The organism is Desulfosarcina sp. (assembly GCF_046496365.1).
Taxonomy (GTDB): Bacteria; Desulfobacterota; Desulfobacteria; order Desulfobacterales; family Desulfosarcinaceae; genus Desulfosarcina.
In genome coordinates, this window is sequence record NZ_JAWOHB010000147.1 from 1 (window position 1) to 57,644 (window position 57,644).

At 54.7% G+C, this 57,644-nt stretch carries 47 protein-coding genes; 24 read left to right on the forward strand and 23 right to left on the reverse strand.

Annotated features, from left to right (window positions below; translation table 11 throughout):
- Positions 1-159 precede the first annotated feature (159 nt).
- A complete protein-coding gene (locus tag R6V78_RS14610; protein ID WP_410290155.1) occupies positions 160-798 on the forward strand; it encodes a cation diffusion facilitator family transporter in 639 nt (212 codons plus the stop codon).
- A gap of 19 nt (positions 799-817) precedes the next feature.
- Here the strand turns inward: R6V78_RS14610 and R6V78_RS14615 are convergent, their stop codons facing one another.
- The 4 genes from R6V78_RS14615 to R6V78_RS14630 form a co-directional block, all read right to left on the reverse strand.
- Positions 818-3,544, reverse strand: coding sequence for an ATP-binding protein (locus tag R6V78_RS14615; RefSeq protein ID WP_410290109.1), 2,727 nt, complete (start codon positions 3,542-3,544; stop codon positions 818-820).
- 11 nt (positions 3,545-3,555) lie between these two features.
- Positions 3,556-3,780: a hypothetical protein gene (locus tag R6V78_RS14620; protein WP_410290110.1), complete on the reverse strand. Its 225-nt coding sequence runs from the start codon at positions 3,778-3,780 to the stop codon at positions 3,556-3,558.
- A gap of 27 nt (positions 3,781-3,807) precedes the next feature.
- Positions 3,808-6,597, reverse strand: coding sequence for an Hsp70 family protein (locus tag R6V78_RS14625; protein ID WP_410290111.1), 2,790 nt, complete (start codon positions 6,595-6,597; stop codon positions 3,808-3,810).
- Between the two features lie 117 nt (positions 6,598-6,714).
- Positions 6,715-7,122: a DUF2760 domain-containing protein gene (locus R6V78_RS14630; protein WP_410290112.1), complete on the reverse strand. Its 408-nt coding sequence runs from the start codon at positions 7,120-7,122 to the stop codon at positions 6,715-6,717.
- A gap of 515 nt (positions 7,123-7,637) precedes the next feature.
- Here R6V78_RS14630 and R6V78_RS14635 point away from each other — a divergent pair.
- Positions 7,638-7,859 carry a hypothetical protein gene (locus R6V78_RS14635; RefSeq protein ID WP_410290113.1) on the forward strand — a complete coding sequence of 74 codons (222 nt, stop codon included), beginning with the start codon at positions 7,638-7,640 and terminating at the stop codon, positions 7,857-7,859.
- Positions 7,860-7,885: 26 nt separating this feature from the next.
- On the opposite strand, the gene R6V78_RS14640 is transcribed toward R6V78_RS14635, so the two are convergent.
- Positions 7,886-8,896, reverse strand: a complete 1,011-nt coding sequence (locus R6V78_RS14640; protein ID WP_410290114.1) for a 3-oxoacyl-ACP synthase III family protein — start codon at positions 8,894-8,896, stop codon at positions 7,886-7,888.
- Between the two features lie 377 nt (positions 8,897-9,273).
- Here R6V78_RS14640 and R6V78_RS14645 point away from each other — a divergent pair, with 377 nt between their 5' ends.
- Both R6V78_RS14645 and R6V78_RS14650 read left to right on the forward strand, forming a co-directional pair.
- Entirely contained in the window at positions 9,274-11,397 is a 2,124-nt protein-coding gene (locus R6V78_RS14645; RefSeq protein WP_410290115.1) for a hypothetical protein, read from the forward strand.
- A 3-nt stretch (positions 11,398-11,400) separates the two neighbouring features.
- Entirely contained in the window at positions 11,401-11,970 is a 570-nt protein-coding gene (locus R6V78_RS14650; RefSeq protein WP_410290116.1) for a hypothetical protein, read from the forward strand.
- 7 nt (positions 11,971-11,977) lie between these two features.
- Here the strand turns inward: R6V78_RS14650 and R6V78_RS14655 are convergent, their stop codons facing one another.
- Entirely contained in the window at positions 11,978-13,243 is a 1,266-nt protein-coding gene (locus R6V78_RS14655) for a glycosyltransferase (protein ID WP_410290117.1), read from the reverse strand.
- 147 nt (positions 13,244-13,390) lie between these two features.
- Here R6V78_RS14655 and R6V78_RS14660 point away from each other — a divergent pair, with 147 nt between their 5' ends.
- Positions 13,391-15,091 carry a sugar phosphorylase gene (locus R6V78_RS14660; protein ID WP_410290118.1) on the forward strand — a complete coding sequence of 567 codons (1,701 nt, stop codon included), beginning with the start codon at positions 13,391-13,393 and terminating at the stop codon, positions 15,089-15,091.
- Here R6V78_RS14660 and R6V78_RS14665 read toward each other — a convergent pair.
- Entirely contained in the window at positions 15,072-16,322 is a 1,251-nt protein-coding gene (locus R6V78_RS14665) for a glycosyltransferase (protein ID WP_410290119.1), read from the reverse strand. The genes R6V78_RS14660 and R6V78_RS14665 overlap by 20 nt on opposite strands.
- Before the next feature lie 124 nt (positions 16,323-16,446).
- Here R6V78_RS14665 and R6V78_RS14670 point away from each other — a divergent pair, with 124 nt between their 5' ends.
- The 6 genes from R6V78_RS14670 to R6V78_RS14695 all read left to right on the forward strand — a co-directional run bounded on the left by R6V78_RS14670 (position 16,447) and on the right by R6V78_RS14695 (position 22,190).
- On the forward strand, positions 16,447-17,862 hold the full coding sequence (locus R6V78_RS14670; RefSeq protein ID WP_410290120.1) for a hypothetical protein: 1,416 nt from the start codon (positions 16,447-16,449) through the stop codon (positions 17,860-17,862).
- Positions 17,852-18,712: an HAD family hydrolase gene (locus R6V78_RS14675; RefSeq protein WP_410290121.1), complete on the forward strand. Its 861-nt coding sequence runs from the start codon at positions 17,852-17,854 to the stop codon at positions 18,710-18,712. Before R6V78_RS14670 ends, R6V78_RS14675 begins: the two co-directional genes overlap by 11 nt.
- A gap of 7 nt (positions 18,713-18,719) precedes the next feature.
- Positions 18,720-19,877 carry a hypothetical protein gene (locus R6V78_RS14680; RefSeq protein ID WP_410290122.1) on the forward strand — a complete coding sequence of 386 codons (1,158 nt, stop codon included), beginning with the start codon at positions 18,720-18,722 and terminating at the stop codon, positions 19,875-19,877.
- Positions 19,870-20,871, forward strand: coding sequence for a glucosyl-3-phosphoglycerate synthase (locus R6V78_RS14685; RefSeq protein WP_410290123.1), 1,002 nt, complete (start codon positions 19,870-19,872; stop codon positions 20,869-20,871). The genes R6V78_RS14680 and R6V78_RS14685 overlap by 8 nt, the downstream gene beginning before the upstream one ends.
- A gap of 165 nt (positions 20,872-21,036) precedes the next feature.
- Positions 21,037-21,651: a tetratricopeptide repeat protein gene (locus R6V78_RS14690; protein ID WP_410290124.1), complete on the forward strand. Its 615-nt coding sequence runs from the start codon at positions 21,037-21,039 to the stop codon at positions 21,649-21,651.
- Positions 21,648-22,190, forward strand: a complete 543-nt coding sequence (locus tag R6V78_RS14695; RefSeq protein ID WP_410290125.1) for an NUDIX domain-containing protein — start codon at positions 21,648-21,650, stop codon at positions 22,188-22,190. Before R6V78_RS14690 ends, R6V78_RS14695 begins: the two co-directional genes overlap by 4 nt.
- Before the next feature lie 23 nt (positions 22,191-22,213).
- Here R6V78_RS14695 and R6V78_RS14700 read toward each other — a convergent pair whose 3' ends face one another.
- The 6 genes from R6V78_RS14700 to R6V78_RS14725 form a co-directional block, all read right to left on the reverse strand.
- Complete coding sequence (locus R6V78_RS14700; RefSeq protein WP_410290126.1) at positions 22,214-23,413, reverse strand: MFS transporter; 1,200 nt, start codon at positions 23,411-23,413, stop codon at positions 22,214-22,216.
- Between the two features lie 125 nt (positions 23,414-23,538).
- Positions 23,539-23,934, reverse strand: a complete 396-nt coding sequence (locus R6V78_RS14705) for a hypothetical protein (protein ID WP_410290127.1) — start codon at positions 23,932-23,934, stop codon at positions 23,539-23,541.
- 11 nt (positions 23,935-23,945) lie between these two features.
- Positions 23,946-26,126 (reverse strand): acetate--CoA ligase family protein, encoded by a 2,181-nt coding sequence (locus tag R6V78_RS14710; RefSeq protein ID WP_410290128.1) that lies wholly within the window; start codon positions 26,124-26,126, stop codon positions 23,946-23,948.
- 12 nt (positions 26,127-26,138) lie between these two features.
- Positions 26,139-29,267 (reverse strand): type II secretion system protein J, encoded by a 3,129-nt coding sequence (locus R6V78_RS14715; protein ID WP_410290129.1) that lies wholly within the window; start codon positions 29,265-29,267, stop codon positions 26,139-26,141.
- Between the two features lie 16 nt (positions 29,268-29,283).
- Entirely contained in the window at positions 29,284-29,691 is a 408-nt protein-coding gene (locus R6V78_RS14720; protein ID WP_410290130.1) for a type II secretion system protein J, read from the reverse strand.
- Positions 29,688-30,173, reverse strand: a complete 486-nt coding sequence (locus tag R6V78_RS14725) for a type II secretion system protein (protein ID WP_410290131.1) — start codon at positions 30,171-30,173, stop codon at positions 29,688-29,690. The genes R6V78_RS14720 and R6V78_RS14725 overlap by 4 nt, the downstream gene beginning before the upstream one ends.
- A gap of 354 nt (positions 30,174-30,527) precedes the next feature.
- On the opposite strand from R6V78_RS14725, the gene R6V78_RS14730 reads away from it, so the two are divergent.
- Positions 30,528-31,997 carry a tetratricopeptide repeat protein gene (locus R6V78_RS14730; protein ID WP_410290132.1) on the forward strand — a complete coding sequence of 490 codons (1,470 nt, stop codon included), beginning with the start codon at positions 30,528-30,530 and terminating at the stop codon, positions 31,995-31,997.
- On the opposite strand, the gene R6V78_RS14735 is transcribed toward R6V78_RS14730, so the two are convergent.
- From R6V78_RS14735 to R6V78_RS14775, 9 genes are all read right to left on the reverse strand, one after another.
- Positions 31,972-32,367 carry a prepilin-type N-terminal cleavage/methylation domain-containing protein gene (locus tag R6V78_RS14735; protein ID WP_410290133.1) on the reverse strand — a complete coding sequence of 132 codons (396 nt, stop codon included), beginning with the start codon at positions 32,365-32,367 and terminating at the stop codon, positions 31,972-31,974. The genes R6V78_RS14730 and R6V78_RS14735 overlap by 26 nt on opposite strands.
- 237 nt (positions 32,368-32,604) lie before the next feature.
- Complete coding sequence (locus R6V78_RS14740; protein WP_410290134.1) at positions 32,605-33,948, reverse strand: sigma-54 interaction domain-containing protein; 1,344 nt, start codon at positions 33,946-33,948, stop codon at positions 32,605-32,607.
- A complete protein-coding gene (locus R6V78_RS14745) occupies positions 33,948-35,168 on the reverse strand; it encodes a type II secretion system F family protein (protein WP_410290135.1) in 1,221 nt (406 codons plus the stop codon). Before R6V78_RS14745 ends, R6V78_RS14740 begins: the two co-directional genes overlap by 1 nt.
- A gap of 25 nt (positions 35,169-35,193) precedes the next feature.
- On the reverse strand, positions 35,194-36,903 hold the full coding sequence (locus tag R6V78_RS14750) for a GspE/PulE family protein (protein WP_410290136.1): 1,710 nt from the start codon (positions 36,901-36,903) through the stop codon (positions 35,194-35,196).
- Between the two features lie 27 nt (positions 36,904-36,930).
- Entirely contained in the window at positions 36,931-38,664 is a 1,734-nt protein-coding gene (locus tag R6V78_RS14755; RefSeq protein ID WP_410290137.1) for an AAA family ATPase, read from the reverse strand.
- Between the two features lie 55 nt (positions 38,665-38,719).
- Positions 38,720-40,291, reverse strand: coding sequence for a type IV pilus secretin PilQ (gene pilQ, locus R6V78_RS14760; protein WP_410290138.1), 1,572 nt, complete (start codon positions 40,289-40,291; stop codon positions 38,720-38,722).
- Positions 40,292-40,307: 16 nt separating this feature from the next.
- Positions 40,308-40,835: a hypothetical protein gene (locus R6V78_RS14765; protein WP_410290139.1), complete on the reverse strand. Its 528-nt coding sequence runs from the start codon at positions 40,833-40,835 to the stop codon at positions 40,308-40,310.
- A 36-nt stretch (positions 40,836-40,871) separates the two neighbouring features.
- Positions 40,872-41,399: a hypothetical protein gene (locus R6V78_RS14770; protein WP_410290140.1), complete on the reverse strand. Its 528-nt coding sequence runs from the start codon at positions 41,397-41,399 to the stop codon at positions 40,872-40,874.
- A gap of 39 nt (positions 41,400-41,438) precedes the next feature.
- Positions 41,439-43,304 carry a hypothetical protein gene (locus tag R6V78_RS14775; protein WP_410290141.1) on the reverse strand — a complete coding sequence of 622 codons (1,866 nt, stop codon included), beginning with the start codon at positions 43,302-43,304 and terminating at the stop codon, positions 41,439-41,441.
- A gap of 464 nt (positions 43,305-43,768) precedes the next feature.
- Here R6V78_RS14775 and R6V78_RS14780 point away from each other — a divergent pair, with 464 nt between their 5' ends.
- The 5 genes from R6V78_RS14780 (at position 43,769) to uvrC (ending at position 50,685) form a co-directional block, all read left to right on the forward strand.
- Entirely contained in the window at positions 43,769-44,692 is a 924-nt protein-coding gene (locus tag R6V78_RS14780; protein WP_410290142.1) for an adenylate/guanylate cyclase domain-containing protein, read from the forward strand.
- 122 nt (positions 44,693-44,814) lie between these two features.
- Complete coding sequence (gene ispF, locus R6V78_RS14785) at positions 44,815-45,309, forward strand: 2-C-methyl-D-erythritol 2,4-cyclodiphosphate synthase (protein WP_410290143.1); 495 nt, start codon at positions 44,815-44,817, stop codon at positions 45,307-45,309.
- 26 nt (positions 45,310-45,335) lie between these two features.
- The gene (gene cysS, locus R6V78_RS14790) at positions 45,336-46,772 is read left to right on the forward strand and encodes a cysteine--tRNA ligase (RefSeq protein ID WP_410290144.1); all 1,437 of its coding nucleotides are present in this window, start codon (positions 45,336-45,338) and stop codon (positions 46,770-46,772) included.
- A gap of 6 nt (positions 46,773-46,778) precedes the next feature.
- Positions 46,779-48,773 (forward strand): excinuclease ABC subunit UvrB, encoded by a 1,995-nt coding sequence (uvrB, locus tag R6V78_RS14795; protein WP_410290145.1) that lies wholly within the window; start codon positions 46,779-46,781, stop codon positions 48,771-48,773.
- Positions 48,774-48,843: 70 nt separating this feature from the next.
- Entirely contained in the window at positions 48,844-50,685 is a 1,842-nt protein-coding gene (gene uvrC / locus R6V78_RS14800) for an excinuclease ABC subunit UvrC (RefSeq protein WP_410290146.1), read from the forward strand.
- A 66-nt stretch (positions 50,686-50,751) separates the two neighbouring features.
- Here the strand turns inward: uvrC and mdh are convergent, their stop codons facing one another.
- On the reverse strand, positions 50,752-51,684 hold the full coding sequence (gene mdh, locus R6V78_RS14805; protein ID WP_410290147.1) for a malate dehydrogenase: 933 nt from the start codon (positions 51,682-51,684) through the stop codon (positions 50,752-50,754).
- 377 nt (positions 51,685-52,061) lie between these two features.
- Here mdh and R6V78_RS14810 point away from each other — a divergent pair, with 377 nt between their 5' ends.
- From R6V78_RS14810 to R6V78_RS14840, 7 genes are all read left to right on the forward strand, one after another.
- Entirely contained in the window at positions 52,062-52,979 is a 918-nt protein-coding gene (locus tag R6V78_RS14810) for a hypothetical protein (protein WP_410290148.1), read from the forward strand.
- A gap of 103 nt (positions 52,980-53,082) precedes the next feature.
- The gene (locus R6V78_RS14815; RefSeq protein ID WP_410290149.1) at positions 53,083-53,697 is read left to right on the forward strand and encodes a GTP-binding protein; all 615 of its coding nucleotides are present in this window, start codon (positions 53,083-53,085) and stop codon (positions 53,695-53,697) included.
- A 15-nt stretch (positions 53,698-53,712) separates the two neighbouring features.
- Positions 53,713-54,921, forward strand: coding sequence for a cyclic nucleotide-binding domain-containing protein (locus R6V78_RS14820; RefSeq protein ID WP_410290150.1), 1,209 nt, complete (start codon positions 53,713-53,715; stop codon positions 54,919-54,921).
- A 53-nt stretch (positions 54,922-54,974) separates the two neighbouring features.
- Positions 54,975-55,325 carry a PilZ domain-containing protein gene (locus R6V78_RS14825; RefSeq protein ID WP_410290151.1) on the forward strand — a complete coding sequence of 117 codons (351 nt, stop codon included), beginning with the start codon at positions 54,975-54,977 and terminating at the stop codon, positions 55,323-55,325.
- A 74-nt stretch (positions 55,326-55,399) separates the two neighbouring features.
- Positions 55,400-56,296 carry a phosphoribosylaminoimidazolesuccinocarboxamide synthase gene (locus R6V78_RS14830; protein WP_410290152.1) on the forward strand — a complete coding sequence of 299 codons (897 nt, stop codon included), beginning with the start codon at positions 55,400-55,402 and terminating at the stop codon, positions 56,294-56,296.
- Positions 56,286-57,233, forward strand: coding sequence for a ParB/RepB/Spo0J family partition protein (locus R6V78_RS14835; RefSeq protein ID WP_410290153.1), 948 nt, complete (start codon positions 56,286-56,288; stop codon positions 57,231-57,233). Before R6V78_RS14830 ends, R6V78_RS14835 begins: the two co-directional genes overlap by 11 nt.
- 200 nt (positions 57,234-57,433) lie before the next feature.
- Positions 57,434-57,644 (forward strand): helix-turn-helix domain-containing protein (locus R6V78_RS14840; protein WP_410290154.1); only part of this gene is annotated, 211 nt, incomplete at its 3' end.

The following is a 57,644-nucleotide window of genomic DNA, read 5'->3' on the forward strand; positions in this document are numbered from 1 at the left end:
CTGCGTCAATCCGATCGTCCCCTACGATGCGAACCTCGCACCCCCGGGGACCGACAAGCGGCATGACTCCCTCGTCGAGGGCGGCTTGCCGGTCGTGCTTTCGCAGACTTTCCGGTCGCTGATCCACTCGCGCATGAAGGTGGGCATGGCGAAATACCCATTCTTGTAGGGGCCTCCGCGATCAACCTGCTGCTTGGCATCGGGTTGGTAAGGGTCGGTAAAAGGGTTCAATCCATGACCCTTATCGCCGATGGCAAACATGTGCTCACCGATGTATACACATCTGCGGGGGTGGTTGCCGGCCTCTTCCTGGTTTACTTTACCGGCTGGCTCTGGCTGGACGGGGCGGTGGCCTGTCTGGTCGGTGGCAACATTCTGCTGACGGGAACCCGGTTGGTCAGGCAGAGTTTTTCAGCGTTGATGGATGCATCCGACCCCCAACTTCTGGACGAGATATCCCGGCTGCTCGAAAACCACCGCAAACCGGTTTGGATCGATATCCATCAGCTGCGGTCGTGGCGCTCCGGCAATTTCGTTCACATCGACCTGCATCTCGTGTTGCCCCGGGACTATCTGCTCGACGATGCCCATAACGAGGCAAAACATTTGGAACAACTGCTCATCCATCACTTCAAAGGCCATGCGGGGGTCCTGGTTCACATGGATCCCTGCCAATCGCCCGAATGCCCGGTATGTCGACAGTACCGCTGCAGCCTGCGCACCACTGCACCCACGCAGACAACCGTCTGGCATCGCCACCGGTTGACGATCAACAAAGCCAGCCGGGAAAAACAATAAACCCACCAGCGGTCATTTTCTACGCGGTGGCCGTGGCGCCCTTCCAGGGCAGGGTAAAATAGAAAGTGGCCCCCTTTCCCAATGTGCTCCTGACCTTCAGTTCGCCGTGGTGGTGTCGGATTATTTGACGGGTGATGGAGAGCCCTAAGCCGGTGCCGGCTGGGCGTCCCCGTGACGGATCGACAACCTGCTGGAATTTGTCAAATATATGTTTTTGGTCGGCTTCGCTTATGCCGATGCCGTTATCCGAAACCGAAACCATCAGCTGATCGGTAGCATATTCCAGCTGGATATCAATTTGTCCCTGGTTCGGGTCGCAGAATTTTACGGCATTGGAAATCAGGTTCACCATGGCTTGAATCAACTGGTCGCGATCCCCCTCCACGGGTACTGACCCGTCCGGCAGCAAGACCTGCATTCGGATTTGCTTTTCGGCCACCAACTGGCCGGTGGCGCTTACCGCCTCTTCCACCACATCCTTCAAATCAAAAAGGGTGATCGTCCAGCGCATGCGACCCGATTCCAACTTCTGGAAATCGAGCACCTGGGTGATGAGCCGGGTGAGCCGCTGAGTCTCTCGGATGATAATGCCGGCAAACTCCCGTTGGCGCTCGGGGGTTGTTTCCGGGTAGTCGTGCAGGATTTCCGCAAGGGAACGGATGGCCGTCAGCGGGGTTCGAAGTTCATGGGACACCGTGGATATGAATTCGTCCTTCAACCGATCCAGTTCCTGAAGACGCTGATTGGCCGCCCGCAGTTCCGCCGAAGCCCGTTCCAGTTCGTGGCTGTACACAATGGCCTGACGGGTTTCATTCAGAATATCCATTACCTCTTCGATACCCAAGGGTTCTTCCTTGACCACCGAAGCGACCATGACCCGTGCCGATGCTGATCCGATGGCACCGGCCAGCAGCTTTTCAATGTGGTTGACCAGTCCGGGATCCCGGGTAAGGGACTGGTCGCGGTTGATGCCATAGGCCATGGCATAATGGTTCAGCGCCGCTTCCGTGCGCTCTCTGCCCAGAAATCGCTCCAGCATGGACACCAGGTCCGGCAGGTAGGCGGTGCCGCGCCAGACCGAAGAGTCATGGACCCGGCCCACGTAATTGTATACATTCACAAACATGGCCGCCTGGGTATGTTCCATGACCGAAGGCCTGCTGAACAAGGACCCGGCCACATAACACCCCACGTTGGCCAGCATGCTCCAGAATACCGCATGCGTGATGCTGTCGAAACCATCCAGGCCAAACAGTTCAAAGGGCTTTAAAAAGGCAATGCCAAAGGGTCCGTGTGCCAGAAAATCCTGAGGTATCAGTCCTGCTGCGGCAAGGGAGGGCAAAAAAAGCGTATAACACCAAACCAAAAAACCGGCCACCAACCCCAGCAGGGCGCCGGTGCGGGTGCCGTCTTTCCAGAATATCCCGATCAGCAGCGCAGGCGCAAACTGGGCCACGGCGGTGAATGAGACCAAACCAGTTGAAACCAGGGTGTAATATTCTCCGGCGAAGTGAAAATAGGTGTAGCCCATCAGCAGCACCAGCACGATGCCCAACCGTCGGATGGAGAGCAGAATGTTGCTCAAATCTTCGCGCTGGGCCAGTTTCAGCGATGGCAGGTGCAGCAGCATGGGCATCACCAGATCGTTGCAGATCATGGTGGAAAGGGCTACGGTTTCGACGATGACCATGCCGGTGGCCGCCGACATGCCACCGATAAAGACCAGCAGCGTCAACAAGGCCTGTTTGTCGGCCATGGGAAGGATCAACACGAACATGTCTGCATCAAGGCCGCTGGCGCCGAAGGCGAGCATACCGGCAAAAGCGACCGGCAGGACGAATATGTTAATCGCCAGCAGGTAAAGGGGGAAAAGCCAGATCGCCTTGTTCAGGTGGGCTTCGTTGACATTTTCAACCACCATGACCTGAAACTGGCGCGGAAGGAAAACGATGGCCATCATGGAGAGGAAAATGTGGGCAAACCAACTGGAGAAAGCGCCGGCATCGGTGGGCAGGGTCATCAGAAGGCGGAGATCGGGGGATGTCATGGCTTTGTGGCCGAGATCGGCAAAACCATTGTATATAAAAAAAGTGACGAATATCCCTACTGCTAAAAACGCCACCAGTTTAACGATGGATTCAAAGGCAATGGCCGCAACGAGGCCTTCGTGGCGTTCGGTGGCTTCAAGATTGCGGGTGCCGAAAAGCGTGGCGAAGACCGCCAGAAAAAGAGCCACGTAAAACGTGGTGTCGTTCCAGATTCCGATGCTGCTGATGTGGGACAGCGGTTCGAGGGACGGGTATCTTTGAATCAAAAGAAAACTGGTGGAAATGGCTTTGAGTTGGAGCGAGATGTAAGGAATGACGCCCAGCACGGCGATGACCGTGACGACGCCCCCCAGCGTCATGCTCTTGCCGTAACGGGAGCCGATGAAATCGGCAATCGAAGTAATTCGGTGGATTTTTGAAATGCGGACGATTTTTTTTAATACGAGCCAGCCCAGCGTGGCCATCAGGGTGGGGCCCAGATAAATGGTAAGAAAGGCCGGTCCTGCCGAGGCGGCGCGGCCTACACTGCCGTAGAACGTCCATGCGGTGCAGTATACCGCCAGCGAAAGGGCGTAGATATAGGGGTTGCTGATAATGCTTCTGCCAATGTCGGCGCGTTTGTCACCATAATAGGCGATGGCAAACAACACACCAATGTAGCACAGGGAGACGAAGATGACGGTTTCCGTTGCCAGCATTGGGCGATCCTCTAATCGCTTTGGTTCGCAATGGGCGGTTCCGGCCTGGAGCGGCTGATTGTCAGCATCAGAAAAATGATCAGCGACCAACCGGAAAAGAGGTATAGATATAAAACGGGAATGCCCCAGACCAGGCCAGGTCGGTTAAACAGTTGAATCAAAGGGAAGTTGAACAGCAGTACGCCCAGCAAAAAAAGCCCTACCAGTCGTCGGCCGTTAATTTTGTCACGGGTCACGGTTGGGCTCCTTTCGACTGCAAGAAATTACTGGCGTGCGCGCTTATCCTCCTCCAGGATCAGTCCGGCAGGCAGGTTTTCACCGAAAATGGCATTTTTTTCACTTTGCCGGCGGGGCGATGGCCGGGTGATGCGCATCACGGATTCGGGAAAATCGCCCGCTGAATGGATCCATTCGAGAACCGTATCACAGGTCTCAGGAGGCACATCGCGCAGCGGATCGCCGGTTTTCCGGCAGAGTTGCGACAACATGTCGACAACCGGTTTCGGATTTTTCCAAATCCGGGCAAGAAGCGTCTCAACCCAGCCGGTTACTTCAAAAGGCGGTATTACGCGGTCGATGGAGCCGTAGAGCAGTTCGCGGGCGCCGATTCGGGACAGGGCCCACAGCAGTTGAGGTGGTGGTTTCCTTGCTGTGAGTTGGTTGAGCAACTCCCTTCCCAGGGTAATTTTGTCTTTGATTTGCAATTTTTCCATGTTGGCTGTGGCCATCCACATTTCGGTCAATTCCTGGCGGGGAATACGTGATCCTTTTTTGATTGTCAGCGCGGGTAGAATGTCCTGGAAAAACTGGCGCTGCTGGCCGGGGTTGAGGCCGGCGGCCACCCGCCGCCACATGATCCACCATTCGACGCGAACCTGTTGGGCATTGGCTTGAATCGGCCCTTTTTTGTAGATTTTCCATAGTTTTTTGATGCGATGGGGATCAAACCCATCACCCATGCCTGGCCTCAGGCAAAACCCAAGCAGGTTCATCCAGCGGCTTTCGGCTTCGCCGGATGCGTTTCTTGCAGGCAGATCCGCGATCAGGGTATCGGACAGATCCCGCATCAACCCAAGCGGCCACCGCTCCCGGGGACAATCAAGGACTGCGGCGATGTCCGACATCAGCCGGGGCAGCTTTGATTTGTCACGTCCGGCTGAAAAAGCCGATAAAATCATTTTTTGGGCCTGTTCGACCAGAGATGCTTCGAATATTTCTCCTTCGACGACTTCATCAGATGGATCAGGCCCCCGCAGCTGAAATCGCAGTTGCCAGCGATGCGGTGTGTTCAGAGACCGACACCAGATCTCAAGGGTACCCGCTTCCGTATAACTGGCCTCCAGTCGAACGGGTATTTCGGATTGTATGCCCTTGTCTCCGAACTGGATGACGGTTTTCAACGACGGCAGTGACGTCAGGGTTTCATCCACGGCAAGGATATCGCCGCTGCGATCGCCCGATCGAAAACTGGAGCTGAACAGATCGATTGCCACCGGCTGGTTGGCCACAACCTTGAACACCCGGTCGGGAAGCGTGATGGCGCTGCCTTCCTCCAATCCACGCTCCACAAGGCACACAGCCTGCTTCCCACCACCATTGCCATGGCTGTCGTCCGCTGCTATGCCAATATAAAAACTGCGCGGGCTTCCACTGCCCACGCGGACGCCGATGCCGGACTTGACCATTCCATAATAGGCGGCGCCCAGGGAAACGGCAAGGTCCATCTCGCTGTTTTCAAGGGCCATGGGAACCTGGTCACAGGTAAAAAGACGGCCCACCGCCTCCCTGATGCGATCCCTGAGAACGGGTGCCTTCAATGCGCCTCCGTTGAAAAGGATCAGGTCGGGGCAGGGGTTAAAGGCACCGATGGCTGCTTTGACGTCCGCCTGATGACGTTCCAGAAAGCGGGCTAAATGTCCGGTGATGGCGGTGTTTGTTTCATAGGGAAGCCCCCAGGATGCGTTTCCGTCCGATATTTCTGTCTGCGCACAGGAACCGGATAGCGGAAAAAATTGTTCCAGGACGATGGTTTCAATTTCCTGACGGTTGATCTGTGTGGTCACGGTTCCGGCAATCAGACTCGAACCCGTGCCCGTCAGGGTGATCCGGCCGCTGTCGGCAATCCCATCCAGAATGTTCTCTTTGATCTGACGGCACTGGTGGCAGAGGGTTTTCCAGGCATCCCTGCCCATGGTATCGGGAGATTTACCCAGTCGGCGGGCAACCCTGCGAGCGATGGCAAAGTCCATGTTATCGCCGCCAAGGATCAGGTGATCACCCACGGCAATTCGCTCGAAACGGGGGCTGCCGTCAACCTCCCGCAGGGAGATCAGGGTGAAATCCGTGGTGCCGCCGCCCACGTCACAAACCAGGATCAGTTGGTTGGCGGCCACTTGATCGGGCCAGTCCTTTTCGTGCCGGATCAGCCAGCTGTAAAACGCCGCCAGCGGTTCTTCAAGCAGAATGACGCGGACAAGGCCGGCCAAGCGGGCGGCCTCCAGGGTCAGGTCCCTGGCTATCTCGTCAAAGGAAGCCGGAATGGTCACGATGACCATCTGGTTTTCCAGATAAAGGTCTTCCTCCGGCATGGCCACATTCCACGCCTTGCGAATGTGTTTGAGAAAGGCGGCCGACGCGCTGACGGGCGACACTTTGAACACGTCCTCCCCGGCACCCCAGGGCAGGATTCTGGCCCGGGTGTCCGCACGTTTGCTGCAAAGCCAGCTTTTTGCAGAAGAAACCAGCCGCGCCGGAATCTTGGCGCCATGGTCACGGGCAAATGCGCCCACAAAGTTCCGATCATCCCGACTGCGTTGATCGATGGTCCACGGCGCGTTCATATCCTGAGGGGTGATATCATATTGTCCGGGAATGTATAAAAAGGAGGGCAGAACGGAAAGGGGAGTAAATTCACCGGGACCGGTCAGTTGATGAATCGGGAACTTTCGGATAACCGCAGGTCCATTCTCCAACGCATCTAAGTCCACGTACGAGACCGAACAGTTGGTGGTCCCCAGATCAATCCCGACGACAAAGCGACTATCTGAAATCAAGAACGACTCCTTGGGGTTGAACCCTGGCGATTGGTTCAGTCCAGCTGTCCGACACCCAAAATCAGCCGAGGTAAGGTGCCGGATGGGGCTGGCGCGTGGCTGCGGATTGAAGCGCGGTTATTGGATTTCGATCTCTGCGGGCGCGATGATGTCCGGATTTTGCGCTTCCGACAGTTTCGGCATGACAAGGGTCTTCATTTTCCATCCCCGGTGGCGCAAGATGCCCTTAAAGGGCGGTTGACCCACCACGTTGCCCACCAGTTTGAGCGCATGCGGGTCGAATCCGGCGGCAACCTCGACGCACTCCCCCTCGGTCTGCTTCATGACCGGTTCCGGAGTAAGATAGCGCTTCAGAATTTTTCTGCAATTTTCATGGATACTGCGCGCCGCGGCTCCGACCTGACCATCCTCATATCCTGAAAGGTCCTCCTGAAGGAAGTCCATCAGCCGACCCTCGCGCTGGAGCACACAAATAAGATGCATAAAGAGGCGTTTTTCATGATTTTTGCGTTTGGTCCGGTCCACTTCGTTTTCCCGCATCTGCGCAGGGGCCGGCGTTGACTTTCCGGCGGGTATGGCCGGGGATTGGCTGCCCGCTAACCTGGAAAGGCTGTTTTTTAAGAACATCCACTGTAAAATACCGTAAAAAATAAAAAAGACGAACAACGACGCATACGCTCTGAGATTCAGGGGTGCTCCCAAATCCTGGGATCGCCAATAAAAACAGCCAACGATGGCAAACAAAAGCATTGAAAAAAAAAGCGTCTGCAAGAATGTACGCAACAAAAAGGACCTCAGGCCCAACGAACGTTTCATTTGTCTGCCACCTGTCAGATGGGGGTTTTGCGGGAAATTGGTCGGCAGCGCAAATCCGACCCGGCAGATTTGTCGAGACCGTCACCCACCCGGTTTAGCCTTGTGCGCAATGCCGGGTTATGTTAAGCGTTAACTACCAATATGGCAAGCAGCAACGCACGGCTCGGCCGACCCAACATAGGCACTGCCGGCCAATGGAATACTTGAGCATTCGGTTGACAAACATGTCAAATAATTACAGACATCGCTTTGACTTTGATATCGGCTATCTGGTGAAAAGCCCCTGCCGGGAATGTGTCGACCGACCCCTTTTTCCCGGTTGCATGGAAAACTGCCTTCCGCTGGACAAAATCCGCACGGTGCTCGCCAACAGCATCTCCTGCTCTCGGTCCTACTCGGCACTGGAATCCAAGGCCATTTTTCATGATTCCCGGGACGAAGGGTAAAACAGCCCCCACTGAACCGATGCCTTTCATACCCCAAATCGATACAGCACTGCTCCCCAGGTCACCCCGGCGCCCAGCCCCAGAAACATGACGGTGCTGCCTGCTCCCACGACACCCTTTTCTATCGCCTCGTCCAGGGCCAGGGGAATGCTGGCCGCGGTGGTGTTTCCATAGCGCTGTATATTGTTGTAAATTTTTGATTCCGGAATGTCCATGGCCTTGGCAAACGCCTGGTTGATCCGCAAATTGGCCTGATGGGGGATAAACAGATCCACCGCTTCCAAAGGCATGCCAGTCTTTTTCAGGACCTCTCCGGCTACCTCGGGAAGCCGCCGGACGGCATTTTTAAAGATATTTTTTCCGTCCATGGTGGGAAAATGTCTGCCCTCAGCAAGCATCTTTGCATCCAGTCGCGGGTTTTCCCGGGATGCCGGTGCAAAGGTCATGAGACTTTCGGCGAGGGAACCATCGGCATGCATGCAGGCGGCAAGAATGCCGGCCTTGTCATCCGTTTCCATTCGCTCCAGGCAAACCGCGGCAGCACCATCTCCGAATATGACCGCCACGTCCCGGCCTCTGGTCGAAATATCAAGGCCGGTACTGTGCACCTCGGCACCTACCAGGAGTATACGCTTGGCCAGACCACTGCGAATATAGGCGTCAGCGGTGGTCATGCCATATAGAAAGCCGGTGCACTGCTGGCGGATGTCCAGTGCCGGAGTGGATGTGAGGCCAAGTTTGTGCGCCAGCAGACAACCGGACCCCGGGAAAAATAGATCCGGACTCAAAGTGGCAAAAATGATCAGATCAATATCATCCGCTTTCCACCCGGACCGTTCCATAGCGATCTTTGCGGCTTCAAATCCAAGATCGGATGAACCGACGCCGCCCTGCTCGGGAACCCAATAACGCTGTTCAATGCCGGTGCGCTGAAGAATCCAGTCACTGGATGTGTCCATCCACTGGGTCAATGTGTCATTGGTAACCAGGCGGGGGGGTAAGTAGCGGCCGGTTCCCTTGATAATGGTTTTTTCCATGCCTGTGCTCTCCTTAATGCAGTTCCTCCCAATTTCACGACAGTCCGTAAAGTCGTTGACAATGGCCTGAAAATATACGCTGAGTAAAAAAAATGATCAAGAAATTTATTTAGTTATCTCCGGGTAGGGCCTGTTTCAAAGGATTGTGAAACGATCCGTCAAACCCAACTTTCGGGATACAGGTCATCCATTTTGGGCCTAAGCATATCCCAAATTTCCCGAAAACAGATAAAATCCTCAAGTCCGCTGGACATATCGTCGATATCATAACTGAAAACGAGACACCAAGCTTCTGCCGAGCGAATTTTCAGGCCGGACCAGATGCATACAGTCCAGCTGGTTTTTATGATCGATACGATTACCATGAGTTGTGGCGCATGAAAGGTAAAACCAAAGAGTCGGACTCGGAAAATCGGATCATCGATACCGATCAAAGCCCGACGCACGCAGAACCCGTTATTCATGCTGCCGCCAGGATGGAAACGACCACCACCGCAAACGACGACGAAAGCCTGGACGCTGAGCAGCAAAAGGCCTTTGAAAGCATCATGGCCCAGATCGAAGGCGGCGGTGCGGATGCCGATACCGAAGCACCATCGGATGACTTTTCTGCGGAATTGGAAATGGTGGTCAACGAAGCCGCTGCCGCCGAGGCCGGCGGCCCAATGGATGAAACCGGCAATGAATCGGACCAAGGGCTGGATGCGGATCAGCAAAAGGCCTTTGAAAACATCATGACCCAGATCGAAGGCGGCGGTGCGGATGCCGATACCGAACCACCATCGGATGACTTTTCTGCAGAATTGGAAATGGTGGTCAACGAAGCCGCTGCCGCCGAGGCCGGCGGCCCAATGGATGGAACCGGCAATGAATCGGACCAAGGGTTGGATGCGGATCAGCAAAAGGCCTTTGAAAGCATCATGGCCCAGATTGGAGCCAAAGCGCCGGAAAAACCATCATCAGAAATATCGGAATCCGATTCAACCGCTGTCGGTGCAAACGAGCAGGAAAACCATCCAACCGACGTCATCCGAGACCAAAGCGTTGCGGAAGCGGAAGCACAGGATGTTTCCGATGACATAAATCTGATTTTAGATGCGATCACATCCAGTAATGAACCCGTCTCGGTGTCGGCAACGGATGCCGATTTTCCATCCCCGCCGTCTGCCCTCCAAAGCGGTGAACCGGCAACGTCCGAAGAAAATCCATCGCCAGGATACCCGACCCTGCCTTCGACAGCCGACGTGAACAGCGGACCGACGGCAATAAAAAATGTCCGCCCCGAGGCCGAAACCGTAGAAAAAGCCACGACATCTGTCGGCGGTACGCGCAAGAAAGCCTTCATTGCTTTGGCCGTTGCCATCGGGCTGCTTGCTTTGGCAGGTTATGTTCAATGGAGGCTTAAAAATGATGTTATTTCCAAAGCACCCTTATCGACTGCCGATATGCCTCGTCCGGATGGGGTGGCTGCAATCCCGCCGCCTGCGCAACCCAACGGACCGATCACCGTCGACTTGCCTCCATCCGATCACGCGCAATTGAAAACGGCTGCAGAAAAACTGCACCGGTTGCGTGGTACACTGCTCGAAAAGCAAACTGAGATCCAGGCATTGCGGGCCTATTACCAGGCAGGAATCGATGCTGAAATCGCGGGGATCGTCGAAATCCTGCACAAAACGAGCCCCAGCGAAGTCGCCTTTGGCGCCGCGATGGACCATCCGCTCATCAGCCTGGGACTCTCGGCGATCCAACGGCGTGACAACTACATCACAAAACTGGCCAATCCGTTAAATGACCTATTGTGGAGCAGTGAATCGCTGCTGTTTTACGCCCGCAAATCAGAAATGCTGGCCCTGATGGTCGGCAAAACCAGTGATCTCGACATCGATGGCTTCCTCAAACAGGTCGATGAGATCAGCGCCATGCACGGCAGGGTGCTCGCTCAACTGGATATCGACGCAGTTCCGTCATCGCCGTTGGAACTTGAATCCATCTGGCAGCAGATTGTGAAACGGCTTCAGGAACCACCGCACCGTGGTGGAAAAGCGCTGCCCGTCCGTTCGGCAGAGGATGTGGCCATCTGGAAAAACATCTGTGCAGGCGATTTCTCCCAGAAACACAACCTGACCGAACTCTCCCCGGAGGCTGCCGGCTGTCTGGCCCAATGGAAAGGCAAGGATCTGTTTCTCAATGCGCTGACCCAGCTTCCAGCGGATGCAGCCCGGCAGCTGGCCGCCTGGGAGGGGGACTGGCTGGGTTTGAATGGACTCAAGGAGCTGTCGGCGGATGCGGCCATGCAACTGTCGCGATGGAAAGGCAAAAAACTGTCTCTGAACGGCCTTTCCCGTCTTTCGCCCCGGGTCGTGGCGATCTTGTCCGAATGGCAGGGAGATCAGATCGAACTGGTCAATGTCAAACAGATGGCCCACTGGGAAAACCCCAACACCCGGCTTTTTCTTTCTGAAGATCTGCACCGCGGGCAAAACACCACCAGGAAATAAACCGTGAAGAGACCGACGATCATTCAACGAGCCCTTTTACTGACCGTCGTCCTGGCTTTGACGGTCTTGCCAGTCTCGGCGACCGCCAAGGCAATCGGAGATCAATTGCGGCGGACCATGGCGGAAATCTCTTTGCTCAACAGCCAGATGGCCCAGCGCAAAACGGATGCTGCCCAAACCCGCGATGCCCTGGCGGCAAGGTTGGAAGAGCTCAAAACGGAAGCACGGAAAACGTCACAGGAGCAGGGTATCAAGCTTGCCGCGAAAGCTTTGAAGAACCCGCGGATTTATTACGATCTGATGCTGATGGCTGAAATCCAGGCATACATCGACCGATACACACAAAAGATAAGCTATTACCGTATCGCCTGCGACCGCCTCAGTTATCTATATCAGCAGGCCGACGATGACCTGAAACTAGTAGACAGCCTGTCCGGGATGAAAATCGATGCGCTGATCGCTCAGGCTGAAAAGATCCTCGACGGCTACCTTGCCGACGCCCAGACCATCACCATCCAGCCCCACTCCCTGAAGGTGGATGCGCCGCAAAACATGTGGGAAGCCCTTGAATAGTAAACACCTACACCATCAGGTTCATCAACTTGTCGTGGAGCACTTCGTAGGAATAGAACTGCCTGCCTAAAGCATAGTTCGTTTCTACCATTTTACTGCGTATTTTTTCATCCTGGAGCAGTTGACGGGTGTGATCGACCGCTTCGCTGGTCACATACCCGTCGATTTCAACTGCTCTGAACCCTTTGGGTTTGATATCGAAGGTGTAAATCGAGTAGCAGTTGACCAGGATCGGTTTGCGAAAATAGACCGCTTCCAGGAAGGCGTTGCCGAACCCTTCGACCGTGGAAGGATAGGTGATGAAATCGGCGTGGTGGTAGATGTCGTTAAGGGTGTAAATTTTGCGACCGTCCGCAGTCGTCCCGCGGCGGTCATGGATGATGTCCGAGACGAAGAGGGTATTGACCTGCATCCGCCGGGAGTAGTCGATGATACGTTGTTCATAGTCGTGTCCCTCGTCTCCGGAAGCATGGGAGATGACCAGGCGGGCTTTGATTCCCAGCTGGCTGACCAGTTCGATGGCGTTTTCGATGCCCTTGCGTTTGACCACCCGGGTGGGCTGGAGAATCAGGCGTTCATCCGGATCAAGCCCCAGCGCCTGCCGGACGTCGCCGGCGTAGTCATCGGGCGGCGGCGGCGGATTCTTGAAGTCCATCACGTTGGGAATGATGGTGGCGGAAATGCCGGTCCTGAGGGAGAGCTGGTTGTCTGCCGATGAACTGATGACCACGTGGCGGATGGGCGGCAGGTGAGGGGGAAATGCCATGTTGATATAATCCCAGACCGAATTGGTCTTGAACTGATGGCGTTCCCAGAAAAAATCATGATGGTGCGCGATGGTCGGCAGGCCGACTTCGGCGATGACTTCAGTAATGGCCAGCCCTAAAGGGATGTTGAGGGGGATGGTCAGCGCATTCTCGGACACCAGCAGATCGATGTTGAATTTGGCAATAAAATCGTATAGCCGATCCTTGAGGTGCTCCTTGATTTCATGAATCAGGTTGGTCAGTTTACGATCACGCAAACCGATGGCGGTGGAACCGAAAGCGGCATTGAAGATCGTCCGGATTTCCGGATCCATGAAGTGGGCTTTGGGAACCAGAAAGGCCTGGGCCGGGTCGCGGTCCAGTTCTCCGGCAAAATAGAAGCAATGAAACCTTTCTTTTTCGAACACCCGGGCCCATTTTTCCGTTTCAAGGGAGACGCCGTCGGTCCCGGCGAAGCGGGTGGAGACGAATCCGATATTGTGTACATTGTCAAAAGGGATGTACATAGCCACTCCGCGCGCACAGATGATAAATTGGCAACCGAGGCAAACGGCTCAGCATACCTGTTTGTGCAAACAGACATCAAAAGGTCGCGGATGTCAACGGCTTAATCCCCTACCGGGAGGAGCGGCCGACAGCCACCGCCTATCTGAATGAAACCGATTCTTGAAAAAATTTATGGTCGTAAAAAGGGCGCTGACGCCTTTAAGCGGCTATCAGCAGCGATCGGTGACTTTTCGCTCGAGTCACCGGCCGCCAAGGAAGCGCTTTACAGCCGGAAAGATGCCATTTTGATCAGTTATGGTGACGCGCTTTTACGAAATGGAGAGCGGCCGCTGCAGACGCTGCGTCGATTTTCCAGAGACCGCTTCGCGGGCGTCTTTTCAGGCATTCACATCCTGCCGTTTTTCCCTTATTCTTCCGACGACGGCTTTTCGATCACGGATTTCCAGGCAGTACGCTCAGACCTGGGCACCTGGAGGGATATTGAAGCCCTCAGCAGGGATTTCAAACTGATGGTCGATCTCGTGGCCAATCACGTGTCGTCCCGAAGTCGATGGTTCTCTGGCTATCTGGCGGCTCTCAAGGGGTTTGAGGACCTGGCTATCGAAGTCCACCCGGCGACGGACCTGTCGGGTGTGACCCGTCCCCGGTCACTGCCGCTGCTGACTGCCTTCACCAAGCAATCGGGACACCGGGTGCTTCTATGGACCACCTTCAGCGCCGATCAGATCGATTTGAATTACAACAGCCTCGATGTGCTGGAGAACATGGTGCGCACATTGCTATTTTACGTAGCCCGGGGAGCACGGATCATCCGGCTGGACGCCATTGCCTACCTGTGGAAGCAGATCGGCACCGCCTGCATCAACCTGCCGCAGACCCACGACATGGTTCGGTTGTTCCGCCGAATTCTGGAAACAACGGCTCCCGGTGTAATTCTGACAACCGAAACCAACCTGCCCCACCATGAAAACATCAGCTATTTCGGCAATGGGACCGACGAGGCCCATATGGTGTATAATTTCACCCTCCCGCCGCTGTTGCTTTATTCACTGGCCGTCGGGCGGGCGCACGTGCTTTCCGATTGGGCGCAGGCAATAGCCGCCCCCTCGGAACAATCGGCCTTTTTCAATTTTACCGCCTCCCATGACGGCATCGGCGTTCGACCGTTGGAAGGGCTATTGCCTGAAGCCCGAATTGCCTGGCTGGCGGATCGGGTTCGTCAAAACGGCGGACTTGTCTCCGAAAAGAGGAATTCGGATGGTTCCAACAGCCCCTATGAACTGAACATCACCTATCTCGACGCGTTAAAAGATCCGATGCTGGTGAACGATCCATTTCATGTCTCGCGCTTCCTGGCCTCACAGGCAGTGGCCCTGGCTCTTCCCGGTGTTCCGGCTGTATATATCCACAGCCTGCTGGGGTCACGCAACTGGACCGAAGGCGTCCGGATGACTGGGAGGGCACGGACAATCAACCGCCAGAAACTGGATGCCGACGCCGTCTGCAGGGAACTGTCCGACAGACGCAGCTTCAGATCGCGGATTTTTTACCCCTACCTGGACATGCTGCGCATCCGTGCCCGGCAGCCTGCATTCCATCCCGCTGCCGGCTCGCAGATTCTTCACCTGAGCGACCGGGTATTCGCAGTCAAACGATTTTGTGACCAACAGACCCTGTTTGCCCTGACGAACTTTTCCGGCGACCCGCTGAGGATCGGCCTGCCGGACGTCCAAGCTGCGTCGATGGCAATGGATATGCTCAGCGGCAAGCTTGTGGATGCCGCATCGATTCCCTTGTCTGCCTACCAGACCGCCTGGTTGGTGCGGATCACATCGAACACCCATTGACGCCGAAGAAGTTGGCCATCAGGTTGTGCAATTGACGCCCAAGCGTGGCGTATGAGTAGTGGCGGGAGGCAACGGCATAGTTGTGGTCCGTCATCCGTTCCCGAAGTGCGGGCTGTTCAAGCACTTCTTTGACTTTCTGGACGTTTTTCTTGGTCAAGAAACCATCCATGACAATCAGATCGAATCCCTTGGGTTCGATATCACGCACGAAGATCGCGTAGCGGTTGATGAGAAGCGGCTTCCGGAAATAAACCGCCTCCAGGAAAGCGTTTCCAAAACCTTCGTAAAGGCTGGGGTAGGTGATGAAATCGGCATGGGCATACAGGTCCCACAGCGTCGGCCGATTGGGGTCACCCGGTACACGGGTAGCGATCAGGCGAAGATCCACGCCCCGATCCCGGGCGTGTTCGGTAAGCCATTCGGCGTACTCGAAACCCTCGTCGCCGGCTTCGTGGGAGATCAGGAGTTTGAAATGCCGATTTCCAAGTTCGTGGACCAGATCGATGGCGTGTTCGATCCCTTTGCGCTGAACGATGCGCGTCGGTTGAAGAATCAGGAAGTCTTCGGGAGTCAAACCCATGGTTTTGCGAAAGGTCCGGGTATCCTTCTCGTCGGATAGTGGCGGGTTTTCAAAGTCCAGTACATTCGGGATGATCACCGACGAGACACCCGTTCGCAGGGCCAGCTCTTCCTGGGCCGCCGAGTTGATAACCACATGCTCGATGTTGGGCAAATTGGGTGGAAAGGCCATCCGAAGGTAATCGCCCACAGCGTTGACTGAAAAACGGGGCCTCTCCCAGTAAAAATCGTGGTGGTGGGCCACGGTGGGAATCTGGGTTTCGGCAATGACTTCGGTCATGGCCAGACCCAGCGACAGGTGCATGGGGATGGTCAGCAGGTTCTGCGCGACCAGCATCTCGATGCGGAACCGGTCGATGAATGCATACAGCTGCTTTTTCAAGCTCACCCGCAGATCATGAATGGCTTGGGTGGTTGCCGGGCTGCGCCGTTTCCGGCCGAAGATCGCCGCATCAATCGCCTTGTTGGTTTCGTGCTGGAAAAAAGCCTCAGGAACCTTGAGGCTTCGCTGCGGATCACGGTCAATTTCACCGGCAAACCAGAAGCAGTGGTGTCCGTTTTTTTCTAAAATATGGGACCATTTGGCGGCCTCCAGGGACACCCCGTCGGTGCCTGCGAAACGGGTGGCGACGAAACCGATGCGTTTTTCCATCGTGCCTCCTTCGGATACGACCCTCAGCGGTTGACAAACAGCTGCTGTTCATCAACTATAACGGTACACGCCTTGTGTGTTCCCTCACGCGGATGCTGAGCATCGGTTCCACCGGGGAGGCACCATGAAGATCGCTTTTGTTCACTACCATCTCAAGACGGGAGGGGTTACTTCTGTCCTGAAACGCCAGATCAGCGCTGTTCAAGGCGTTTGTGACACCCTCGTTTTGACGGGTGACCGGGCGTCCACTGCGCTGCCCTGCAGCGTAATTGAGATTTCAGGACTGGGTTACGACCAACCGGGTGTCTCCCCTCCGGATGCGGAACAGGTAGCCGATCGCATGCTCAGGGCATTGTCCGGAACATGGCCGGGCGGATGCGATATCCTGCATGTCCACAACCCCACGCTGGCCAAAAACAGAAATTTTCTTCAGGTCATTAAACTGCTGCAGCAGGCCGGGGTCAACCTTTTTCTGCAGATCCACGACTTTGCCGAGGACGGGCGGCCCGATCTTTATTTTCGTGCTGAGGCGTATCCGGCAGATTGTCATTACGGCGTTATCAACGCCCGTGATGCGGGGTTTTTATTGGGGTCGGGGCTGGATTGCGCTGGCCTGCACCATATTCCCAATGCCGTCTTGGGTATGCCGGCCAACGATTTCCAAGCTAGGCAACGACAGGTTCTCTACCCGGTGCGCGCCATTCGGCGCAAGAATCTCGGCGAGGCCATCCTGTTGTCCATGTTTTTCAAGGAAAACCGGCGGCTGGCCATCACCCAGCCGCCGAACAGCCCAGCAGATGCCGCCAGCTACCGTGACTGGACCCATTGGGTAAACCGAAATCGCCTCTGCGTCGATTTCGAGGTCGGGAAAAATACCGACTTCACCAGCCTCCTGCAACGTTCGTGTTCGGTGGTCACCACCAGCATCGCCGAAGGGTTCGGGCTCTCCTTTCTCGAGCCCTGGACAGCGGGCAAGCTGCTGTGGGGCCGTCGACTGAACCATATCTGTGAGGACTTCGAGAAAAGCGGTATTCGTCTGGACCACCTATATGATCGGCTGGATATCCCCCTTGTGTGGATCGACGCGGCCGCCTTTTCGCGCGACTGGCATGCAGCGGTGCAAAGGGCGGTTAGATCCTATGGGCACCCGGTCTCGGAAGAGATGGCAGGATGTGCATTTGCCCGCATGACCAGCGGAGAAATAGTGGATTTCGGCATGTTGAGTGAAAAATATCAGCGTCAGGTTCTCACGCACCTGATCGCCGCGCCATCGGATAGAAACCAACTGACCGCCCTGAACCCCTGGCTCTCCTGCCCGGGTGCGCTTCCGGATCCAGAAGCAGGGGCAATCATAGAAGAAAACCGCCGTGCCGCACTGCAGCACTACGGCATGCCGCTCTACCGCATCCGTCTGCTGAAAATTTACGATCAGGTGCGCAGCCATCCGGTATGCCAGCGCATCGACAAAATCGCGCTGTGCACCGCTTTTTTCGATCTCGATCGATTCTCTTTGCTGAAATGGGGTACTTATGACGGTTAAAAAGGCCCTATTTAATCATCCGGTTCAACCCCTTAAACCAATTCCCACCGGTGTGCTCCCAGATCTGGCCAACATGCAGCATTTTTCGGCAATGCTTTTTGACGTATACGGCACCCTTTTAATCAGCGCAGCCGGGGAGATCGGACGCCATCCATGGCCGGCCGGGCGAATGGATGCCATTGAGGAGCTGTTGAAACGCTACGATATGGACCCTTCGGCACAACCGCTTCTGCATACCTTGGTCCAACGCATCGAACATTGGCATGGCATGCTGCGGAACCAAGGGGTCGACTGTCCCGAGGTCGATATTGTGCAGATCTGGCGGCAGGTGCTCGGCATGGATGACGTGTCCGTGGTAAAGGCATTTGCCGCTGAGTTTGAATGGGTGGTCAATCCGGTTTTCCCCATGCCTGGATTCAAGGAGTTGGTGTCTGCCTGCAATAGCGGCGGTATAAGGATGGGTCTGATCTCCAACGCTCAGTTTTACACCATTGATACCCTGGAGCGGTTTCTTGGCGCAAGCCTTGAAAAAAAAGGCTTCGATCAGCGCCTGCTTTTTTTCTCATGGAGGGAGGGGCATGCCAAACCATCGCCGGTAATGTTCAATCGCGCCAAAGCGGCCCTCTCCGACATGGGGATTGCCGCCACGCGTGTGCTGTATGTGGGCAACGACCTGAAAAACGACATTCTGCCGGCCATGGCTGCCGGGTTCAAGGCAGCTCTTTTTGCCGGAGATCGGCGCTCGCTGAGTCCAATGGTATTCGATGACCGCTGCAGCAAACAATCACCCGATCTGATCGTCACCGATCTGCGTCAGTTGATTGCCGCAACCGTAAACCCGCAACCGTGAGGAAGAGATGGAAACGTATCTCGATCTGCTGCCGGCGTTCGTCGATCTTATCCGCCAAATCCGCGAAATCATCATCAGCAACATTGTATTGATCGGTCAGGTACCGGCACCCACCTTCCACGAGCAAAGGCGTGCGGCGTGCCTGGTGGAGCGCATGGCCGAATTCCAGGTGGATGAATGCATCATCGATGATTTCGGCAATCCCATCGGCGTGATTCGTGGTGCGTCCGCGGAAAGGCAGTCCATATTTGTCGTCGCCCATCTGGACACGTTTTCAGAAATCGAGTCCGATGAGAATTACACCGTAACCGATAAAATCATCAGCGGCGTCGGGGTTTCGGACAATTCGGCTGCCGTGGGCATCCTGGCCTCCCTTCCGGAGGTATTCCGCCGGCTTGGGCTGACGTTTGCGTCGGACATCGTACTGGTCGCTCCCACCCAATGCCTGGGGCAAGGCAACCTGAAAGGCATTCGCCGGCTTTTAAAAAATTGGCCGGGACCGATTCGGGGCGCCATCTGCATGGAAACCGTGGAACTGGGCAGACTCAATTATTACTCTGACGGCATGATCCGGGGCGAAATCGACTGCAGCATCGCTTCCGAAAAGCAGTATGGCCGTCACCATCAACCCAACGCTATTTTGATCATCAACGAGGTGATCAACCGGATCCTCAGACTGCGATTGCCCCAGAAGCCGAGAACGCAGATCGTCATCGGAAAAATCACCGGCGGGTTCAACCATGGCAAGGTCGCCTATGACGCCAAGATCGGATTCGAGATTCGAAGCGACTCCGATGACATGGTCAAAGCGCTCTATGGCGATATCCGAGATGTCGTCGATTGCATCAACAAGTCGTTCGGCGTCAAACTAATGCTCAACCGCATCAGCAATCTTAACGCCACGCGCCTGCCATACAATCATCCGCTGGTCAAATGCGCCTCGCGGATCATAGACCGTTTGGGGGTGGAGGCCGTGAGCGAACCGAGTGAAACGGCCCTGTCGATATTCCTGCAGAAAAAGATACCGGCAATCACGCTGGGATTGACCCGCGGGGACAGTTTTCACCAAGATGGCGCCCTGATCGAGATCGAACCCCTTTTTAAAGGCCTATCACAGATTCCGGCGCTGCTTATGGCCATGGACAGTGGGGTGTGTGATGAATAAAAACTGGATCGAATCGAATACGTTCCATCATTCCGAATTCAAGGACCTTCATGGGTTGGTCGCGGCCAAACAACGTAAACGGCTTACCATTTCCCTGTGCCTGCCCACGCTGAACGAGGAAAAGACCATTGCCAAAGAGATCGTCATCCTGAAATCGGAGCTCATGCTCCGTTATCCGCTATTGGACGAAATCATGGTCATCGATTCCGGGTCGACGGACAAAACCCGTCAGATTGCCCGATCCTATGATGTGACGGTTCATAAGGCGGATGACATCCTGCCCCATCTGGAGAAGTTCAAGGGCAAAGGCGAAAACCTCTGGAAGGCACTCTTCGTAACGCGGGGAGACATCATCATCTATATCGACGCGGACATAAAAAATATTCACCATCGTTTTGCATACGGGCTTCTGGGACCGCTCCTGCTCTCGGATCGTATTCGGTTTACCAAGGCCTTTTACGACCGTCCCATCGCGGTGGGAGAGAACAAGCTGCGCCCCACCGGCGGGGGGCGGGTCACCGAACTGGTGACCCGCCCGTTGTTCTCACTGTTCATGCCAAATCTGACCCAGTTTCTGCAGCCGCTCTCAGGAGAGTACGCGGGCTTTCGAAACATATTCGAGGCCATCCCCTTTCACATCGGCTACGGCGTGGAAACCGGCATGCTCATCGACATCCACGAAAAATGGGGCCTGGATGTGATGGCCCAGGTCGATCTGGACAGACGTGTGCACAAGAATCAGGATACCAAGGCGCTGGGGCGCATGGCGTTTGTGATCATCAAGACGTTCCTGGACCGGGTCCAGAAGCTGCAACGGGTCGACATCAAACAGGAAATTTTTGATGAGATGATTCAGTACCACCTGGTCAGAGGCGCACTTCAACCCGAAATGCATGTATTGGAGCAGCATGAGCGCCCACCCATCCTTCAGGTTCCAGAATACATGCAAAAATTCCCAACCAGAAAATCGGGGCAGGCGCCTTTGAATCCCTGAATATCATGCTTACCTATAAAAAATAAACGACGCGTGCACACGGTAGGCGTCGCGCCCGGAATAATCTTGATGGGGACATGCCGTCGCAGGCATGTCGATTCGGCACCGGCAGCCGGTCCATCACCCGTCGTTGATTGGCGGGTTGCACGATCACAAAGGACAGATATGGGTGAAAAAAAAATAAGCGGAACCGTCAAAACCGAAAATGTCATCTGGTTTGTCGTGGCTTCTCTGGTGGTCGGATTCATCGCGGGGGTGGCGTTTGGCGTCTATAAGAGCCAAACGATAGTAGATCCCCATCAAACAGAACCCTCTGCAGGCATGGAGGAACAGCGGCAACAAGCAATCGACACGCTCAGGACCCGCACCGAAAAAAATCCCCAGGATAGCGCCGCATGGATTGACCTGGGACATCAATACTTTGATGCCAACCTTCCCGACGAGGCCATCGCCGCCTATGAGAAAGCGCTGGCCCTTGAACCTGAAAATGCCAATGTCTGGACGGATCTGGGGGTCATGTACCGCAGAAGCGGCAGCCCGGAAAAAGCGGTGGATGCCTTTGACCGGGCCATGAACCTTGATCCCGGCCATGAGATTTCACGGTTCAACAAGGGCATCGTACTTTTCCATGACCTCAAGGATGAAAAGGGTGCCCTGATGGCCTGGGAATCGCTGCTGACCATCAATCCAAATGCCAAGTCGCCCGGTGGTCAGACGGTGAGGGAGCTGGTCGACCACATCAAACAAAACCACACGGATAAAAAATTGGATCAAAAATGAACCCAGCGGTCTGCAACCGGTCCACGCTGATCAGCAAGGGCAGGGTCTTCGATTTTTACGCGGAGAATATCACCCTGCCAAACGGCGTCAATATGGATATGGAGATCATCCGGCACCCCGGTGCGGCTGCCATTGTACCCTTAATCGATGACGACACGCTTTTACTGCTCAAACAGTATCGTCATGCGGTCGGCGGTTTTATCTGGGAAATTCCGGCCGGGACACTCGATCCGGGTGAAGACGCCCGCTGCTGCGCCGAACGCGAATTAACTGAGGAGACCGGTTATGCGGCCCGGCATTTTGAAAAACTTGCTGAAATAATACCGCTTCCAGCTTATTCGGATGAACGCATTCACCTGTTTCTGGCCACCGGTCTTACCCGGCGGATGCAGAACCTGGATGAGGACGAATTGCTCTTTGTTCATCGGGTAGGCTTGCACCAGGCACTCACAATGATTGCTGAAGGTGCAATCCAGGACGCCAAAACGATCGCCGGACTTCAGTTGGCCGCCAATCGAGCGGCCGGATTTAAAAAATAATACCTGCGACCACCCTCTCATGGTCAGATGCCGGCCTGATCCCATCCTTTCAGTCCGCGCATCAGGCACAGCAGCCCCAAAAATGTCAATATTCCTGATATGCAGCCCGTGGCCAGGATGCCCCCGGTTTGCCAAACCGCCCCGCCCATCAGTGCCCCGAACACCCGTCCGATACCTGCTGTGGCGAAAAAACCGGACATCATGGTAGCCCTGAAGCCCGGCAGCATCTCCGTGCAAAGGGAGAGACTGGTAACCAGGGTGAATTCGTAAATGAAAAAAATCACCGCCAAACCGGTCAGCGCCGCAGCCAGGGAGGTTTCCAGAAAAGGCAGCCCAAAATAGCTCAGCACGGAGAGACTCAATCCGGCAACCAGTGCATGCTTCAACCCGAATCGGTCGGAAATTGCTGCCGTGAAGCCTTCTCCCGCCAGTTCAGCCGCACCGATCAGGCTGGTTCCCAGCCCCAGGGCCACAATGCCCAGGCCAAAGCTTTTCTCCAGCCATGCACCGTAAACCACAAAGAGGTTGTCGTTGGCCGCACTGACAAAAAAAACATAGCCCAGTGCACCCAGTGCGGGTCTGCTGGAAAACAGACGCGAATAAGCGCCAAGGTATTCTGATGGTGATATGTTGTGATGCGGGCGCTTCGGATCTTTGGGAATGATAAAAAAAAGGGCCGCGGCGCCGATGCATCCCAACGCCCCCATAACCAGAAACGGGGATCGCCATCCATACCTCTCAATGAGAACTGCAACCAGTGGAATACCGATCAGGGTGGATGCAGACCAGGAAATTTCCATCAGGCCGATCACCAGGGCCCGCCTGTTATACGGAACCCGGCTGCTGGCCCAGGCCTGCACGGCCGGATCGAACAAGCTTTTGCCCAGCCCTGCCAGGAACAATGCCAACAAAACGACTGCATAAAAAGGGAAAAACGCTGCCGCCAGCATGCCGGTTCCCAGCATGACCATGCCGGCAATCATCATTTTTCGGTACCCTATTTGGTCGGACAGGGGGCCGCTAAGGGCGCCCAAAAGAGAGGTCACCTGGTTGACGGCGATCAACGACGTGATCGCCGACAGTGAGACGCCCAGCCCACGGCTCAACACCGGTGCAAAGGGGTAGGCGAATCGTCTGGCGGTATTGAGCACCAGTCGGAAAAAAGTGGTGCCGACGATGGGCACGATAATTGTGGATTGTTGTGGTGATTTTGGCGGATGCATTGGGTTCCACTCAGAATGGCGCCGATGGCGTTGGCTTCGACCACCCGGCCTTTTCAGACCGGACTGTCCGGGTTTGTTCAGGTTGTCGCTTTTGCATGGGGCTTTTTTTCTTCCAATGAAACGGGTTATCGTAACCGCACGGCTTTTCGCGCACGGTCGATGCGTTTTTTGACCAATTCAATGTCGCGTATCCGCGACAGATTGGTGAGCAGACCCGACGCTTCGGCCGGCGACTCATTGCGGCTGTCCAGCAGGAGGCGATACCAGTAGGGGATACTTGCGCCATAGCAGGAAAACAGGTCCATGGCATGCGTGCGGGCTATTCCAAGTGTTTTGTCGGCCAGTTTTTCCGATCCTGTCGGTGCATTGATCTGCTCCAAAAATCGAGTGAGTTCATGGTCAAGCCTGCGCTTGGTGATGTGGTAGCGCACAATGGGCCTGATCCATAAAATGGCGATGATATATCCCAGCAGGCCGGCAATAAAACTGGCACCGGCGGCAATCAGCAGGGTTGAATCCATGGGTATCCTTTTTAACCGGCGTGCCGTGCACGAAACCGCTGATACTCGACCATGCGGGCCGCTGCCTTGACTGCCCGTTCCGGCGTCTCGTAAAACACACCCTTCAGATGGTGGCCTTTCACCCGATAGACCGTGGCATCCTTTTCATCGGTGAGCAGGCTGACTCCAAAGACCGGTTTGCCATATTTTTCCATCAGGCGGACAATCTGTTCGATGTAGCTGCTCTCAAAATCTGAAAAAGCCTTGACGGCGTCATCCAGAATTTCCCGCGTATAGGTTGCGTCCACCTTTCCCACCGAATCGGCCAGACGCCTGAGAAAGATTCTGCGCCCGAGGATGCCCAGATTGATGACCGCATCGCAGCCTTCCCATTGAAGCAGCGCTTCCATGACCGTCAAAGGAATGGACGGGTCGTTTTCCCCCACCAGGTCGATGGGGTTGGAACGGCTCCAATAAGGCGGCAGGATTTTATCGATGACACCAATCAACGCCGGGGAAAGCGCCGGTACATCCAGGCCGAACTGGTTGCAAAGATCGGCGGTGACCACGCCCCACCCACCGCCCAATGTCATGACGGCGATGCGGTTGCCTTTGGGCAGGGGCAGCGAGGAGAATGCGGCGGACAGGTCCAGCAGTTCCATGGGTTGGTCCACCTTGACAATGCCCGCCTGCTGGCACACTGCGTTGAACAGCCGGTTGTCGGATGCCATGGCACCGGTGTGGCTGGATGCTGCCCGACTGCCTGCCCGGGTCTGGCCGCCTTTGAGCAATACGATGGGTTTTTTTTGGCTGACCCGCCGCGCGCTTTCGAAAAACCGGCGGCCCTGCTTGACGCTTTCGATGTAAAGCATCACAGTTCGGGTAAGGTCGTCGACTTCAAAGCCTTCCATATAGTCCTCGATGGTGATCATGGCTTCGTTGCCAGACCCGGAAAAGGCACGGATGCCGATGCCCTGTTCTTCGGCAAAAGCCAGTAACTGGGTTCCCATGTTGCCGGACTGGGCCACCACTGCCGTTGAACCGGCCAGGGGACGGACCGATGTCCCCGTGCAGAAGAAATTGATATGCGGATTGCAGATACCCATGGTGTTGGGCCCGAGGATAAGAATCCCGGCAGCCCGCGCTTCCCGGGCCAGTTCTCTTTCCAGGTTTTTACCGTCGGCTCCGGTTTCACCGAAACCGGATGTAATCAGGACCACGTTTTTTATCCCCTTGGCCTTGAGCTGGGGAATCAGGTCCATGATGCTGGCGGCAGGTACGGTTACCACCGCGAGGTCGATTTCCCCCGCAATATCAACCACCGATGCAAAGACGGGTTGGCCGGCGATCGTGCCCCCCTTGGGATTGACGGCATAGACCTGGCCCTGGTACCCGCCGCTGAGCGTGTTGCAGATCAGCATATGACCCCATTTACCCATTTGAGCGGATGCGCCGATGAATGCTACCGAGCGGGGATAGAAAAGTGAGTGGATGGCCGGCGGTGGTACTGGATGGGCCTGGCTTGCCTGGAGGTCAGGTTGGGTCAGGGTAATCAGGGCATCGACGGCCGTGGGGTTTCCAGTTGCCGTGACAATGAGCGGATTGATGTCGATCTCGGCAATTTCGGGAAATTCGGCAGCGATGGCGGAAAGACCCATCAAGGTGTCTGCAAGGATTTCAAGATTCACCGCCTTTTCTCCGCGAAAAGGCCCCAGCAGTGAGCGGGATCGGATGGATTCGATCATGTCGGTTGCATCTTGACGGGTGAGCGGTGCCAGTCGAAAAACGACGTCGGACAAGGCTTCGGTCAAGATCCCGCCCAATCCGAAAAGAATGGCCGGACCAAAATGGGGATCACGGAACAGCCCGGCAACGAACTCCCGTTTGCCGGGAATTTGCGGCTGAACCAGAATTTTTGCACCGGGCGCAGCCTTGAGGATTCGTTGGGCCGCAACCGATACGGACTTTTCATCGGCCAGGTTCAGGTGAACCAGGCCGCCTTCGGTCTTGTGCAGCAGCCCTTCATCGATCCCTTTGAGCACCACGGGGAAACCGAAACGAGCGGCGGCGATGACTGCGTCATCGCCTGCAGCGACGATCATTTCAGCGACAACGGGCACGCCATACCGCCCCAGAATCGTTTTTGACTCCACCTCCGTCAACGCGGTGCGGCCGGATTCAAGGTTTCTTTTCAAAAATTCATGCAGCTCCACGATGTCATCTCCTCAATATTGAAGTGGCTGACTGATCGCCACGGGTTTGTCGACAAAAGATTGATAGCCGAAATCGTCGAAATAGATGTTGCGTGATCCTTTTCCGAAAGTGTGCAGACCCAGTGTGGACCCGCTTCCCATCAATACGCCTGCTGAGTTTCGCAAGAGGGTGTTGGGTTCATCAGCTGAATTAACCAGATCGATGTCAACGCTGGTAAGGTTAAGTTCATCCCATTGGATCAATTGAAAATAATCATTTTCGGCGCCCCATTGGCTGCCTTCGTCCGGCGGCCAGTTCAACGCTGCCGGATCGAGTGGACTGGGACGTTTATCACCATCAAGGGGGTTGCTGTTCGGGGTGCCACATCCCGATTCGGTGCCGAAATAGCCCTTGATGTAGTGATCCTGGGCGCGGAAAGCCCTTAACGTCGCCAATGGGGATTTTCCCGCAACGGTAATCTGTTCATCGAGTCGAAATAGGCCATTGACGTTGTCCAGCAGCAGGCTGCCGGCGGCATTGTTGGCTGCCCAGCTGCCGCTTTGAAGCACCGGTGCGCCATAGACCGTTGCCGAGGCGCTGCTGCTGATGCCGATGATTCGATCGCCGGGTTCAATCATATCCGGCCCACCCGTGTCAAAGGTAATTGATGCCGATGCGTTGAAACGGGCCACAAGGGTGGCATTCTCAACCTTGAACGCGTCGGCAGTGAATCCAAGGTTGAATATATGCCAGCCGATCGCACCTGTATTGATGCGAAACTGGATCCCGCGGATTGCCTGACCGGCAAAGGAAGTTAGATCGACTTCGCCGTCCTGGGTCAAAATCCAGCTTTCGCCACCGTCGATAGAAACTTCCAGCATCGTGCAATCGGACTGGTCCGGGTCGCATGCACGCGAAAATTTCAGCTTGATCCTCCGGTAGTCACAGGGCAATTCAGGAACGGACGCAATATCGGTGATCGGGTCCGAATATTGTTTTCCGAGATTGTCAACCCATTCAACCGCGCTTATTTCCTCGGCGCTGGAATCCAGGCTGACATCCGAAAGCCGTTTGTAGGCCAGCCATTGCTTATCGGTGCCATTGTTGGTCGCCTGCCACAATACAACGGCGAGCATGTCGTTTGCCGGGATCAGGTTGTTGTCAATATTGTCGGGCGGTGAAACCGAAACATTGCCCCGCTGAAATGACAACCCATAGGTATTGCCGTTACCCAAAAGACGGAAGCAGAGCCCTGCCGAAAAATATTTGGGAACGGGCTGGGGATCATAGCCATGGGTGGGCGGTGACGCTGTGGCGACATAGCCGATTTTTACTTGGGTGTCGAAGTGTTCGGGGTTGAATTGGACGCCAGCGGTATTCAGAGCGATCAAGCTGACGCTGGGGACGTTGACGCCGGGTTGGAGAACCCCGGTAACCCTGAGTACGGGGTTGCCGTTTAAATCGACGATTTCATGCGTGCCGGCCAAAGACGCGGACCACTTTTCCAGGTTGTCAAATTTCTCATGGAACGTGATGCGGCTGGGTTCTTTTTCTTCGGGGATCTGGATGTGATACACAATTTGGCGGGAAGCCAGCATGTCGCCGCTGCCCACGGCGCCGGTGGCGGTTGCTTTGACGAATTTTTTTAGACGGATATCGGTGTTCAGCAATAACTCAATATCTGCAAAGGCGGAACCATCGCTTCGTTTGATGCCCCTGAGGCGATTGATACCGCGGCTATTCTCCCGATAGGTATAGGTCTCCCCGTTCAAAACGAAAGCGCCGTTGTGCTCCGGAAAGATATGACCGGTACCCGGCAGCAGAGAGAGATCACCGCCGTTTGAAACCGTCTGCGGGGCTGATGCCCGGGCGACCGGGTAAACCGGTGTATCCGCGGAGGTCGACACGGCGGAAGACAGGTTGAAGGTGAGCTGATTCCCGGTGAGAATGGCTGAGGTAAACGGAAAAACCATGCCATCGACACTCAGGCTGCCACCACCTGTAACTGCATCCACATCGGCTAAATCACCATAAAAACGCGTATACAATGTCATTGTACTTGTGGCGTCAACGTCGACAAGAAAGTAATAGGGGCTGACGGATACGGTGAATACACCCCTGTTATCCTGCAAGCGATGGGTAACGCCATGAAGATTGTTCAATAGCGTGTATTTGGCAGCTTCGGTGGTGGCGTTTAGATACCGACTGGCTGCGTAGCGCATACCGGATTCTGCCAGATAGTAGGCCTGAGCGGATCTGCCCGTGGCGGTGCGATGCAGCTGGGAGGAACTGATCATCGGCACGATGGCGGCACCCAGGGCTGCAAATACCAGGATGACGATAATAATTCCAATCAGTGCACTGCCTTGCACCTGATGGCTTGACTGCCCGCTGGCTTTGACTGGATGGACCCGCTTTTTTATGAAAACGCCTTGCAACACCCAGCCAAACGGCAGCATGAAAAGCACCCAGCCTATTGACGGTCGGGTGGCGGTAAAGCCGACACCACCCGGGCCAGGCAAGAGGGTCGCAATGAAGCAGGTGTATTGACCACCGCTGGGCGGGGCAGCGGGAAGAGAGGCAACGCTGCCGCCATAATTGTCATTGTTTCTCAGGTGAACCCATGTGGCCACATTCACGGTCCCGCCGGCGACCGCTTCGTGGAACAGATTCAATGAAAATTGAATGGCGGAAAGCTCGCGGATGTCATTTCCGTCCCAGTCGTTGGGGCCTTGAAAAAAATTAAGGGTAAATGACGCAACCCTGTCGGTCAGGATGTCACCGTTATCGGTCAGATAGGTTTCCGACATCTCCGGCGGATCGGTGTACAATTTGATTGTATCAGCGACTTTCGCGATGGCCTGACGTTGACCGGTGGGGGAGTCGTAAACGATGTATGGCCGCGTATCGTCCCGGTCGATGATATCCGTCAACTCCAGCAATTCCCGATGTATTCGTGTTGTCGCGAGTTGAATTTTCTGGGATAGGCTGATATTTTCCCTGACAAGGGCATAACCGCCCATGGCAGACACAATTCCCATGCCGGCGATGGATGCGAGTACGCCTGCAACCACCAGCGAAATGATGATTTCAATCAGCGTAAAGCCGGCATTGCATCTCAGCCGGTGCCGTTTTAGAATTGCATACACTGCCGGTTTCACGTGATTCCTCAACCTGTTAGCGGGCAAACAGCGAGGTCAATGAATGCTTGCCCGTCGAAATGGTCACTTTCAATAGCATGCAATTTGTGTCGCAGGCGGCTTCAGTATGATCGGTTTCGTCGAATAGGATATATTGGCAGTCGTTTAAGGTGTAGACGCCGTAATAACCACCCTCAACCCTGGCTTTAAATGTGTCCAGGGGGGTGTTGTCGGTGAGCAGCAACAGTTTGTAGTCGGCATGCATGTTTTCGAAGATACCCTGCAGGGCCATGCCTTCCTGGATGGATAAAATCGGTTCAGCGCTTCTGGATATACTGGTTCCCATGAACTGCACCAGCATGACCGATAACATGGCGGCAATGGCGATCGTGACGATGATCTCGATCAGGGTGAACCCGGATTGGCCCGATGGTTTCCGTCTCATGGAACAAAGCCTGTATTGGGGGTAACGCGGATGGTTGTCATTGCGCCTGCGCCTGTCGAGAGTGTCAGGAACAAATCGTTTTCCAGCAGTTGGGTTCCATCTTTATCGTCACAGGGGCGGCCTCGATTATCAAAAGAAAGGGTTGTGGTTGTCAGGGTCAGCTTATAGCGCATGAGATCCACGCTATCGGATTCTTCGCCGGGAAGCGTGTGTTTAATATCGGGGTCGCCGTCGACAAAAAGCCAGTAGGACTGCCCGGCGGCATCGCTGCGTATTCCCCAGATACGATCAGAATTCATGGACCGGGCCTGGGTGTAACGGATATGGGATTTGATGACTTCGGTCTGGGCCAGAAGGTCGGTCCGGCCGATATCGCTGCGGCCGATAATCATGACACTGATCATTCCGATGATCACCAGCGCCACCAGGACTTCAAGAGGGGTGAAGCCGCTGATCCGGTTTTTTTCTGCACTGTTGGCCATGGTTGATAAATATCAGATCTAAGGTCTTAATAAAAACCTTAAATACAGGCAATCAGAATATCGGCTCACTTTACCGATGTTGCTCCAACGCTTTGAAGTTGCTATCGATTCATCGAACCGTCCGGACATGGCTGTCAAGCACTGTGTTTGCGCCAATCCCGGGTCGATCATTTCAATGGTACCGCATCGATGCGAACAGGCAAACAGGGGTACGGGCTTAATCTGAAATCGACATGGGTTCGGATGATTGTGGTGGGGCTGTTGTTTCTGGCTGCCCTTTCAACTGTTTATTGGCCGGGTTTTTCCGGAATGTGGCATTATGATGACTACGTTAACATCTTGGATAACCCGAATGTGCAAATCGCGTCGCTCGGCGTCGCATCCCTTAAAAAGGCTCTCTGTCTTGGCAATCCGGGTAACGGCGGGAGCCTGAATCGACCGCTGGCTTATTTCAGTTTTGCGATCAACTACTATTTCGGCCAATACCGGGTGGTCGGATACCATATCGTCAATTTCGCCATCCATCTGTCAACCGCTGTTTTCCTCTATCTATTTATCGAACGCACCTTGAATCTACCGCGCCTGATGAAATTCAGGCGCCTGGCCCATCCGGTGGCCTTGCTGGCCGCTTTTGTCTGGGCCATTCATCCTATCCATGTCACGTCTGTCACCTATATCGTACAACGCATGGCGTCCATGGCCGGGTTGTTTTACATCATTGCGCTGTATGGTTATGCAAAGGGCCGAACTGCTGAATCGGGCCCTGGCAAATGGCCATGGCTGGCAGCAGCGGCTGTGAGCGCGCTGCTGGCCTTGGCCACCAAACAAAACAGTGCCATGATACCGCTTTCCATTTTTTTCTATGAATGGATTCTGGTTCAGGGTGTTGATCGTTCAAGTTTCGGGAAAACACTGGTGTTCGGATTGTTGGCCTTGGCGATTTTAGCCCTGGTGGGGTGGATCTATATCAATCCCGCTACGTTTTTAGACAACTACGCAAAAATCAGACCCTACACACCCCTCGAAAGGATGCTGACCCAGCCGCGGGTGATCTGGAAGTATCTGTCGCTGCTCATTTATCCGACCCAATCCCGCTTGACCCTCCTTCATGACATTGATTTTTCCCAGTCACTGCTGACTCCCTGGACAACCTTGCCGGCCATGCTCGGTTTGATGGGCATCTTTATCGGCGCCCTGTTCTGGGGTGCACGCAGGCAGCCTTTGGCGGCGTATTGCGTCATTTATTTCATGATCAACCACGCCATCGAAGGTTCATTTCTCAATCTCGAACTGATTTACGAACACCGCAACTATATTCCGTCCATGCTGTTTTTTGTCGTTCCAGCGATTCTTGCAGTCCGGGGGCTGGCATATTTTGCATATGCCCAACGCCTGCAACGGGTTCTGGCCGTTGGAACGGGGCTGATTTTTTCTGTAGTCGGTCACACCACCTATGGCTACAATGCCATTTTCAGCAATGACCGCCTGATGTGGGCGGATAACATCGCCAAGTCACCGGGTTTGAGTATTCCGTACAACAATTACGGAAGCTGCCTATGGGATCAGGGGCTGTTTGAAAAGGCTCTGGAAGCGTATACCAGCGCAAAGAATCAGGATCGCTACTTCAACCTGATCCAAAAAGGCGTGGTGTACTATAACATAGGCCTTTATTACGTTCGTGTGGCCCAAGACCCTGAAACCGCGTTGGCTTATCTTGAAACAGCGCTGGCGATTGCGCCCGGCATCCGCAAAATACGGCGAGAATATGCAATCGCGTGCAAGTTGATGGGAACACCAATCAAGGTGTGCCTGGGCGGGGAATAATTTTGCTTTGTGTTTTGCCTGCCAGTGTTCCGGTTTTTCCTGTTACGGTCAACGTGATATTGGTGCCGTCATCCACTGTCTGCAACGTGAAATCTCCAAGGTCGGTACCGATTGTGGCGTCGTTGTAGGTTATCTCAGCTGTGGTTGATCCGGCGAGAATCTGTTTGCCGAAATGCTGGTTCACCCTGCCGACGCCTTCACCGATGGCGGCGTCCAGGGCCTTGGTTTGCGCCTCGGATTGAAGGTCAAAATAGCGCGGAATGGCAACAGCGGCCAAAATACCCAATATAACAAGCACGGCTATGATTTCTATGAGGGTGAAACCCTTCTGGTTGTCGAGAAGCTTTTTCCTTTTTTGATCAGCTGTCATAAAACCTCATTTCAGTGTCGAGCGTGGTTAAGTAGGTGAAACTGAACTATCTCACAGTTTGTGCCAACTAATCAATCTGGTTGCCAGATAATTTCAACTATTTTAAAATAAAACATAAAAAATGATCCGGGACCCATTTGACAGGGGAGTTGACGACTAGTCCCTGGCTTAGAAACAGTGACGATACTACAAATTATGTAGTTCCAGCTACAATTATTGTCGGTTTTTAAGTCAGGCTCAGTGTTTGAATTCCGCGATATTGATGTGGTGTTTTTTTATCCTGTGCCACAGACTTCGCTCCTTGATACCAAGGATGCCGGCTGCATTGACCTGGACGCCGCCGGATTGTCGAAGGGCGTCGATGATGATCCGCCGTTCATAATTCTTGATCCGCGCATCTAAATCCGAATCATTTTCCTGTCCGTCAAATCTCAACGCCAATTCTTTGGAAGCGTTTCCTGGAGCGTTATCAATTCGACTCAACGATGCCGGCAGGTTGGCGGGTAGAATTTTATGGTCAGAAAGAACGGCCGCCGATTCCAGTGCATTTTTGAGTTCCCTCACATTTCCGGGCCAGTCATTGGTCGTCAGCAATTGTAGGGCTTCCGATGAGATGTGTAACTGTTTGCCCATTTCATGCAAAAATTTTTCTACGAGCAGGGGGATGTCTTCACGCCTTTGCCTGAGTGGTGGCAGCACCATGGGAAAGACGTTGAGCCGATAAAACAGATCCTGGCGAAATCGACCCGCCTCGACCATCTTTTCAAGATTGCGATTGGTTGCGGCAATAAAACGGACGTTGACTTTTATCGGTTTGATCGCCCCCACGCGTTCAATGGTATTGTCTTCAATGGCCCGCAGCACCTTGGCTTGGGTATCCAGCGGCATATCCCCGATTTCATCCAGAAATAGGGTGCCGCCATCGGCCAATTCGAATTTGCCCGGTTTTTTTGTGTTTGCACCGGTAAATGCCCCTTTTTCGTGGCCGAACAATTCACTTTCCAACAAGCCTTCAGGAATGGCGGCGCAATTGATGGCCACGAAGGGATGGTCCTGCCGCTTGCTGTGCTGGTGGATGCTCCGCGCAATGAGTTCTTTACCTGTGCCGGTTTCCCCGGTTATCAACACCGTCGACTCTTTCGGCGCCACTTTAACAATCTGGTTAAAAACGCCGCGCATCACCTTGCTCTGTCCGATGATGTCCGGAAACAGCTGTTGGGCTTCGACTTTGCTCAACAGCTCCGTAACCTGGTCGAACACCCGGGTAAACTTGCCCATGTCGTCGTTGATAGCAGAAGCACTTGCCGGCGGTTGAACATTCTTGACAACCCCCAGATCCTTGGCTCTGATCACGAACCGTTTTACCGGATCGATGATCAACTTGACGATGAGGATGCCGCATATCAGGGTAAATGCAATCAAAAGCCCACCCCACAGGGCAACCGGTCCGCGCGGGTTGATCGCTTTGGCCAGGTAATACGTGGTCGTGTTGTAGGTGACAATGATCGACAAAATGGCAATTCCAGCGAATATAACCGGAACGATGATATACAAACTGATATTAAATCGAATATCTTTCATTATTTTACCATTTTCACGAGGTCCCACATGGGCAGATAGACAGCCAGAGCAAAGAACAGCACCACGGCTGCCAGGCATACCGTCAACAGTGGGCCGATGGAATCGGAGATCCGTTTCATGGCGAATTCCAGCTCAGCGTCGTAGTGCTCAGCCGCCTCGTGGAGCATCTCATCCAGATTGCCGGACTCTTCGCCAATGGCAACCATATTGATAATGATCGGTGTAAAATAAGGCGATGTGGCCAGCGGCCCGGCGATTCCACGACCCTCCTCGAGGCGTTCCGTGATGGTGGCGAATGCCCTGGACAACGCGGCGTTGTTGATGGTCTCAGACAGAATGGACATGGTTTCCAGTACGGAAATGCCGCTGGTTTGAAGAATGGCAAAAATACTTGCAAACCGCGCCATGGCCGCCTTGCGGACCAGCACGCCCAGCAAAGGCAGATGAAGAAGGAGTTTGTCGCGTCTGAATCGACCGACATCGGTCTTCAGGTAGATTTTAATCAGAATTGCCAAACCCACGCCCATGAGTATCAATATCGGCCAGTATGCCGTCAAGATGGCGTATAATTTCAAGCAGATCAACGTGGGAAGGGGCAACTGGAGTCCCGATTTCAGAAATATGCCGGCAAATTTGGGGATGACCAGCGTCAGTAAAATAAAAAAGGCCGCCAGCAGCGCCATGATCACGATCGCCGGATACTGGAGTGCCGAACGGATATCGGTCCGAATTTTATGGTCATGGTCCAAAATATAGATCAACCGGTCCAGAATTTCGGGCAGGGCTCCGCTGGTCTCCCCGGCACGCAGCATGCTGCAGTAAAGGGGGCTGAAAACTGCAGGGTATTTCCTGAATCCGTCATGCAGGCTCCCGCCTTCCCGGATATCCTGGGAAATAGAGACGATGATGCGCTTAAGCTTGCTATTTTCGCTTTGATTTTCAAGGACCTGGAGGAGTTTGAGCATGGGAACGCCGGCGCGGATCAGGGTCCTGAGCTGCTTGGTAAACAAGATCAACTCAGGCAGTTTTACAGGTGTCAGCCTTTCTTGAAGTTCGGTCAGGAAAAAACCAAGCCCCGATTTTGATGCGTCGCTTATCTTTTGCGGGATGTAGCCCCGGGAGACGAGGGCACTGGTGGCTCCTTCGGCGGAATCGGCATCAATGGATCCGGCTACGGAACTTCCGTTTTCAGTAATTGCCTGGTAATAATACTTGGCCATGGAATTTTCTGACTCGCACGGGTTGCTACATCATCACTGCAGATACGGCTTCGTCGAGGGTGGTTTCACCCTCGATCACCTTTCGTATGGCATCGTCTTTCAAGCTTTGCAGATGGCCGGACTCCCTGGCCGTGCGCATAATTTCCTGGGATGACGCCCGGCGAAGGATCATCTCCTGGATCATTTCGTCGATGACCAGGATTTCGAATATTCCGGTGCGCCCTTTATATCCCTTATCCATACAATTGAAACAGCCTTTGCCTTGAACAAAATCGGCACCCTGGACCTTATCCAACCCCCAGTAGGAAAGGGCGGCGGCCGGGGGCTTCCAGGGTTTTTTGCAAAAGGGGCAGACTTTTCGCACCAGACGCTGGGCGATGGAAACCAGCATCACGGAGGAAACCAGAAAGGGTTCGATGCCCATGTCGATGAACCGGGTAATGGCCCCGGCAGCATCATTGGTGTGAACCGTGCTCAGCACCCGATGGCCGGTGAGGGCGCTCTGAACGGCGATGCCGGCCGTTTCCGAATCGCGTATCTCTCCCACCATGATCACATCCGGGTCCTGTCGCATGATCGAACGCAGGCCGCTGGCAAAGGTCATCCCCGCCTTGCGGTTGAGCTGGATCTGACGGATTTTGTTGACCCGGTATTCAACCGGATCTTCAATGGTGATGATATTGATGTCCGGTTGGTTGATCTTCTTGAGTATGGAATACAAGGTGGTGCTCTTGCCGCTGCCCGTGGGTCCCGTACTCAGGATCATCCCGTAAGGCTTGTTGATGATGGGCTCCAGCTTGCGAATATCTGCTTCACGCATGCCCAGGTGCTCCAGCGAATAGACCCCGCCGCTGGTGTCGAGCAGTCGCAGAACCAGGTTTTCGCCATAAATGGTGGGAATGGTCGACGCGCGGATATTGATCTCCTTTTTGTCCATACGGATGGTGAAACGGCCGTCCTGGGGGATCCTGGACAAGGAAATATCCATGTTGGATAAAATCTTGATCCTTGAAATAATTAAAAGAATTAATGACTTGGGTGGAGCCGGGACCTCATGGAGTTTTCCGTCGACGCGAAAGCGCACCTGGACAAAGTCCTTTTCCGGTGAGATGTGAATGTCACTGGCCCCCTCGCGTACAGCCTGGGAGAGAATTGAATTCACCAGGCGTATGACCGGCGCCTCTTCCGCCATGTCATGCAGGGAGCTGACTTCCACATCTTCCGTCATGGCCGCCGCTTCGGTATCCTGGGCGCTTTCGATCTGCATCTCGCTCATGCCGTCCAGCACCCCGCCGATGGCGGAATAGGTGCCGTACAGGCTGGAAATGATATGGTTGATTTCCTGATAGGTGCAGATGACCGCCTCTACCTCGATATTCGTATACACTTCAATGGCATCCAGGGCATTGATATCCATTGGGTCGGTCATGGCGATCTTGAGCAGGTGGTTCGTTCGCTCAATGGGTATCAATTGATATTTCTGGCACATCTCCAGCGGAATGACCGCGGCCAGGGAGATGTCGATAGGGTAGGCGTCAGGGCGATATTTTTCGATGGCCAGCTGCCGGGAGACCAGCTCCACGATTTCGGAGCTGTTGACAATCCCCTCGCGCACCAGGTATTCCCCCAGCTTCATATTGCTGCGCTTGTGATCGACAACAGCCTGCCTGAGCTGCTCTTCGGTCAGCAGACCGCCGTCAATGAGCATTTCACCAAGCTTCTGCTTTGCTTTCACGTTTTCACCCGATCGAGTCCGACATCATCAATATCCTCGCCCCACCAAAGGGTCGCAATAAAGGATGGTATCGGCCGGCCAGCCGGAAATGATTTCGGCGGATCCGGAAAGTCCGGCCGGCAATTCGGCCCGCATGGCTTCCGCAGCCGAGGGATTGAAAAAATAGCCGAAAACATAGATCCCATATTTGATGCCGGATAGATGGCTCCACTGCGAAATAATCCGCATGGTTGGCCCGTCGTTGTTTTCTGAAGTTTTAATGGCCCGTCTGTATGCCGCTTCCAGTGATTCGCTGTCTCCCACCTTTAGCCACCACAACGGGTACGATCGTTTAACCATCCTTGCCGGAATTGCCGGAAAGGCAATGGTGTCGCCCACGCGAATGGCATCGGCATGGCCGATGTGGGGGTTGGCGTCCAGCAGCGCCTCGAGATACCGGCTTCGAAAATCACCATAGACGACCTTGATCATTTCCCCCAGGGTGTCGTTTTGCTTCACCCGCAGCGCACCGATCAGAGACGGGGGGGGCGATTTCACGGCGGACGCTTTATCTGTCCGCGGATCGGTGGCGGCTGCCGCATGAACCGGCTCAGGGCCGATCGGTGCGGCCGAATGGGTATCCACACTGACGGCTGATGGTGATGCTGTAGGTTTATCGCCGGCGGCCATACGATCGATCGGCTGAGCGGGAGCGACAGCCGGCCGGCCTGCGGGATGCTGCCGGAAGTGGTCCACCGGTATTTCCGGTTGTGACGCTTGAACGGCATCCGGCTGCGCCAGAAGTTCTTTCTGCGGCATTGCCGCAAGGTCACTGCCGCCCACTGACCTGAGAACGGATTGAAGCCCACCTGGAGCGAAAACGTACAGCATCACGGTGACCGCCAAAACGGCCAGCGTCGGAATGAAAAGCCGGCCTGATTTCTTCTGGTGGCCCCGGTGCTGGGCCAGCGAACGGTCCGAACAGGTCCGAACCAGGCGCCAGTTGACACGGCTGCGATTCTGGACAATCAACGCCAGCATGCACTGATGGCACAAATTGATGATCTTCCGGGGGTATCCACCCGATGCACGGTAAATCGCGCGCAGGGCCGGACGGGTGAACAGATCCGGCTGGCGGGGTTGGCTGCTGGCCTGCCTGATCCGGAAATGGATCATCCGGCTGGTATCGGCCAGGCTCATCGGCCCCAGGCGGTGGATCAGATTGACCCGGTCGGCCAGATTGGCGTGGCGATCCAGAATTTCCTGCAATTCCTCCTGGGCGAATAGAACGATTTGCAGCAGTTTGTGATCGTTGGTTTCGTAGTTTAAAAACTCCCTGAGGATTTCGAGGCAGAATAGCGGCAGCTTTTGGGCTTCATCGATGAGCACAATGACCGATTTGCGATCATCCACGCCTTTTTTAAACAGGTGATGCTTGATGTGTTCCTTGAGTCGGTGTGCATCACTTTCAGGACACGCCTTGCCGACGATCATGGCGCAGATCTCTTCCAGAAAGGCAACCGGTGTGTTGAATGCGGGATCCAGAATCAGGTGGGATTCAATGGCGGTGTCACCGGATAGTTTTTTCAGCAGGGTTCGGCAGAGCGTGGTTTTGCCTGAACCCACGGCGCCGATCACGATATTGAGCCCCCGTTTCAGACGAACGGCCAGTTCGAGCTTCTGCAGGCAGTCCATATGCTGCCTGGACTGGAAGAAGAAATCCGGATTCGGGGAGTTGGAAAAAGGTTCCCGGTCCAGATGCAGTATGGTGAAATAATCCATGGAATATCCACTGGCAGCACCGGTGTTATTTCCGGCGGGCCTTCTGCTTGGGTCGCTATTGAACCGGCGCCGATTCGATCTCTACCTGGGGAAGCATTGCCTCCGGTGGTCTTCTTTTCAGGATGTGGGGCGTAATAAAAATCAATAGATCCTGCATCTGGTTGTTTTTCGATTCCCCCTTGAACAGGTAGCCCAGGCCGGGAATTTCGCGAAGCCAGGGAATACCATAATCGATGCTCCGGTCGGTCTGTTTGTTCAAGCCCCCGATCACGGTCGTCTGACCGTCAAAAAGAACCACGTTGGTCTGGGCTTTTTTCGTGATCACGGTTGGATTGCCCGACACGGTGCGGGTAAAATCCAGTTCATCCTTGTTGGTGATGATATCCATCTTCAACGTGTCGCCTGCGATGACGTGCGGTGTTACTTCCAGTCGAAGCACGGCCTTTTTGTATTCGATCTGAACGTTGTTGTCGTCTATCGTCTGGAAGGGAACCTCATCTCCGCTTTCGATTATGGCCGTCTGGTTGTCCAGGGTGGTAATCGATGGATTGGACAAGATATTGAGTTTGCCTTCTTCTTCCAGCGCATTGAGCTGAGCCGCCAGAAGCAGATCGCCGGACTTGATGATCATGCCCAGGGTAAATCCAGACCCGGCGACCGCGGCGCCGGACAAATCGGCGGGAAAGTTCGCCGCCAAACCGGACGACGGATTCAGCGCATCCGCAGCCGTCAAGCCGATGGCATCGCCGGCATTGGGGGTGACCCAATAGTCGCTGCCGGTGTAAAGCCCCCCCCACTGCACACCCAGCGCTCTGGCGGTTTCACTGGTGGCCTCAATGATGTGGGCTTCAATGAGCACCTGGGCCGTGGGTTGATCCAGCTGGGTAATCAATGCGATCATGCGTTCCAGGTCGCTGCGGGCGGCCTGGATAATCAACGCATTGTTGTGCTCATCCAACAACACCGATCCAAGGATTTTCCCGTTATCCGCTTCGGTAAGAAACTTCTCCAGGTTGGTTTTCAGCTTGGCGGCGTCAGCGTAGTCCACGTGGACGATCTTGGTCACCAGCGGTTCAGAAAGCTCCATCTGCCTTCGTGTGGACAGGATCTTCTGGTCCGCCTCCAACTGGCGGACGATATTGGCTTTGTCGTCCAGGCTGACGATGCGCAGCAGGTCGCCCTCCCAAGCGTATGAGAGGCCGTGCGTTTTCAGGATGCCTTCGAATACCTGATTCCATGGTATCTTATCTGCGTTGAGGCTGGTGACTCCCTGGACCGAGTTGTTGATGAGAATGCTGATGCCCACGGAACGCGCCAGGGCCCGCAACAGCACAGTGATATCCGCCTGGTGAATTTTCAGGGTGACCGATTTGTCAGGCAGCGGCTTATCGTTTCTGGGTCCCATGGCAGCGGTTTCATCCGCAGGCGGCAGACTTTCCGGCATATCGATGATACGATGCTGTTCGGGCGGTGAAAACCCTTTGGATTCAGCTGCCCTGGCCTGCCACTGGTCGAAAACGGGGTTGTTTTTCTGAGTTTTCGGCTGCGCGCATCCTGTTAAACCGCTCAACAGAAAAATGGCTGCCAAAGCTGACGCTGCCCATTGGTTGCGATGATAGGATGACATGGGGCTCCCTGATGGTCTATTCCTGTTTGCCGCTGATGGCTTCGTACTCCATGTATTTTAATAGGACCACGTCCGGCGTGTTTAGCCTGCCGATTTCAACCTGATGTGGAAAGATGCGGCGAACATACCTTCCCTGGTTGTCGATGGCTTCCCCCAACGCGTACTCAATTCCATTGATAATCGCCAGGCGCCTGGTCCCGACCTCGAGGAAGCCCGAGTAAACCAGGTCCAATCGGGCGCCGACAGCGTCCGCCGCATCGGCTGGACTGTCTTGCCGGGTATCCGACAGCAGCGCCTCGTTTTTTAAAAACGGACTTTTATCCCATTGGCGATCAGCCATGCGGATGGTGTACAGTTCCTTGGCCAGCGACGTGTCTTCCTTGAGTTTCTGGATCACCTTTTGGGAAAAATCGAGGGCCGCTGGGCCGGGTTCGGGTTGATTGTCGCCGCGACTGCCCGCGCCCCATGGCATGAAATAAATATACCCGCCCAGCAAAACGGTGGCCGCCATCACGGACACGATAATTTTTTCCCGTTTAGACATCGGTAGGTGCGGTCCTTCTTGGGCGTCCATGTGGGTTCAACGGTGCAACAGCGCCACGGAAAGTTTGATCCATTTGTTCTCTTGGGTGCTGTTTAGGTGAATGTTTAGAATCCGCTCCACAAAAGCGTGTTCGACGAGGGTGTTGATCAATGTTTGGATGTTTAGAAAATCACCGCGGAAAACCACGTCGACCTGCAGACGGCCGTCGCCCTGCGCAAATGCCTGTGCATCCGGGACCACACTCTCCAGCGTCAGGCAGGCGCTTTCTGCAATAGCTTCAAAAATCTGGGTCAGACGCCCGGTATCGGCCCTATCCAAGCTTGATTTTTCCACCACCTTCAACCGGGTTGCGGGCGCGAGGCGCACCCGTTCAATCAGTTCCCGGTAGATGGGGGCAAGCGTCTGTCTGAGGGCAATTTCTGCGTTGGTTGTCGCGATCTGTCGGTCGTAGGTTTTCAGAGCGCGATAGTTCGGGTAGATGACCACCAGCAGAAACGCCAGCAGACCCAGGGCGCAAATAATCACCAGAACGGGGCTGTTTTGATTTTTACGATCGGCCATCATGTCAGTGTATCGGCCCTTCCATCCATTCAACTGCCCCGGTCACACCAGTTCCAACTGAATCGAAAATCGCAGCACCTGCTGTTCACCCAGAAATTGAAGGCGCTTGTTTTTTAAAACGGGCTTTTTAAACAGCAAAGAAGCCTCCATGGCGAGCATATAGCTCGCCAGATCGGTTTCGAACCTGATCGTTTCTCCCGTGATGATTCCGTCCAGCGTCAATGTCGACCCGAGTCTGATCTTTTTCGCCTCTGCCGGTGCATTCATGTCGGCGCGCAAAGTGATCAGCTGAATATTGGCCGCGGTAAGCTGGCTGACTTCTGCAATGACGGCAGAGCAGTAATAGCGCTCGCTGAGGGTGGTGATGCGGCTTCTTTTCTCGTTGACTTTGGCATACAGGGCCATGACCAGTTCCTGGGTCAACGGCACATTGAATGCATCCCGTTGGCGGGTTAAACGAGCCAATTCGGCGGCCTTGGCCGCCATGCGGTTTTCCTGCCAGATGTAACCGCACAACAGCATCACCAAAAAACCAACGCAGGCGGCTGAAATGCCGATCCTGACCTTGCGCGCCCGGTCCCTGCGTTCGCGATGGCGATGGGTGAAAAGAAAATTGGGCGTCAGGTCGTTTGAGGAGAGACCGATTCCGATTGACGGAACGAAACTCTCCTTCACCGCCGGCAGGTCCGGGATTTTTACCTTGCTGGTAAATGGATGCGGCTGCGGAAAAGGGTTCAGGCTGTTGACGGGTATCCCCAATTGAGATCCAATGTGGGCGATGATGGCTGAGCTGCCCGCCACTTTTCCGGAGAGCAGAATTTCGCTGACCCCGCTGCGCTGGAAGTGTATGCAATAGTGGGCGATGGTACGCTCCACCTGCTTGACCAGTCGTTCGACAGCAGGAAGAATGGCCTGGAAGCAATCGATCCTGCACTGGCCTTGCGGCCGTGTGCCCGTGTCGGTTGTATTTTCGTCCAACAAAAATCGATGCAAGTCCTCCTGGGCGGCAGCATAATGCGCATCTTTTTCAGTGGGATGATCCCCGTCACGGCCCTCCATGACCCGCATGGGCGAATGGGCCGTCGGCGAGCAATGGCGGTGTTGCTCGGCAATGGCATCGATCATGCTGTGCAAGCCGGCCTTGATTCCACGTGAGAGAACCAGGTTTGCGTTGGCGTAGATGGTAATGCGTGACCAATCTTCGCCAACGAACAGGCAGCAGACATCGTGCCCCTTCGGGGTGACAATATCGGTCTTCAGCAGGTTTTGAATCGCAAAGGGGACGATGGAAATGCCGGCAAGTGGATAACCGGTCCTGACAAACAGCCTTTTCAGGGCCTCCGTTTCAGCAATGGGAATGGTGAACGTCATCACCCGGGTTTTAGTCATGCCGTTTTCATTCACATCGCCCAATATCCTAAAATCCAGCAGCACCTCTTTGTCGTTGAACGGCACTTCCTTTGAAAAGGTCCAGTACACCGCATTGGGAATCTGCTTTTTTGGCAACTTGGGGATGCGGATGCACCGCGTTTCCACTTTTGCCGAGGCCACGCAGCACCAGATTTCGTAGCGTTTCAGCCCCGCGCAGAACCGCGACAACAGGGCAGCCAGATGTTTGGCCAGCTGGGGGGCATGATATTTATCACCCGGCTCGACGGCAACGCTGGCGTAGTCTATCAACTCGAAGGATTTTTCGGAAATCCGGTTTACCCTGGCGATTCTGATATCATGGGCACCGATCTCAACACCGATGCCGATGGCCTTTTGAAAAGGCAGGGCCTTGAACAGACCCGTTTTCAGTGACACGGGGGCGGGTTGGGCCGGATCGGCGGAAGCGGGGGGTGAAGTGTTGTCACGGATCAGGTCGAGCAGTTTTTCAGTGGAGGAGATCTCGTCCTTGCGTACCAATTCAATGCTCCGTGTCGATATGGCGATTGTCGGATGAAGATAGTCAGGATTTGCCTACACGCACGGGATTCTATTCCGGCGAAGGACGTGCAAGGCCGGGCATGCATGCAAGCGGCAACGATGTTGACCCATTCCGGCGGTGTTTGTCAAGACTTAAAAGCCGGTCGAGTAAGGCTTATCGTTTTTTTATTATTAGATATTTGGGGAATTTTCCGGGAGAGATCCGACAGGGTCCGGTCGTCTCCGCAGGCTGGTTGTCAGGCGTCAAATGCTGAAAAACCCGCCCGTCATCGCAATAGAGCTTGAAAAAAAGCGAGCCAGCCTCTATTTTCAGTCAATTTTGTTTATGCGTGTTGGCAGGTTGCCATTTCGACGCGGTTGCCGGTACAACCATGGATGTTCAGGCGTTGCGTTCAAACAGGTCAAGATGAAAATTCGTGATATTTTTTCCCGGAGCGCCGCCCATGAAGGCAGGTAAGCGCACCGACCGCCTGGCCGACCATATGATGCTGATCGGTTTCTGCCTGGCGGTGGTTTACTGGGTTCTCGATTCCATCCTATCCATTTTTACCAGCTACGACAATTGGTTCGAGCAACTGCTTGGCGTCAACCTGGACGAGGTGTGGACCCGCATCATCGTGCTGTGCCTTTTCGCCATTTTCGGTTCCCATGCCCAGTACACCATCAACGAACGCAAAAAAGCCGAAGCCAAACTGGAGCGCGATGCCGCCACCCGTGAACGCTTTCAGCGGTTGCTCTCACCGGATCTTGCCGAACGGGTCGTTTCCGGTGAACTGAAGGTTGAAAAGGGAGGCAAGGACCGGGTGGCAACGGTCCTTTTTGTGGACATCCGCGGCTTTACCACGATCAGTGAAAACAACCAGGCCTCGGCAGTGCTGCGACTGCTCAACGAGTATTACGAAGTGCTGGTGGAGGTGGTGTTTCGCCATGAAGGTACGGTGGACAAGTTCATCGGCGATGCCATGATGGTAATTTGGGGAGCTCCCGTTTTACACGACAACGATCCTCACCGGGCCGTAAGGGCCGCTCTGGACATGCATGCGGCACTTGCCGAATTCAATCGCAAGAGCCTTGAAACGGGTCGGCCAAAAATCACAATCGGCATCGGCATCAACACCGGCAATCTCATGGCGGGATATATCGGCTCCTCCCACACCATGAGCTACTCAGTCATCGGCGATACCGTTAATACAGCCTCCCGGCTGTGTTCCTCGGCCCAGCCCGGTCAGATTTTGGTCTCGGATCATACGTGGCGCATGGTGCAGGACCGTTTTGAGGCTTCCCCCATCGGCAGAATTCAGACCAAGGGAAAATTCAAACCGGTCAACGCCTTCGCCGTCACCGGCGAAAAACCACCGGCCCTATGATTGTCCGCCTGGGTCGGTCGCCGGCCGGATTCTATTTCCCCCATCTGCTGTGGCTTTACGGCAAAAACCAATTGTGCTATGGGAATCATCTGGATAACGGCATGCAGTCATAAACGGCACTTATGCAACGAATCGGTTCAGGGTATGACATCCATCGGCTGGTGCCCGGCAGGAAGCTGGTGCTGGGAGGCGAAACCATCCCCTTTGACAAAGGGTTGCTGGGGCATTCAGACGCCGATGTCCTGGTGCATGCCGCCTGCGACGCGCTGTTGGGCGCGGCGGGCATGGGAGACATCGGCGAACACTTTCCGGATACCGATCCCCGCTACCGCGATGCCTATAGCATCGATTTATTGACGACCGTCTACCGCCGGGTGAAGACATGCGGATTTGTTCTGATCAACATGGATGCCACCGTTTTTGCCCAGGAACCCCGGATTTCCCCGCATAAAAATCGGATGGCCGCCCGGATGGCTGCCGGCATGTCCGTGGACCACCGGTTGATCAACATCAAGGCCACGACGACCGAAGGCCTCGGGGTCATCGGTCAGGGCGAAGGCATCGCCGCCATGTGCGTGGTCATGCTGCAGTCCACGACCCCGGAAACCGGGGAATAACCCCAGCGCAGGAGATTTTCATAAAGATGGCTGTGCGTATCTACAACACGCTGACAAACGTCAAGGAAAGACTTGAACCGGCAGTTCCCGGACAGGTCGGAATATACGTATGCGGTCCGACCGTCTACGATTCCTGTCATGTCGGTCATGCCCGTTCGGTGGTGGTGTTTGACGTGGTGGTCCGCTACCTGAGGGCCATGGGTTATCGGGTCACCTACGTGCGTAATTTCACGGACGTGGATGATAAAATCATCAACCGGGCCAGGGAGGTGGGCATGGACGCCCGCCAGCTTGCCGATAAGTATATCCGTGAGTTCCACCGTGACATGGATGCGTTGAATGTGATGCGCGCGGACCGTGAGCCGAAGGTCACCGACCATATCGATGATATTATCCACTTCGTTAAGGTCCTGGTGGAGAAAAAGGCCGCTTATCTGGCCGATGGCGATGTGTTTTACGCGGTGGAGACGTTCAAGGAATACGGGAAACTGTCCGGCCGCAATCTGACCGATATGGTTGCCGGAAGCCGGGTCGAGATCAACGTGAACAAGCGCAACCCCTTTGACTTTGTTCTCTGGAAAGGCGCCAAACCGGGCGAACCGTCATGGCCGAGTCCGTGGGGTGAGGGACGGCCCGGATGGCATATCGAATGTTCGGCCATGAGCAGCCGCTTTCTGGGTGAAACCTTCGATATTCACGGTGGGGGCAAGGACCTGATTTTTCCCCACCATGAAAATGAGATCGCCCAATCCGAAGCCGCCCACGGCAAACCCTTTGCACGCTATTGGATGCACAACGGATTTGTAAACATCAATAACGAAAAAATGTCAAAATCCTTGAATAATTTTTTGATGATCAAGGATATTTTGCGATCCCACCATCCCGAAACCGTGCGGCTGTTCCTGCTCTCCAGCCATTATCGCAGCCCCATCGATTTTTCAGATCAGAATCTCAAGGAATCGCAAAAGGCGCTGGAGAAACTCTACGGCCTGCTGCAGCGCCTGGATCAGGAAATTGGAATCGTCAAACCGGATGATGGTCCATCCCCAGGCACCCACTGGCGCGCCTTCTGCGAAGCCATGGACGACGACTTCAACACGGCCAAGGGCATCGGCACACTCTTCGGCCTGGTTAAAGAATCCAACCGGCTCATGGACGAAGGCGCCGACGCGGCACAAAAACATGGCGCCTTGCTCACCCTGACCGCTGACCTGTTTCGAATGGGAAAGATCCTGGGAATTCTGCAGGATCCCTGGCAGGCCTTTTTTGAGACGCGCACTGCCAGCCAGCTTCAGGAAATGGCCATCGCCAGCGAAACCATCGACGCGCTGGTGGCTGAACGCAGCGATGCCCGCAAAAAAAAGGATTGGCAACGGGCCGACGAAATCAGGCAGCAGCTTGAAAAATCGGGAATAATTCTCGAAGACAAAACCGACGGCACCCATTGGAAAGTGATCACCTGATTTCGCATGCCATCATTTTCGCTTGTATCGGAATTCACGCCCTGCGGTGACCAGCCCCAGGCCATAGAAGCCATTTCCAAGGCCATCCTCGACGGAACAAAGAGCCAGGTGCTGCTGGGCGTCACCGGTTCCGGCAAGACGTTCACCATGGCCAACATCATCGCCCGGATCAACCGCCCGTCGCTGATTCTGGCACCCAATAAAACCCTGGCCGCCCAGCTGTACAGCGAATTTCGGCATCTGTTTCCGGATAACGCCGTCGAGTATTTTGTCAGCTACTACGACTATTACCAGCCGGAAGCCTACATCCCCACCACGGATACCTATATCCAGAAGGATTCGTCGATCAATGAATTGATCGACAAAATGCGCCATTCAGCCACCCGCAGCGTACTGTCGCGCAGTGATGTGGTGGTGGTGGCCAGCGTCTCCTGCATTTTCGGTCTGGGTGCACCGGAAGATTATCTTTCCATGCGCATCGACATTGCACCCGGCATGGATCTGCCCCGGGAACGGCTGCTCTATCAGCTGGTTTCCATTCACTACCAGCGCAACGACATGGATTTTCACCGTGGTGTATTTCGGGTGCGGGGAGATCGGGTGGAAATTTTTCCGGCCTACGAGGAGGACAAGGCCCTCCGGATCGATTATTTCGGAGATGAGATTGAAAATATCTTTGAATTCGATCCACTGAGAGGCACCACCCACCGACGTCTGAACCAGGTGACCCTTTTTCCGGCCAGTCACTACGTGACCCGCAAAGCAACCCTGGAGCGGGCTACCCGGAGCATTATCGAAGAGCTCAAGGATCGCGTCGATTTCTTCCGCAATGAAAACAAACTCATCGAAGCCCAGCGGATCGACGAGCGCACGCTGTTCGATCTTGAAATGATTCAGGAAATTGGCTACTGCAACGGGATCGAAAACTATTCCAGACACCTGACCGGCCGCCTGGCCGGCCAGCCACCGCCGACGCTGTTGGACTACTTTCCCGGAGAATTTCTTATTTTTGTGGATGAAAGCCATATTGCGATACCCCAGATTCGGGCGATGTACAAGGGGGACCGATCGCGCAAGACAACCCTGGTCAATTATGGTTTCAGGCTGCCGTCAGCGCTGGACAACCGCCCGTTGAAATTCGAGGAGTGGACCCAGCGCACCCGCCAGATCGTGTATGTGTCCGCCACCCCCGCGGAATATGAAATGGCCGCCTCGAAAGACCGGATTATCGAGCAGATCGTCCGGCCCACCGGTTTAATCGACCCGGTGGTCCATGTTCGCAGCGCCCGCAATCAGGTGGATGACCTGTATGGGGAGATTCACGATCGGCAGCAGCGCGGTGAACGAATCCTAGTGACCACCCTGACCAAAAGAATGGCCGAAGACCTCACCGAATACTACACGGACCTGGGCCTGGCCGTACGCTACCTGCACTCGGATATCTCCACCATGGAACGCATGGACATCATCCGGGACCTCCGCCTGGGTAAATTCGATGCCTTGATCGGCATCAATCTGTTGCGCGAGGGGCTGGATATCCCCGAGGTGTCCCTGGCGGCCATACTCGACGCGGACAAAGAGGGTTTTCTGCGTTCGGCGCGGTCATTGGTTCAAACTTTCGGGCGTGCCGCCAGAAACATCAACGGCACCGTCATTCTTTATGCCGACAGGATGACCGCCTCCATGCAACAGGCCATCGACGAAACCAACCGGCGCAGGGCCATCCAGCAGCAGTACAACCAAGCGCATCACATCACCCCGCGAAGCGTCCAAAAGACCATTACGGATATCTTCGATATGGCCTATGAATCGCCGGCGACCTTACCGCATCAGACAGCCGAAACCCCGGTCGGCTTTGGCCCCGGGGGGGACATCGAATCCGCCATCATCGATCTGGAAACCCAAATGCAGGCCGCAGCCAAAGATCTGGCATTCGAAAAGGCGGCCCAACTGCGTGACCGGATCAAGGCGCTGCGAAAACGTCTGCTGTTTGAATCCTGATCGTCAACCATGATACTGTCCAATCGGCGAGCACAATCGTCCATGGGTTCAGTTAGCGTCGGATACCGCCATGCAGCCACCCCCTGACCGATCGAATTCATCCAGCCCCCTTGCCGAGGCCATCAAAGGTATTTCCGAGCGCTCCGGTGTCTATCTGATGAAGGACGACAAGGGCGAAATCATTTATGTGGGCAAAGCCATCTGCCTGCAAAAACGGGTGGCGTCCTATTTCAAGCGACAGGAAAACCAAAGCGCCAAAACCGCGCTGATGGTCGATCGGGTGGCCGACATCGAGACCGTGGTAACCGCCTCTGAGAAAGAGGCCTTGATCCTTGAATCCAACCTGATCAAGCGACATCGGCCCCGCTACAATGTGGTGCTCAAAGATGACAAACGCTATCCCTCCATTCGCATCGATATCAAGTCGAGTTTCCCGAAAATCGAAATCGTTCGCCAAACGCCCAGGGATGGGGCCATCTATTTCGGCCCGTTCTCATCCGCCCATGCCGTGCGGCAGACCGTCAAACTGATTAACAAGACCTTCCCTTTGCGAAAATGCAGCGACCGCACCCTGGGCAGCCGGACCCGGCCGTGTATTCACCATCAGATGGGCCAATGCCTGGGGCCATGCTGTCTGGCGGTTGACCCGAAGACCTACCGCGGCATTGTCCGGGAGGTGGTCCTTTTTTTGAAAGGGCGTACACCGGAGTTGATCAGGCGCATACGACGGCACATGCTGAATGCGTCCGCTGCGCAGGATTATGAAGCCGCAGCAGTGCTTCGGGATCGAATGGTCGCTTTGGAAAGGACCCTGGAGCGTCAGGTGACGGTAACCACCGATTTTCTGGATCGTGATGTACTCGGCATCACTGGCAGCAGCGACTTTCGGCTGGTTACCGTGATGACCATCCGTCGCGGTTATCTGCAGGGCGTCCGGCATTTTGAACTCATCCAGGCCGCACCCGAGAAGGGAGAACTGGTGGCCCAGTTTCTGGGACAGTATTACCAGCAGGCCCATGCAATTCCAGTTGAGGTGCTGGTTCCGGAATTGCCGGAAAATACGGCGCTGCTGGAAGAGACCCTGTCGGAATGGAAACAGCGCCGGGTCAGGATCCGTCAACCCCAGCGGGGTGAGAAGCACCGCTTATTGGTAATGGCCCAAAGCAACGCTGAAAACACACTGCGTGAACGGCTCCAGAAAGCCAGTCGCGAAACGGCAGTCCTCGAAGGATTGAAAGGGCGGCTGCACATGGCGCGCCTGCCGGCACGCATCGAGTGTTTCGACAATTCCAATCTGGCCGGCACGAATCCCGTGTCCGCCATGGTGGTTTTTGTCAACGGCCGTCCCCACAAATCCGGTTATCGTCATTACACCATTCGCACGGTCTCCTGCCCGGACGATTACGCCAGTATGGCCGAGGTGCTGTTTCGTCGTTACGGTAAAATCGGACCGGCCAATCCCCAACCGGACCTTCTGCTGGTGGACGGTGGAAAGGGGCAGGTGAGCATCGCCGTCGCGGTCCTGGATCAGCTGGGTTTGAAAGGGCGGTTTGCCATCGCCGGGATTGCCAAGAGAGATGCGCAGAAAGGGGAAACGGCGGACAAGATCTATCTGCCCAACCGGGCCAACCCGGTCAATATGGGTATGGACGGTCGGTTGTTGTTACTGCTGCAGCAGATCCGGGATGAAGCCCATCGTTTTGCGGTCACTTTTCAGCGCGGGCAAAGAAACCGTAAAATGGTTAAATCCGCACTCGACAGCGTCAACGGGGTGGGTGCCAAACGCAAGGCGATGCTGATCAAGCATTTCGGGGGCATCAAAAAGATCCGGGCAGCCACCGTGGATGAACTCGGTGCACTGCCCGGCATCAACAAGTCGATGGCCGAAGCCATCAAAAAAGCGTTGGATTAATACGGGTTCAGGCCAAGGGCGGTAAAACGCCGGCCCCGACCGAAAGATGCCGTGTACGGATGATCGCTATCCTAATTTGGCGAGGTCCTCCTTGAGTCCCTGGACAGCCGCGGCGGATTTCATCAGCGCGGCTTTTTCCTCCTCGGTCAGGGTGATCTCGATCACCTGCTCCATACCGTCTTTACCCAGTTTTACCGGAACACCGATAAACAGGTCGTTGATGCCATATTCGCCTTGGAGGTAGGCGGCACAGGGGAGCACTTTTTTCTTATCCTTCAAAATAGACTCCGCCATCTCGACAGCGGCGGACGCCGGTGCGTAATAGGCGCTGCCAGTCTTCAGCAGACCGACGATTTCGGCGCCGCCATTGGCGGTGCGTTTGACCAGCGCATCGATGCGCGCTTGGGTCATCAGCTCCGTGATTGGAATACCGGCAACGGTGGAGTACCGGGGCAGGGGAACCATGGTATCGCCATGACCGCCCAGAACAAAGGCGTGGGTATTTTCAACGGAGACATTCAGTTCCATGGCAATAAACGCACGAAAGCGTGCAGAGTCCAGCACGCCAGCCATACCCAGCACGCGGTTCCTGGGGAAGCCGGAGGCTTCAAAGGCCACATGGCACATGGCGTCCAGCGGATTGCTGACGATAATCAGGATGGCATTGGGAGAATATTTGACGATCTGCCGGGTGACGCTCTTGATGATACCCGCGTTGGTGCTGATCAGATCATCGCGGCTCATACCTGGTTTGCGGGGAATCCCGGCGGTGATGATGACAATGTCCGAATCCGCCGTCGCTTCATAACCATTGGTGCCTGTCAGCTTGGCATCGTGCTTTTCAATGGGCGCGGCCTCAGTCAGGTCCAGGGCCTTGCCTTGGGGGACGCCCTCGACGATGTCCACCAGCACGACATCGCACAGCTCTTTTTCAGCCAGCCGCTGGGCAGCGGTGGCGCCGACGTTTCCAGCGCCGACAACGGTAACTTTTTTGTCCATAGCATGCTCCTTTACGGGTTAATGGGTGTATATGTAAACCGCCACAGCGGATGCACGCCCCGCCGCTTATTGCGGGGCGTGTGCTATTTCAACTGGGGCTGAAAAGGTGAAAAAAACCTGATAACATACCGCCGGTCAAAGTCAATATGTTTGTTTTATAAGAAGTTAGTTCTCAAATGTTGACAATAAAAGGTCAAACAGGATAAAACACAGGCCGTGGCAAAACATTAGGTTCATTGGGAATCATTTCACGCCGAATGATTGGAAGCCCGGAAAACGAAAAAACAAACCTATTCGCTTTGCAAGCGATCGGCGGCCCTGACGCGACGGGGTCTGCTTAACCCCGGCCGGACTGTCAGAGAAAAACAGGATCGTGAATGGACATCAATCTGCAAATCAAATCCCTGTTGAATGAAGCGGAGCTGTACCGCGCCCAGGGGCTGTTTTCTGAAGCGAAGGACAAATACCATGCGGCGTCTGCCTTGATCCACCGCATCGACAGGCTCAAAAACAAAGCTGGCCTGCTCAAGGCGATTTCGGGAAAAATAGAATCCCTGAAAAAAAAGACCGAAAAAGTGGAAACCGGACCTGCCTCTCCTGAATTGTCTGAAAAAGGACAGAATCTGATTAAAAATCTGTTTGGTGATAACGACCTGCAAAAAGCGGTCGCCCTGGCCAAATTCGGTCAATTCGAACGCGCGATTGTGGAATTGGAAGCACTGCTCAAAGACGACGCCTACCGGGTCGATGCGGCCAAGAATATCATGCGCTGCAAAATGGCAGCCGCTTCGGTGGACGATGCCGTCGATCAGTACGTTAAATGGTATTCGACGGACCTTTTCACCGGAAACCAACTGGAGTCCATCCGGGCATATCTCCAACCGATTCTGGACCAGAAGGGCATCGACAAACCGCTGCCGGTTCCCGTCGGTGAAAAGAGCCAAAAAAATGTCTCGACCGAATCCGGTGGTATAGCGTTCAGTATGCCCGAGCCGGAAGAGGAAATCCTGGATATCACCTCCATCGGCATTACGTTTACCAGCGGTTCCCACAAGGGCAAAATGGTCGAGTTCGATGTCAATTTTCAGTCCGGAGGCATGTTGAGTCTGATCATCTCCAAAAATGACCAAGGGCTGATTGAGGAACTGAAAGATGGCGACACGTTGGATGACATCCAGTTTTACTCCCCCATTGCCATGTTCAAAGGGGCGGTGGCCGTGGCTGCCAAAACCAGGATCAACACCGGACCGAAGCAGGGTGATTTTTGCCTTGACCTAAAAATTACAAGCACTTGAAATTTTATCGAACGCTGCAGTTCGCCTTTAAGTGAAAATACCGTATTGCGGCTAAACAGGGTCTTCGGCGCGTACATCATTACATCAGCTAAGGATATTCTTTATGGCCATTTTCAACCTGAAGAAGAGGGAAATCGAGTGTAAGATCGTATATTATGGGCCCGGTCGGTGCGGCAAGACAACCAATCTCGAATATGTCTTCAAATCTTACAAAAAACAGGTGACCGGGGAGATGGTGTCGATCAACACCGAAGGAGACCGCACCCTGTTTTTTGACTTTTTGCCCATGGGGTTAGGCAAGATCAAGGGCTGCGATATCCGTGTGCAGCTCTACACCGTTCCCGGCCAGGTTAAATACAGCTCGACGCGCAAACTGGTTTTACGTGGCGTGGACGGCATTGTCTTCGTGGCGGACTCGCTGGAGGTACGCCGTGAGAAAAATATGATCTCGTTGAAAGATCTTCAAACCAATCTCAAGGAATACGGCAAAAACATATTCAAGGTGCCCCTCATTTTGCAGTACAACAAAAGAGACCTTGCAGATGAGGGCATTCCGCTCATGTCCATCGAGCAGATGGAACGGGACCTGAACCGGCAGTTGAAAGTGCCCGCTTTCCCGGGCAGCGCCGTCAAGGGGACGGGGGTGGGGGTGACGCTGAAGGCATGTTTGATGGAAACCCTGAAATCATTGCAAAGAGAATTCAAGTGGGCAAAGTAGGGGCCGATCCTGCCGATGAATGAAAGTGCGGAACTATCGGGAAGCTTGGGATTCCTGTCGCTTGGAGATATCATTCAACTTCTGGGTTCAAGCGGAAGCACGGGCGTACTGCGTCTGATCAACCGTTATGCGCCGGATCCCGGTTTCATCTATTTTATCGAAGGAAACCCGGTCAATGCTCAAAACGGCCAGATGGAAGGGCTTGATGCGCTCTACTCCTTTTTCGGCTGGGGTAGCGGCTCTTTTGAATTCACCCGGGAAGCCATACTGGCCGATAAGCGCATCACCAAAAGTCGCATGGGAATCATTCTGGAGGGCATGAAACTGTTGGATGACGGCCATATCAAGAAGATCGGCCCGGCCATCGCCCTCGAAAAGGTTGCCGACTCGAAAGGCAAGCTGCCGAAAACGTCCATCGTCAAGGGACCGCTCGTGGATTACATGTATGTGGTCGATGAGGAGGACTTCTTCGACGGTGAACACATCGTGGAAGAGGGCAAGCACGGCAGCTGGATCTGGGTGATCCTGGAGGGTGTGGTCGATATTGTCAAAGAGATGGCCACGGGCACCATCCCGATCATCCGCATCGGGGACGGTTCTTTTATCGGCAGCATGGCCTCTTTTTTGCTCCAGGGTCACATCAGAACGGCCACAGCCATTGCCGTAGGCAATGTTCAACTGGGTGTGCTGGATTCCCAGCGGCTGGCCCAGGAATATGCGGGCTTGTCACTGGAATTCAGAACCTTTTTAACCAGTCTGGACAAACGGCTTAAACAACTGACTGACCGCGTTGTCGAATACCATGGCGGGAACATTCAAACCGCCGACATTTTAAAAGATAAAAAAGTGATCATTCAACAGGCACATGACGCAGACGAGCCGCTCTACGTGCTGAAGCAGGGCAGGGCCTCCGTGGTCCGTAACACCGAAAATGGACCGGTCGTCCTGTGCCACCTGTATAAAGGTGACTTCTTCGGGGAGGTGCCTTTCCTGCACGTGGGACAAGAGCCGGGAGGAGCCGCCATTTACGGTTCGGAAAATCTCAAAATCGCCAAAATCGAAACTGTATCGCTGCAAAAGGAGTACAACCGGCTTTCGACGACATTTAAAAACATCGTCGACAATATGGCGACCTGCATGTCGGTTACTGCAGACCTGGTTTGCAGTTCACTGAATAAAAAAAAAGCGACGCCTGCGGATTCCAGTATTCGGCAGAACACATGAATGCATGTACCCGCCATCGACAACCCTTACCATCGGGATAAAGGTGAACTCGAATGAACGAAAAACGAAAACACTCCAGAGTGGACTCCATTTACCTGCTCAACTTCGTGAATCTGGATGAGAATGATAATGAAATCCTGCAGGGCATGGGGCGCACGATCAACGTCTCCGAGTCCGGCATCATGCTGGAAACCCATGTGCCACTCGGTGAAAGCGATACGGTGGACGTTGTCGTGGGACTCAAAGAGGATATGGTCACCATTCGCGGGAAAGTGATTTTCACCCGGACCACCGCAACCGGCCGCTACCAGTCCGGTATCCAGTTTTTGACCATCGAAGCGGCATCGCTGGAAACGCTGCGTCGTTATATCGATGCCTTCAATGCCTTTTCCGCCAATCTATAACGCTTTATGAATGTTTCCGGCCTTATGACCCTGGCCGCGAATACGCATTTTGGGTAATGAAAGGAGCGCTGCCAGTGACCCGTGTCGTTCGAGAAACAGATTTTCCAACCCTGAAACTGCTTCAACGCGGCAAGGTCCGGGATATGTACGATCTGGGCGATGCCTATCTGATGGTAGCGACGGATCGCATGTCCGCCTTTGACGTGGTCATGCCTGACCCCATTCCGGGCAAGGGTGTTGTCCTCACCCAGATTTCCTTGTTCTGGTTCGACATCATGGCCGCTTTGGTCAACCATCACGTCATCACCGCCGAAGTGGCGCGATATCCTCAATCCTGCCAACCCTATGCAGCCGATCTTCAAGGGCGCAGCATCCTCGTCAAAAAGGCGCAGCCCCTGCCTGTGGAGTGTGTGGTTCGCGGTTACATTACCGGATCCGGCTGGAATTCCTACCAGCAGGACGGTACCGTGTGCGGTATCCGTCTGCCCGAAGGACTCTTGGAGTCCGATCGACTGCCGGAGCCGATCTTTACCCCGTCCACGAAGGAGGCCATGGGCAAACATGATATAAATATCGATTTCAACGCCATGGTCAGTCGCATCGGGGCCCCCCTGGCTGAAAAGGTCCGTCTTCTGTCGCTGGCAATCTATAAGAAAGGTGCCCAGATAGCCGCAGAAAAGGGCATCCTCATCGCCGACACCAAATTTGAATTCGGTCTGGTGGACGGTGAGGTGATCCTCATCGATGAGGTCCTGACCCCAGACTCCTCACGCTTCTGGCCCCAAGCCAGCTATTCCCCGGGCGGGGCGCAGAAAAGCTTCGACAAACAGTATCTGCGCGATTACCTGCTTTCGCTGGATTGGGACAAAACCCCCCCCGGTCCGACGCTTCCCCAAGCGGTGATCGACCAGACTCGGGCCAAGTATGTCGAGGCGCTGACGCTGCTTTCCGGCAACAGTCATGGACTTTGACATAATCGCTGTCCCGCTGAATCAGATCGAAACGACGGACCACACCTTCAAGATCAGTACCGAGACCGACTTCACCGAATTGGCGCTTTCCATAAGCGCCATCGGCCTTTTACAGCCGCCCGTGCTGATCAGGAAGGGACCGGCCTTTGTCGTGGTCAGCGGATATCGCCGCATCGCCGCCTGCCAAGCAATCCACCTCGCCGGTATTACGGCCCGCGTGCTCCACCCGGATTCCGACAGGATGCAGTGCGCCCAAATCGCCGTCGCCGAGAATTCCTTTCAACGAACCCTGAACGTTGTCGAACAATCCCGAGCTTTTGCATTGCTCCAAAGGACCGCGGGTGAGGCCGCCTCCTGGCTGAAAATCGCGCAATCGACAGGCCTGCCGGCCAGCCAGACGGCCAGGGATCGGATTTTGCCCGTTGCCGGCATGCCAGCAGCGCTGCAGGCAGCGATTTTGGAAGGTAGCCTCGCCCTGCCGGTCGCCCTGCACATCCATCGGCTGAATAGCGATGATGCCATGGCCCTTTGCCGTTTCTTTCGCAAAATTACCACCGGGCTGAACATTCAACGGGAGCTGCTGGAAGTCATCTCCGAAATCTGCCGGCGCGATGACATCCCCATTGCCGAATTTTTACAACTGGATGAAATCACTCAGATCCTTGACAACCAGGCGGCAACCGTCCCGCAAAACGTTCAGCAACTGCGGCTGCTGCTGAAAGCGAAACGGTTCCCTGAACTGAGCAAGGCCGAAGCGGCCTTCCATCGGAAACTGAAAGCCCTCAAGTTGGACCCGCGTATCCAACTGCTGCCCCCCCGGTTCTTCGAAGGAAAATCTTATCGGTTGACCGTCTGCATCGATTCCCGTCGACAGCTGCATTCCCTGCAACCCGAGTTTGAAAAACTGATTCGGCACACCGACATTCTCCCGGAATAAAAATCCGTCCTGCGGTCATATCTCCACGCATATCGCCTGGTTTTTTTTCCATTGGGAAAATTGGTTTGAATGGGGACGCGCACCCCGATAACCCGATGCAGAATAAATGCTGCCAATCTAAATAAGTGAACAAATTTTACTTGACAATTATCGAATAAGATATGTAACTTCGTAAAAAGAATAAATGGAATTCATAAAATATGGGGATTCAGGAAAGAAAAGAACGCGAGCGTGAACGGCGCAGACAACAGATAATGGTTGCCGCCAAACGGGTTTTTTCAGACAAGGGGTTCAGCAAGGCAACCATGGAAGACATCGCCAAAGAGGCGGAGCTGAGCCCGGGCACCCTCTACCTTTACTTTAAAAACAAGGATGAACTTTACGCCTCTCTTTCGCTGCGAATTCTCCAAT

Bases quoted from the DNA above. Each gene is read 5' to 3' on its own strand.
- mdh (WP_410290147.1), bottom strand. From the start codon at position 51,684: ATGGACAAAAAAGTTACCGTTGTCGGCGCTGGAAACGTCGGCGCCACC.
- R6V78_RS14660 (WP_410290118.1), top strand. From the start codon at position 13,391: ATGAAACCGATTCTTGAAAAAATTTATGGTCGTAAAAAGGGCGCTGAC.
- R6V78_RS14765 (WP_410290139.1), bottom strand. From the start codon at position 40,835: ATGTCTAAACGGGAAAAAATTATCGTGTCCGTGATGGCGGCCACCGTT.
- R6V78_RS14825 (WP_410290151.1), top strand. From the start codon at position 54,975: ATGAACGAAAAACGAAAACACTCCAGAGTGGACTCCATTTACCTGCTC.
- pilQ (WP_410290138.1), bottom strand. From the start codon at position 40,291: ATGTCATCCTATCATCGCAACCAATGGGCAGCGTCAGCTTTGGCAGCC.
- R6V78_RS14720 (WP_410290130.1), bottom strand. From the start codon at position 29,691: ATGAGACGGAAACCATCGGGCCAATCCGGGTTCACCCTGATCGAGATC.
- R6V78_RS14815 (WP_410290149.1), top strand. From the start codon at position 53,083: ATGGCCATTTTCAACCTGAAGAAGAGGGAAATCGAGTGTAAGATCGTA.
- R6V78_RS14725 (WP_410290131.1), bottom strand. From the start codon at position 30,173: ATGGCCAACAGTGCAGAAAAAAACCGGATCAGCGGCTTCACCCCTCTT.
- R6V78_RS14615 (WP_410290109.1), bottom strand. From the start codon at position 3,544: ATGCTGGCAACGGAAACCGTCATCTTCGTCTCCCTGTGCTACATTGGT.
- R6V78_RS14635 (WP_410290113.1), top strand. From the start codon at position 7,638: ATGTCAAATAATTACAGACATCGCTTTGACTTTGATATCGGCTATCTG.
- R6V78_RS14685 (WP_410290123.1), top strand. From the start codon at position 19,870: ATGAATAAAAACTGGATCGAATCGAATACGTTCCATCATTCCGAATTC.
- uvrB (WP_410290145.1), top strand. From the start codon at position 46,779: ATGCCATCATTTTCGCTTGTATCGGAATTCACGCCCTGCGGTGACCAG.
- R6V78_RS14745 (WP_410290135.1), bottom strand. From the start codon at position 35,168: ATGGCCAAGTATTATTACCAGGCAATTACTGAAAACGGAAGTTCCGTA.
- R6V78_RS14665 (WP_410290119.1), bottom strand. From the start codon at position 16,322: ATGGAAAAACGCATCGGTTTCGTCGCCACCCGTTTCGCAGGCACCGAC.
- R6V78_RS14780 (WP_410290142.1), top strand. From the start codon at position 43,769: ATGAAGGCAGGTAAGCGCACCGACCGCCTGGCCGACCATATGATGCTG.
- R6V78_RS14700 (WP_410290126.1), bottom strand. From the start codon at position 23,413: ATGCATCCGCCAAAATCACCACAACAATCCACAATTATCGTGCCCATC.
- R6V78_RS14810 (WP_410290148.1), top strand. From the start codon at position 52,062: ATGGACATCAATCTGCAAATCAAATCCCTGTTGAATGAAGCGGAGCTG.
- cysS (WP_410290144.1), top strand. From the start codon at position 45,336: ATGGCTGTGCGTATCTACAACACGCTGACAAACGTCAAGGAAAGACTT.
- R6V78_RS14690 (WP_410290124.1), top strand. From the start codon at position 21,037: ATGGGTGAAAAAAAAATAAGCGGAACCGTCAAAACCGAAAATGTCATC.
- R6V78_RS14835 (WP_410290153.1), top strand. From the start codon at position 56,286: ATGGACTTTGACATAATCGCTGTCCCGCTGAATCAGATCGAAACGACG.
- R6V78_RS14695 (WP_410290125.1), top strand. From the start codon at position 21,648: ATGAACCCAGCGGTCTGCAACCGGTCCACGCTGATCAGCAAGGGCAGG.
- R6V78_RS14655 (WP_410290117.1), bottom strand. From the start codon at position 13,243: ATGTACATCCCTTTTGACAATGTACACAATATCGGATTCGTCTCCACC.
- R6V78_RS14640 (WP_410290114.1), bottom strand. From the start codon at position 8,896: ATGGAAAAAACCATTATCAAGGGAACCGGCCGCTACTTACCCCCCCGC.
- ispF (WP_410290143.1), top strand. From the start codon at position 44,815: ATGCAACGAATCGGTTCAGGGTATGACATCCATCGGCTGGTGCCCGGC.
- R6V78_RS14680 (WP_410290122.1), top strand. From the start codon at position 18,720: ATGGAAACGTATCTCGATCTGCTGCCGGCGTTCGTCGATCTTATCCGC.
- R6V78_RS14770 (WP_410290140.1), bottom strand. From the start codon at position 41,399: ATGATGGCCGATCGTAAAAATCAAAACAGCCCCGTTCTGGTGATTATT.
- R6V78_RS14670 (WP_410290120.1), top strand. From the start codon at position 16,447: ATGAAGATCGCTTTTGTTCACTACCATCTCAAGACGGGAGGGGTTACT.
- R6V78_RS14755 (WP_410290137.1), bottom strand. From the start codon at position 38,664: ATGGATTATTTCACCATACTGCATCTGGACCGGGAACCTTTTTCCAAC.
- R6V78_RS14820 (WP_410290150.1), top strand. From the start codon at position 53,713: ATGAATGAAAGTGCGGAACTATCGGGAAGCTTGGGATTCCTGTCGCTT.
- R6V78_RS14740 (WP_410290134.1), bottom strand. From the start codon at position 33,948: ATGAAAGATATTCGATTTAATATCAGTTTGTATATCATCGTTCCGGTT.
- uvrC (WP_410290146.1), top strand. From the start codon at position 48,844: ATGCAGCCACCCCCTGACCGATCGAATTCATCCAGCCCCCTTGCCGAG.
- R6V78_RS14675 (WP_410290121.1), top strand. From the start codon at position 17,852: ATGACGGTTAAAAAGGCCCTATTTAATCATCCGGTTCAACCCCTTAAA.
- R6V78_RS14735 (WP_410290133.1), bottom strand. From the start codon at position 32,367: ATGACAGCTGATCAAAAAAGGAAAAAGCTTCTCGACAACCAGAAGGGT.
- R6V78_RS14645 (WP_410290115.1), top strand. From the start codon at position 9,274: ATGAAAGGTAAAACCAAAGAGTCGGACTCGGAAAATCGGATCATCGAT.
- R6V78_RS14705 (WP_410290127.1), bottom strand. From the start codon at position 23,934: ATGGATTCAACCCTGCTGATTGCCGCCGGTGCCAGTTTTATTGCCGGC.